Here is a 57041-nt window from a genome sequence, read left to right as displayed (position 1 = left end):
AATGCTGGAGATTATACGTGAGTTGGCCGAATATTATTTTTACGGAAAATGAGAAAGTAAAACTGCAGGAAATGGCTATAAAGTTGGAGCAGAGAATATTTGCTGATTTGACTAAATATAAGGATCTGGATAGATTTTCAGAATATCCGCCATTTGTTGCTGCCCTGCGACTTGCCAAGAAAAAAGAAATTAGCAAGCCACTACCCATCCCAAACACCAACTATTGGTACTTTGAGACCAATTTGTCCGATTGGATGCGGGCAGAGGGCACCGGATTATTGAGCAAATTTTTATCTGCGGTTGAAGGGTTTCCCTACGAAGAGGAATAAAAGGCAGATTCAACCACAACGTGCAACAAAGATGAACTTGATGATGTGTGGCTGAGGAGGTCAAGGCATCATGGCCGCTCAAATCGCCAAGTTCAGGTTGCCCGATGTACAAACACCTCAGCCAAGAGGAACGATACCGAATTTATAGCCTCTTCAAAGCCAGACAGAGCATCAGCGCGATCGCCCGACCGCTAGGCAGGCACCCTGGTAACATCAGCCGTGAACTCAGGCGTGGCCCTGGCCAGTGGGGCTATCGGGCGGAGAAGTGCCAGATGGCGTCAGCCAGTCACGATGACTGCTGACCCACCCGCCGAATGATCCGGCCAGGCTCAACCGTTTCAAACCACCGTATGCAGCCCACGCCCATTCGACGATGGCGGTGGGCTGTCGCTGCGGACGGTGTCGGCCACAGGCGCTGCCGGTACTGGCGTGCCTGGGGCCTGTCGCGGGTTGTGGGGCTGGCCGCCAGTGCTGGCCTGCTGGCCGCTGGATGCGCCGAAGCTGCCCGCATCGGCGTTGCCGCCCGAGGGCTGCTGCTGGGGCTGGCCCTGCTGCCCGGCGGGCTGCTGGAAGGCCTGGCCGCGCGGGTCAGGCGTGCTGGCCGGAGCGGCGATGTGGGTCTGGACCAGGCGCAGACCGGCCTCGCCCATCGCCTGGCTGAGCCAGGGCTGCGATTTTTCGAGCAGCTCGCGCGTGGACGCCACATCGGCAGCGAAGGACACGCGGGCCTGGTCACCCTGCAGATCGACCTTGACGGTGATCGGGCCCATTTCGGCCGGGTTCAGGCTGAACTGCGCCTGACCGCCCTGGCGCAGCAGGCCGCTGACGCTGCTCGCCAGGCTGGCATGAAATTCGGGGCTGCTGACCGGCGTGCTGATGTGTCCGTGCAGCACAGATCGGTCGCTGAAAACGCTGGTGGCTGCGGCCGGCGGGCTGTTCAGGGCCGCCAGCGCGGCGCTCAGGCTCTCGCCGGGTGTCAGAGCAGACGCTGCCGGAGCCGTACTGCTGCGCGCGGGCAGGGGGGCGCTGCTCGGGGCGGCTGCCGCGCGCTGGCCGGACGCCCAGGCCGAGAGCACGCTGGGCGCGGTTTCGGCCTTCATCTGCTGGGCGCTGCGCAGGGGCGGCGCAGCGGACTCAAGCGCGGTCAGGCTGGCGCGAGCGATTTCTGCGATTGGCTGCCGAGCGCTTTGAGTCGTGGCCTGCGGGGTGTTTGCGGCGGCGCCTTCGCCGGTGTCGCGGCCTGCCGCAGGCCGCGCCGGGCGGCGGGCATCCAGCCCAGCAACGCGGGCGGCCAGCGCCTGACGGGTCTCTGCCTGGGTCGTGGCCAGAGTGACTGGATCCATGGTCTGGGCAGCCGCCGCAAGCGTGCCCTGCGAATGGGCCTGAGTCGTGGTCTGGGCACTGGCCCGATTGCCCGCCTGGCTCGCCGCTGAAACGGCCACTGCGCCGGCCGCGCCCTCAGTCTGTGCGGCTGGCGTGTCAGCGGCGGAGCCCAGCGCAGCCACCTGACTGGCTGCTGCCCCGTCGCCTGGGTGCGGCGCGGCCCTGGGCCGGGCTTGGGCGCTCGAAGGCTGCCCGAGCTGGGCCGCTTGCGCTGAAACGGCCGCTTCGGCACCAGCACCGGGTGCGGTGGCCGTGGCTGCCTCAAGGGCAAGGGCGGGCGCCGTGGTCTGATCAGATGTTGCCTGGGCGGTAGGCGCTGCTGTCACAGCCACCGGCACCACAATCTGCCCGGCGGCCTGAAGCGCTGCACCGGCGTCTGGCCGGGTGGCCGCTTCAGCCGGATCGAGTGGATCGGGTTTTGTTCGCTTCGCAGCGCCGATTTCTGCTTTGGCGTTGACGGCGTGCAAAGGCGCTCTCTCCGGGGAGGGCGCCGACAGGGGCGTCGTGTCTGCGGCCGAGGGCCGCTGTGCCTCGCGGCGCTGGCGCAGGGCGCTGGCGAAGCCAGGGGATGCTTGCGCGCCTTTCTGACCCGGGCTGTCTGCGGCGGCGTGCTGCGGTCCGGCTGCCGCGCGTCCCTTGCGCTTCAGCCCGGCCCCCGGGCCGCCGGGCGCCTGGCCAGAGCCGGGGAGCAGGGCGGCTGAATCGGGGGAGGCGGTGGGCATCAGCGGAATCATCATCGGGCCTCGGTCTAGCTGTTGGCGGCCTGGCGCTGGGCGTGCCAGGACAGGGTCTGCGCCTGTTCGTCGAACATTTTCTGCTCGCGCCGCTGCGCGTCCTGCAGGATCTCGGCCTGGCGGCGGTCCAGCAGTTTCTGGGTGCGGGCGACGCGCAGTTCGGCCTCCAGCACCAGACGGCGCGCGTGCGCCATGCGTTCTTCGGCCTGGGTGAGCAGGCTGCCCTGCTGGCTGATGGCCATGTCCAGCCGGTTCATGTAATCGTTGTAACAGCGCATGACTTCGATCGAACTTTCGCCTTGGGTGTGTCGTTCACGCCAATGCTGCTCGTAGGCGCTGCGGTGCTGGCTGAGCTGGTCGGACCGGGATTGCGCCTGGTTCAGTGCTTCGCGCGTGCTGTGCAGCTGGGTCAGGGCCTGATCGCGCTGGGTTTTTTCGTGCGCCAGCAGGTTGTGGATCGCGGGGGACGTACTCATGCGCTGATTCTGGCGCGAAGCGGCGGGCCGCAGTGCGTGAATCTGCGGGTCAAAACCGGGTCAGACCAGCACCTTGCGCCCGGGGGATCAGTGCAGGACCGCTGCGGTCGGTGCCGCTGTGCCGGGTTCAGCTGCTGTGCTGCTTTTTCAGGCTGATCTTGCGCACCTTGGCGCGTTTGACGTGGCCGCCGGCGGTGACGCGCTCGTTGCCATAGACCTTGATGCGCGCCACTTTGGCGCGGTGCGTGGCGCTGGCTTTCTGCTTGAGCACGGTGACGAGGCGCGGCCCGGCCTTGCGGTCGGCGCGGGCTTCGGTCTCTTCGGGTTCGGGCTGCGGGCGCCAAAGCACCAGCAGCTTGCCGATGTGCTGGACGGGCGCGGCGTGCAGATCGTGCGAGATCTGCACCAGCAGCGCCTCACGCGCGGCACGGTCGTCGCTGAACACGCGCACCTTGATCAGGCCGTGGGAGTTCAGCGCGCGGTCGATTTCGCTGCGCACGCCGGGGGTGAGTCCGTCGGCGCCGATCATGACCACAGGCGACAGCCCATGGGCGTGGGCGCGCAGATCCTTGCGCTGGGCGGGGGTCAGAGGGATGGCGCTCATAATATGATGACGGACTTTCAGGCAGAGGGCTGGCCGGACAGGCGGGCGCAGGTGTGGCAACAAAAAACAGAAAAGTAAACCGGGCGTGGCTCAACGACCACCTCAACGATCCCTACGTCAAGATGGCGCAGCGTGACGGCTATCGGGCCCGCGCTGCCTACAAGCTCAAGGAAATCAACGACGCGCTGGGCCTGCTTCGCCCCGGTCAGCTGGTGGTCGACCTGGGCTCGGCGCCGGGCGCCTGGAGCCAGTACCTGCGCCGGGAATACCCCGACACCACGGTCATCGCCCTGGACATCCTGCCCATGGAACCTGTCGACGGCGTGACCTTCATCCAGGGGGATTTCCGTGAGGACGGCATTCTGCAGCAATTGCACGAGGCTGTGAAGGGCCGACCCGTGGATGTGGTCGTTTCCGACATGGCGCCCAACCTGTCGGGCATTGCCAGTTCGGACGCGGCGCGCATCAGCCACCTCGTCGAACTGGCGCTGGAATTCGCCAGCACCCACCTGCAGCCACGCGGCGCGCTGGTCACCAAGGTCTTCCACGGCAGCGGCTACAGCCAGATCGTCGAGCAGTTCAAGCGCCATTTTGTGACGGTGAAGCCGCTCAAGCCCAAATCGTCGCGCGACAGATCGGCCGAGACGTTTCTGATCGGGATCGGTCTGAAATAGACCCCATCTATTCTCTCCAGGGGCTTGTGGATTTGTGCTGCGCACGCATATGGGCTCTGGACTAGAATCGTACGAAGCGTGTGACCGCTGTGTGACACGTGGATCTGCTCAACGGGTAAAGGGCCTGATGTGAACAATCAATGGTTTTCCAAGGTGGCGGTGTGGCTGGTGGTGGCCCTCGTGCTGTTCACCGTTTTCAAACAGTTTGATCAGGGCGCCAGCACGGGCTCGCAGATCGCGTACTCGGACTTCCTGCAGGAGGTGCGGGCCAGCCGCGTCAAGAGCGTGGTGATCGAAGAGGGCCTGCGCGCTGTGGATATCACGGGCGTCACGCAGGACGACCGCACCGTGCGCACGACGGGCTCCTACCTCGACCGTGGCCTGATCAACGACCTGATCAACAACAACGTGCGCTTCCGCGTCCAGCAGCGCGCCGAGGGTTCGCTGCTGCAGTCGCTGCTGTTCTCGTGGGGGCCGATGCTGCTGCTGATCGGGGTATGGATTTATTTCATGCGCCAGATGCAGGGCGGCGGCAAGGGCGGGGCGTTCAGCTTTGGCAAATCCAAGGCGCGCATGCTGGACGAAAACAGCAACACCGTCACCTTTGCGGATGTGGCCGGCTGCGACGAGGCCAAGGAAGAAGTCACCGAGCTGGTGGATTTCCTGAAGGATCCTCAGAAATTCCAGAAGCTGGGCGGACGCATTCCGCGCGGCGTGCTGCTGGTCGGCCCGCCCGGAACGGGCAAGACGCTGCTGGCCAAATCCATCGCGGGCGAGGCCAAAGTGCCCTTCTTCACGATTTCGGGCTCTGACTTTGTCGAGATGTTCGTCGGCGTGGGCGCGGCCCGCGTGCGCGACATGTTCGAACAGGCCAAGAAAAGCGCGCCGTGCATCATCTTCATCGATGAAATCGACGCCGTGGGCCGTCACCGTGGCGCCGGCATGGGCGGCGGCAACGACGAGCGCGAGCAGACCCTCAACCAGATGCTGGTCGAGATGGACGGCTTCGAGACCAACCTGGGCGTGATCGTCATCGCTGCGACCAACCGCCCCGATATTCTGGACCCGGCGCTGCTGCGTCCGGGCCGCTTCGACCGCCAGGTCTATGTCACGCTGCCCGACGTCCGTGGCCGCGAGCAGATTCTGGGCGTGCACATGCGCAAGGTCCCCGTCGGCCAGGACATTCGCGCCGACGTGCTGGCGCGTGGCACGCCGGGTTTCTCGGGCGCTGATCTGGCCAACCTGGTCAACGAAGCCGCACTGTTCGCGGCGCGCCGGGGTGGGCGCCTCGTCGAAATGAACGATTTCGAGAAGGCCAAGGACAAGATCATGATGGGCCCGGAGCGCAAGTCCATGATCATGCCCGAGGAAGAGCGCCGCAACACCGCCTACCACGAGGCCGGTCACGCCCTGATCGGGCAGATGCTGCCCAAGTGCGATCCGGTTCACAAGGTGACCATCATCCCGCGCGGCCGCGCCCTGGGCGTGACGATGAGCCTGCCTGTGCGTGACAAGTACAGCTACGACCGCGAGTACATGGAGAACCAGATCGCCATGCTGTTTGGTGGGCGCATCGCTGAAGAAGTGTTCATGAACCAGATGACCACGGGCGCCAGCAACGACTTCGAGCGCGCCACGCAGATCGCCCGCGACATGGTCACGCGCTACGGCATGACCGACGAGCTGGGCCCCATGGTTTACGCCGAGCAGGAAGGTGAAGTCTTCCTGGGCAAGCAGATGAACCGCCACACGGCCATGTCTGAAGCGACGATGCAGAAGGTGGATCGCGAGATCCGCAAGATCATCGACGCCCAGTACGCCACGGCGCGCAACCTGATCGAATCCAACAAGGACAAGATGCACGCCATGGCCAAGGCCCTGCTCGAGTGGGAAACCATCGATGCCGACCAGCTCGGCGACATCATGGAAGGCCGCGATCCGCGTCCGCCCAAGGACTGGTCTGGACCCAGCTCCCGCCCCAGCGGCGGCGGCGATGGCCCGACACCCCCGGCGGTGAAAATCGAAGGCGATGCTCCGGCTACGGCCTGATCCGGCGCACAAATGACAGCGGAGCCTTCGGGCTCCGTTTTTTATGCCTCATTTTTGAATCATTCCTGGCTGATCGGTGTCAGATTTGATGCACAATCACTTCAGATTTGATGCTGAAAGTGTGCCATGCGAACCACCGTCACGATAGACGACGCCCTGTACGAACGCGCCCTGGAAGTGGCTGACCCGGCCATGGACAAGGCCGACCTGTTCCGCGAAGCCATCAAGACCTTTGTGCGCGTCAACGCGGCCCGCCGCCTGGCCCTGCTGGGCGGGGCTGCGCCCGACATGCCCGACATCCCTCGCCCGCGCTACACCGACGAACTGCAGTGAACGGCGTTCTGGCAGATACATCGATCTGGATCGATCATTTCCGCACGCCCAATGCCCACCTGATGCAGCTGCTGCCGCAGGACCGCATCCTGGTCCACCCTATGGTGCAGGGCGAAGTCGCCTGCGGCACGCCGCCGCAGCGGGCCAAATCGTTAGCCCTGTTGGCCCTGCTGGCCGACCTCCAGCCCGTGCCGCACGCCAGCCTGCGCGAAGTGCTGCTGCTGGTGGAGCGCGAAAAGCTCTACGGGCAGGGTTGCGGGCTGATTGATCTCATGCTGCTGGCTTCGGTGCTGCTCCTGCCGGGCGCCCGGCTGTGGACGCTGGATCGGCGCCTGTCGGTCCTGACCCAGCGCTTTGGCGTCCACTACGGCGAGCTGTCCCACTGATGCGGCTTTTCACTTCCAGGCCCTCGCCATGAACACGCATTGGCAAACCACCCGCTTCCCCATAGCCCTTTCTCGCCCGCGCGTCATGGGCATCGTCAATGTCACGCCGGATTCGTTCTCGGACGGCGGGCTGCATGGCGATGCGGCGGCGGCCTGCCGCCACTGCGATTTACTGGTGGAGCAGGGCGCGGACATTCTGGACATTGGTGGCGAATCGACGCGCCCGGGCGCGCGCACGCCGGGTGAGGCCGAAGAACTGGCGCGCGTACTGCCTGTGCTGCGCCACGCGGTGACGCTGGGCGTGCCGGTGTCGGTGGATACCAGCTCGCCCGTCGTGATGCGCGCGGCGCTGGATGCGGGCGTGGACATCGTCAACGACGTGCGCGCCCTGCAGCGCCCCGGCGCACTGGAGGTGGTGGCGGCGCACCCGTCCTGCGGCGTCTGCCTGATGCACATGCAGGGCGAGCCCGGTGTGATGCAGCACGAGCCGAACTACGCCGACGTGGTCGCCGAAGTGGGCGTCTTTCTGGCGCAACGCCTGCGTGCGGTGCTGGACGCGGGCGTGGCGGGCGGGCGCGTGGTGCTTGACCCGGGCTACGGATTTGGCAAGACGGTGGCGCATAATCTCGCCCTCTGGCAGCACCAGCAGGCGCTGCTGGAGCTGGGGCAGCCGCTGCTGGTGGGCTGGTCGCGCAAATCGACGCTGGGCGCCATCACCGGGCGCGGTGTCGCGGACCGTCTGGCCGCCAGCCTGGCCGCCGTGCTGGTCAGCGTGGCCCGGGGCGCGCGCATCGTTCGGGTCCACGACGTGGCCGCCACGGTGGACGTCCTGAAAGTCGCCCACGCGGCCGGCTGGCCCGACAGCGCCTCCCCAGAGACAGACTGAACCGACAAAAATCAAACGACAGCGGAATCCCCCATGAGCACACAGCGACAGTATTTCGGCACCGATGGCATCCGGGGCCGGGTTGGCGTCAGCCCCATCACCGCCGATTTCGCCCTGCGCCTGGGCCATGCCGTGGGCGTGGTGCTGCGCCGCACGCACGAGCGTCCGCGCGTCATCCTGGGCAAGGACACGCGCATTTCGGGCTATATGCTGGAAGCGGCGCTGGAAGCCGGTTTTGCCTCGGCCGGGGTCGATGTGCGCCTGACCGGGCCGCTGCCCACGCCGGGCGTGGCCCACCTGACGCGGGCCATGCGTGCGCAGCTGGGCGTGGTCATCAGCGCGTCACACAACCCGTTTGAGGACAACGGCATCAAGTTCTTTTCGGCCAGCGGCGAGAAGCTGCCCGACGCCTGGGAGCTGGACGTTGAAGCTGCCCTGGCCCAGCCGCCCCAGTGGGCCGGATCGGCGCAGCTGGGCCGTGCCCGGCGCCTGAATGACGCGCAAGGGCGCTACATCGAGTTCTGCAAAAGCACGCTCAGCCCCGGCACCTCGTTCGCCGGGCTCAAGCTGGTGGTCGATGCCGCGCACGGCGCCGCCTACCAGGTCGCGCCGCAGGTGTTCGAAGAGCTGGGCGCCACCGTCATTCCCGTGGGCTGCCAGCCCAATGGTCTGAACATCAACCTGGGCGTGGGCGCGACCCACCCCGAAGCGCTGGCCCAGGCGGTGCTGGAGCACGGCGCTGACTACGGCGTGGCGCTGGATGGCGACGCCGACCGCCTGCAGATGGTCGATGGCGCCGGCCGCATTTTCAACGGCGACGAGCTGCTTTATGTGCTGGTCCAGGACCGCATCGCGCGCGGCCAGACCGTGTCCGGCGCGGTCGGCACTTTGATGACGAATCTGGCCGTCGAAGCGGCTTTCCGCCGCCAGGGGGTCGAGCTGCTGCGCGCCAAGGTCGGCGACCGCTACGTGCTGGAAGGCCTGAAAGAGCGCGGCTGGCTGCTGGGCGGTGAAAGCTCGGGCCACCTGCTCATGCTGGATCGCCACACCACCGGCGACGGCCTGATCAGCGCCCTGCAGGTGCTGCAGGCGGTGCAGTTTGGCCGCAAAAGCCTGGCACAGCTGCTGGATGGCGTCCAGCTGTGTCCGCAGATCATGCACAACGTGCGCCTCAAGCCCGGCCAGGATTGGGCGGCCAGCGCCGCCGTCGCCAACTGCCGCCGTCAGGTCGAAGCCGAACTGGGCGAATCCGGCCGCATCCTCATCCGCGCCTCAGGCACCGAGCCCGTGCTGCGCGTGATGGTCGAAGCTTTTGAGCGCGATCAGGCCGAATCCTGCGCCCGCCGCCTGGCGGACGTGATCATGGCGGTCTAAGCCGATCCAGCCACCGCGCGCCCGACGCTGTTCCGGCGATGATCTGCGCCTGGCGGCTGTCGTCCGGTTGCAGTTTCAGCGTCAGCGCCCAGTCGGGGGCGGGCATCTGGCCTGCGACGCGCTCGGGCCACTCGACCAGCTTGAGCCCGGGCGCCAGGACGAGATCGCGCAGGCCGGCCTCTTCAAACTCCAGTGCATCGCCCAGGCGGTAAAAGTCAAAGTGATGCACGGCCAGCGGCGCGGCGCCGCCCGGCGGCTGGGCGAGGTAGGGCTCTACAATCGCGTAGCTCGGGCTTTTGATGCGTCCGGTGACGCCCAAAGCCCGCAGCAGGTGGCGGCAGAAGGTGGTTTTGCCCGCGCCCAGATCGCCCTGCAGCGTGATGAGCGCCGACAGCGCAGGCGTGCCCGCCACCAGCGCGGCCAGCGATTCGGCGAAGGAACGGGTGTCGTCCTCGGTGGGCAGATCGAGCCGCAGTTCGGGGGCAGGGGAGAGGTTCTGGGCCACAGGAGATCGGTTTTGGAGCAGCACGAAGCGTGGCAGCAGATTGTAGGTCAGGCGCGGGCGCTGGGCTTTGGCGATGTCGCCGTGGCGGGCGTCGAGCACCCGCAGGCCGAAGCCGCCCTGCAGCGCTGGCTGGACGCCGGTTACCACGGCCAGATGGACTATATGGCGCGTCACGGCACGCGCCGCTCGCGTCCGGCCGAGCTGTTGCCTGGCACGCTGCGTGTGCTCTCCCTGCGCTTCGACTACCTGCCCGCCAGCACCCCGCCTGACTGGCGCGGGCACGAGTTGGCGCGGCTGGATCAGCCCGGCAACGCTGTGGTGTCGGTGTACGCCCGGGGCCGCGATTACCACAAGGTGCTGCGCCAGCGCCTGGCGCAGCTGGTGGACTGGCTGCAGCAGCAGGAGCCGCTGTGGTGCGCCCAGCCCTGGGCGGCGGCCTGGGCGCCGCTGCAGGCGCGCGTGTTCACCGATTCCGCGCCGGTGCTCGAAGTCAGCCTGGCGCGCAGCGCGGGCCTGGGCTGGGCGGGGCGGCACAGCCTGCTGCTGCGCCGCGATGCGGGGTCGATGTTTTTCCTGGGAGAGATTTTCATCAACTGGCCGCTGCCACTCACCCCGGCGGGCGACAGCCACTGTGGAAGCTGCCGCGCCTGCGTGGACGCCTGCCCCACGGGCGCCATTCTGGAAGACGGCCAGGTGGATGCGCGGCGCTGCATCTCTTATCTGACCATCGAGCACGATGGCGCCATGCCGCCCGAGCTGCGCCCGCTGATCGGCTCGCGCGTCTACGGCTGCGACGACTGCCAGCTGGTCTGCCCCTGGAACAAGTACGCCCGCCGCAGCGACGCGCCCGACTGGGTGCCGCGCCACGGCCTGGAAGCGGCGACGTTGCTGGGCCTGTGGGCCTGGAGCCCGGAGGATTTCGACAGCCGCCTCGCGGGCAGCGCCATCCGGCGCATCGGCTGGGCGCGCTGGCGGCGCAACTTGGTCACCGCCATGGGCAACGCACTGGTTCACCCGCAGGCCGATGCGGCGCTGCGCGTGGCCCTGCTGCAGGCGCTTCAGCGCTGCGACGACGCTGATCCGGCCGTGCAGGAGCACCGCCGCAGTGCTTTGGCGCAGGCGTCATCGGCGGGCTTGACCGCATGAGCACCGCCGCGCTGCCCCTCATCGAGCGCTTTCTGGCCGCGCTCTGGCTGGAAGAAGGACTGTCGGCCAACACCCGTCTGGCTTACCGCCGCGACCTGGAAGCGCTGCTGCGCCACCTGTGCGGCCCGGCGCCGCAGGATGACCCGGCGTGCGGGGAAGAATCTGCAGCGCCCCGGCGCGGACGCCGTCCCGGCCCCGCTTTGCCGCCAGGCTGCGACGCGCGCCTGTTGCAGGTGCAGGAAAGCGATCTGCTGGGCTGGTCGGTCGCCGCGCACGCCAGCACCGCCGCGACCACGGCCAACCGGCGCGGCAGCGTACTGCGGCGTTTTTTCCGCTGGGCGGTGCGCGAGGGCCTGATGGCCCACGACCCCACGCTGCGCCTGGCCAGCGCGCGCACGGCGCTGCGCTTTCCCAAAACACTGGCCGAGGCCGAGGTCGAAGCGCTGCTGGCCGCGCCCGACGTCAGCCAGCCGCTGGGTCTGCGCGACCGCGCCATGCTGGAGGTGATTTACGCCTGCGGCCTGCGCGTCAGTGAGCTGGTGGCGCTGCGCCGCATCGACGTGCGTCTGGACGACGGCGTGCTGACCACGCTGGGCAAAGGCGGCAAGGAGCGTCTGGTGCCCTTCGGCCAGGAGGCCGTGATCTGGCTGCGGCGCTGGCTGCAGGACGGCCGTCCCGCGCTGGTGGGGCGGCGCAGCAGCGCGGCGCTCTTCGTCACCGCCCGCGCCGAGCCCATGACGCGCCAGATGTTCTGGACCCTGGTCAAAAAATACGCCCGCCAGGCCGGGCTGGCGCAGCAGCCCAGTCCGCACACGCTGCGCCACGCCTTTGCCACGCACCTGCTCAACCACGGCGCCGACTTGCGCAGCGTGCAGCTGCTGCTGGGCCATGCCGACATCAGCACGACCACCATTTACACCCACATCGCCCGCGAGCGCCTGCGCCACCTGGTCGACAGACACCATCCGCGCGCCGGGTTTTCCGGCATTGGCGATGATGCCGACCCGTTCGCATCCGATGCGGCCGATGACAGCGACGACGATGACGACTGACCCGAAGGACCGCCCATGAGCCCCCCCGACCCGACTTTTGACCGCGCCCTGCTGTGGCTGCGCCGCGACCTGCGCAGCCACGATCACGCCGCCTGGGCGCTGGCGCAGGCCCGCGCTCGCCACGTCTGGGTGGCGTTCGTGCTGGACAGCGACATCCTGGACGCGCTGCCGCGCCAGGATCGCCGCGTCGAGTTCATCCTGCAGGCGCTGGGCCAGATCCATACCGATCTGGCCGCCGTGGGCAGCGGTCTGGTGGTGCTGCACGGCCGCGCGGCGCAGCAGATTCCGCGCCTGGCGCAGGCGCTCGGGGCGCAGGCGGTGTTCGCCAGCCACGACGATGATCCGCACGCGCTGGCCCGCGACGCGCAGGTGGCGCAGACGCTGACCGGGCAGGGCTGCGCCTGGCACAGCGTGAAGGATCATGTGATTTTCGAGCGCCGCGAAGTGCTCACCGGCGCGGGTCAGCCGTACGGCGTCTACACCCCCTACTGGCGCAACTGGAGCCAGCGCCTCAGCGCCGCCGACGTCCGCGACCACGCCGTCGATCTGGCTCGGCCGGGGGGCCACCCGCCCTGGCCCGACGCGGTGATTCAGGCGGCCGCGCAAGGCCAGATCACCGTGCCCGCCCAAGCCCCCGGCGTGCCCACGCTGGCGCAGACCGGTTTCGAGCCCACCAACCTGAACCAGCTGGGCCTGACCGGCGACCGCGCGGGCGTGCGCCGCTGGCTGGACGATTTCCGCCCACGACTGGCCGCCTACGGGCGCCAGCGCGACCAGCCTGCGCTGAAGGGCCCCAGCTACCTGGGCGTGCATCTGCGCTTTGGCACGCTGTCGGTGCGCGAGCTGATCCGCCTGGCGCTGGACGAACTGGGCTGCTCGCCCGGCGAGCTGGGCCGCCACAGCGCCCGCACGCCCGCCAGCAGCGCCGCGCCCGAGCGCCCCGGTGCGCTCGTCTGGATCCAGGAGCTGGTCTGGCGCGATTTCTACCATCAGATCCTGGCCAACTTCCCGCACGTGGCGCAGGGCGCTTTCCGCCGCGCTGACGACGCGCTGGTCTGGGAAGAGGGCGCCGTGGCCGACCGCCATTTCGCCGCCTGGTGCGCGGGCCGAACGGGCTATCCGCTGGTCGATGCGGCACAGCGCCAGCTGCTGCAGACGGGCTATATGCACAACCGCCTGCGCATGGTGAGCGCCAGTTTCCTGATCAAGGATCTGGGCATCGGCTGGCAGCGCGGCGAGGCGTTTTTCGCGCAGCACCTGCTGGATTTTGACCTCGCCAGCAACAATGGCGGCTGGCAGTGGGCGGCCTCGACGGGCTGCGACGCCCAGCCCTGGTTCCGCATTTTCAACCCCTGGACGCAAAGCCGCACCTTTGATGCCGAGGGCCGCTTCATCCGGCGTTACCTGCCCGAACTGGCGCGGGTGCCAGCCGCCGACCTGCACGAGGCCAAAACGCTGGCCCGCCATCGCACCGGGCTGGATTACCCCCTGCCGCTGGTCGATCACGCGCAGGCGCGCGTGGCGACGCTCGCCCGCTACGAGGCCGTGCGCGGCAAGGCGCAGGATTGATTGTCCGGGCGGCCGCGCTCAGGTACGCGTCTGCGGGGGCTGCGGCACCGCAGACATGCCAGGACGGCTGCGCTGGATGATGTGGTGGATGTAGTCGTTCAGGCGGCCCTGATCCTGTGGGCGCAGGTCCAGGAACTCGCAGCCGATCAGGCTGGCGGAATGGGTGTCTGAGCCATCCGGACCGGGCTCGCCGGGCGTGATGCGGTGCACCATCAGGTGGCACAGGAAATCGGTGGACGGATCAAGATAGGTGTGCGCGCTGGACAGCACCTGCCCCGGATGCAGCGACCCCGTCACCGTGTGCGGCAGCAGAAATGAGCAGCCGGTTTCGCTGACGTCCATGATGCGCGCCGACACCGCCGAGCGCGCCACCTCGGGCGCGACAAAGGTGATGTTGGGCGCAAACTGGTCCTGCGCCCGCACGCGCGGCACCTTGCGGCGCTGGAATTTGTAGACGTAACGCGGCAGCGCCGCCTGCAGCGCGCTGTGGTTGAGCCCGCGCACCAGCACTTCCTCGCGCAGCGGAAACTGGATCTTGATCTGGTCAATAAAGCCCGTCACCACCAGCATGTTGGGCTGGTTGAGCAGGCGCACGATCTCGTCCGTGTATTCGGCACTGAGGGTGATGGTCTGGTGGTCGTGGTTGATCGCCCACAGCTGCGTGATGGTGGGCGGCGCTTCCGGGTCGTGGTAGATGTGCAGGTCGTCGCCGCTGTCCAGCCAGGTCTGCAGGATGATGCGGATGTCCTTGCGCGAATGCACCAGGAACGGCGAAACCACCAGCTCTTCAGACGGGTCGATGAAAATCGGGATGGAATCATGATCCATGGGTGCTCCCTGGCTGGCTGAGGGCCCCCTGACTCTGGCTATCCAGCGTCAGTGCAGGGTTCTGGAAACCTCTTCAGGCCACATCAGCGCCGCACCTGCTGCACAGCCGGCCAACTGCCGGACCCTGGCATCATTTGTCAGTATTCTGAGCATGATACGGCCTTTGGCCTGCTGCTGCGTCCGGCTCAGGGACTGCCCGTTCAAAGCCCGCTCCAACTGTGCAATTAGCACGGCGCAGGCGTGCTCCAGCGCCTCAAGCTGCTGCCAGTCCTGCGTGCGGGCGGCGTCAACCATCTGCGCGCTGCGCTGTTCGAGCTGCTCGTACAGGGCCAGCGGGCTGCTGCTGGACGCGCGTGGCATGGTGCGTCCGCCACTGCGGCTTTGCTGCGCCTGCACGTTTCAGGACGCCTGCGGGCGGATGGCCACCCACGCTTCGTGGATGGGGGAAATGACGCTCAGGCAGTCGTCCAGCGCCTGCTCGTCGTTGCGCAGGTTGGCCTGCGTCAGGCGGATGATGATGAACTCGTACAGATCGCCCAGGTTGCGCGCGATCTCGCCACCGCCCTGCAGGTCCAGCCCGCCTTTAAGACCTTCGTCAATGATGCGCACGGCCTTGGTGATGTAGAGCGATTTCTGCTCGATGTCGCCGTGGCGCATGGCGCCGCGTGCGCGGGCCACGGCGTCCACAAAACCGTCAAACAGCAGCTCGATCAGGCGGTGCGGTGACGCGCCGGACACACCAGACGTGACGCCCGTGCTGGCGTAGGCGTTGGCGGCGTAAGCCTGGGCGCGGGGGCGGGCAGTGGGGGTCATCGTAGAGAACATGGCTGTGTTGGGAGGAGTTCACGGATGCCATGAATTCGGCACCGCAGCGTGTCAACTTGAGCCCGATTGTGGCGCGACCCCGACATTTCGGACCGAAAAAAAGGGGGCTGCTGCCCCCTTTTTACTGCCGCTGCGGCGCTGATGACGCTCAGGGCGCCGTCGGCGAGGTGAATTTGAAATCGGTGCGCGCGCTTTTGCGCAGCGATTCGCGGTAGGCGTCGATGGCGCGCTGGCGCAGCAGCTCGATCAGGTTGGGCTTGATCTCGGCCATGGGCGGGAAGCTGGCGCTGCGCTCATCGTTCAGCTCGATGATGTGCCAGCCAAACTGCGATTTCACCGGCTGCTGGGTGATCTGGCCTTTCTTCAGCGTGGCCAGAGCGCGCGCAAACTCGGGCACATAGGCGTCCGGTGTGGACCAGCCCAGATCGCCGCCATTGGCGCCGGAACCCGGATCTTTCGAGTATTTTTTGGCCAGTTCAGCGAAGTTGCCACCCGCCTTGAGCTGCGCCAGGATGTCCTGCGCCTCTTTTTCGGTGGGCACCAGGATGTGGCTGGCCTTGTACTCGGTCTGCGTGTTTTCGGCCTTGAGCTTGTCGTACTCTTTTTGCAGATCGGCGTCGCTGAACGTCAGGCTCTTGCCGTAGCTGTCAAACAGCGTACGGATCAGCAGCGCCTGACGCACCTGCTCCAGCTGCGCCTGGAAGTCCGGGTTGGCGGCCGCGCCCTTGCGCTGGGCCTCCTGGGCGTAAATTTCGCGCAGCACGACTTCCTCTTCGGCGCGCTTTTCCAGCCCCGGCGGCAGGGCCTGGCCGGACTGCTCGGCCTGCTCGCGGGCCTGATCCAGCAGCGCGGTGACGCGCGCCTTGGGCACGGGCTTGCCGTTGACGATGGCGATGTTCTGCGCCTGCGCCAGCAGCGGCAGGGTCAGGACGCAGGCGGCGAGGAAATGTCGGCTTGAGATCATGGGCAGTGGGGTTTCCGGAAGAAAGAAAAGGGTGGGGCGCAGATAAAAGAGATCAAAGGAAAAGGCGGGCGCTGCGTCTCAGTCCTGGACGCGGCCCAGAAGCAGGAATTCCATCAGCGCTTTCTGGACGTGCATGCGGTTTTCGGCCTCGTCCCAGACGACGGACTGCGGGCCGTCGATGACGGCAGCGCTGACTTCTTCGCCCCGGTGCGCGGGCAGGCAGTGCATGAACAGGGCGTCGGGGCGGGCGCGGGCCATCATGGCCTCGTCCACGCACCAGCTGGCGAAGGCGGCGGCGCGCGCCTGGTTTTCGGCCTCGTAGCCCATGCTGGTCCAGACGTCGGTGGTGACCAGATCGGCGCCGTCGCAGGCTTCGTAGGGATCGTCGAACAGGCGGTAGCAGTCCGGGTTGGCCAGGCCCAGCGAGGGCAGGGCGGCGTCCACGCTGTAGCCTTTGGGCGTGCTGATGTGCACGCGAAAGCCCAGCAGGTCGGCCGCCTGCAGCCAGGTGCAGGCCATGTTGTTGCCGTCGCCGATCCACGCGACGGTCTTGCCCGCCAGGCTGCCGCGGTGCTCGTGGTAGGTGTAGATGTCGGCCAGAATCTGGCAGGGGTGGAATTCGTTGGTCAGGCCGTTGATGACCGGCACGCGCGAGTGGCGGGCGAACTCTTCCAGGCGATCCTGGCCGAAGGTACGGATCATGACCAGATCGACCATGCGGCTGATCACGCGCGCCGTGTCGGCAATGGGCTCCGAGCGGCCGAGCTGGCTGTCGGTCGAGGTCATGTGCACCACAGAGCCGCCCATCTGGTACATGCCGGCTTCGAAGCTCATGCGCGTACGCGTGCTGGCCTTCTCGAAAATCATGGCCAGGGTGCGGTCCTGCAGCGGCTGGTAGCGCTCGTAACGCTTGAAGCGGCCCTTGATGATGCGGATGCGCTCAAAAAGGTGCGCGTACTGCTGGGCGTCCAGGCTGGCGAAGTGCAGGTAATGCAGGGGGGCGGGAGGAGAGGATGACGTCATCGCTGCCTCGGCAAAAAATGGATTACACCACAAGCTGCAGCGGCCCTGTGCACACGGCCGACCACGCGCGCGGGAGCTGGTCTAAAATGTGCGCTGCACTGCAGCATGGCCGTCCGACATGGGGGCCCTCGGCCACCACGGGAGAGTGACATCGATACCAGACAAGTTTTCATCCAGGGGGTGACCTCGTCAGGACGGACGTTCCGCCCCAGCGACTGGGCCGAGCGCCTGGCCGGTGCCTTGTCCTGCTTCCGCCCGGCCGGCCAGAAGGTCGCCGCCAACGCCCGCCTGGGCTATTCGCCGCTGTGCGTGCCGCGTGTGATTGGCGGCGTCAAGTGCGTCATCATCAGCGAGGCGCTAAAAGAGGTCGAACCCATGGCCTGGGATTTCGCCATGAATTTCGCCCGCGACAACGACCTGCAGGTCGTCGATGCCTGCCTGATGCCGGAGCGGCCTGAGGGTGAGGGGAAGGGCTGACGCCGTCAGACGCCCGCAGACGTCCGGGGCCAGCGGTCTGGACTGCGCAGGTCGTGCAGGACAGCCAGAATACTGATCAGATCGCCCCGAACCACGTAGAACACACCATAAGGAAACCGGGGCAGCAGAGCCCGGCGGACCTTCGGCATCACTTCGGCGTAGAGCAAAGGCGCCTGCTTTAGCCGCTCAACCTGCAGTTCCAGCGCGGCAAGGAATTCGTCGCCGAGACCGGAATGCTGCTTTTCGTACCACTCGCGTGCGATGCCGGTTTCTCGCAGGGCACGAGCGGAGACCTTTAAACGGTACGCCACGATCCGTCAGCCAGCCGGGATTTGACCTGATCCCACGAAAAACCGGCCTCCGGGCTGGCCTCGAATTCATCGAGGCGATCCTGGAGGGTGTTTTTCAGCTCTGGCGACACTTCGGCGTCCGTGGATACTGCGGCCACGCTGTCCCAGATCAGCTCGACCAGTCGGATTCTTTCCTGCACAGGTAGCTCGAGAATGTCGGCAATCGATACGTTTTTCATGCTGACCTTTCGCATTTCAATCAGCGCACAAAACTCGGCTGGCTTGCCGCTCCTGGGCGTGACAGCAGCTGTGCCTCAGCGCTGGCATCCCCCAGCGCTTTGGGCGCAGCGGGCTGGACGGATCCGGACTTGGGCGTGTAACCCGCCTGATCCAGCGCCTGTATCCACTGCGTCGGCGTGGTCTGCGCCGTGGCGATGACCTGGCCGGCCAGCGTCAGCACAGGCAGGCTGTCCTGGCCGGTCAGGCGCTGGAGCTGGACGAAATCGCCGGGTGACGAGACAGTGAACACCGCAGCGGGAACGCCGCGCTGGCGCAGCGTATCGAGCCAGGCGGCGCAGGCGCTGCAGGCCGGGTTGGTGTAGAGCACCACCGGCTGCTGGCTGGCGACCTGGCGCAGCGCGGCGGGCCAGGCGATGGCGGTGGGGCTGTCGGCGCCCAGCGCCAGCAGACGGTCCTGGCCCAGCGTGCGGCCCGGCTCGGGCGGCGCTGGAGGCAGGCGGTTCAGCGCCCGGCCAGCGGCGCCGCTGGCGATGTCTTCGGTGCTGGCGTCGCCGGAAATGATGGCGCGAATCTGCGCCGGGCTCAGGCTGCTGTCCAGGGGCTGGCTGCTGTTGAGTGCGCGAATCAGCGCGCTGGCGCGATCCCGTCCGGCCACGCCCTGCGGGGCACCGGGGTCCGTGCGGCTGGCTGGCCGCACTGCGCTGCCCTGGGCGGCCGTGCCGGGCGAAACCAGCACATTGCGCCGCGACAGGGCGCTGGTGTCACCGCCGGATGCGGTACCCGTCGCCGCGCCAGAAGGCGCTGCAGGCGGCTGAACCTGCTCGCGCGTCTGCGGCTGGTCGGTGTAGGTGACGCGCCCGTCCGGGCCGACCACGCGGTACTGCGCCAGCGCGGTCGGCGCGTGCAGCGTCAGCAGCAGCGCCGACAGCAGCAGCGCAGGACGCGCCAGGGCGCACTGCGGTCGCAGGGCCGCCGTCATGGTCAGGCCGCCATGCCCTGGTGGCGCAGCAGGGCGTCGGGCTGCGGATCGCGGCCCCGGAAGGCGCGGAAGTTATCCAGTGCGCTGCGGCTGGCGCCCCGCTCCAGGATTTCTTTCAGGTAACGCTGGCCGGTGGTGGCGTCCATGATGCCGGCCTCTTCGAAGGCGCTCCAGGCGTCGGCGGACAGCACTTCGGCCCACTTGTAGCTGTAGTAGCCCGCGCTGTAGCCCCCGGCGAAGATGTGCGAGAAGGTGTGCGCAAAGCGGTTGAAGGCGGGCGGACGCACGACGGACACCTGGTCGCGCACGCGCTCAAGTTCGGTGTGGATGTCGTCCACCGACTGCGGCGCAAACCCGGCGCGGTGGATGCGCAGATCAAACAGCGAGAACTCGATCTGGCGCAGCGTCTGCAGGCCGCTCTGGAAGTTTTTGGCGGCGATCATCTTGTCGAACAGCGCGCGCGGCAGCGGCTCGCCGGTGTCGATGTGGCAGGTCAGGCGCTGCAGCACCGACCATTCCCAGCAGAAGTTTTCCATGAACTGGCTGGGCAGCTCGACCGCGTCCCATTCGACGCCGGAGATGCCCGCGATGCCCAGTTCGTCCACCTGCGTCAGCATGTGGTGCAGGCCGTGGCCGAACTCGTGGAAGAGGGTGATCACGTCGTCGTGCGTCAGCAGCGCCGGGCGCCCGCCCTGCGGCGGCGCGTAATTGCAGACCAGGTAGGCCACGGGGGTCTGTACCGCGCCGGTGTCGGGGCGCTTCCAGCGGCCGCGCGCGTCGTCCATCCAGGCGCCGGGTCGCTTGCCCGGGCGGGCATAGGGGTCCAGGTAAAAGTGCGCGATGGCCTGGCCCGCGCGCTCCAGGCAGAAGAACTGCACGCCCTCGTGCCAGACCGGCGCCTGGGCGGGCGTGATGCGCACATCAAACAGGGATTCAATAATGCCAAACAGGCCCTGCAGCACCGTGGGCTCGGTGAAATAGGCTTTCACCTCCTGGTCGCTGAAGGCGTAGCGGTGCTCTTTGAGGCGCTCGCTGGCCCAGGCGGTGTCCCAGGCTTCGACGGTGGCGAGGCCGAGATGCTCGCGGGCGAAATCGCGCAGCTCCTGCAGGTCGCGCTCGGCCCAGGGGCGGGCCTTGGCGGCCATGTCGACCAGGAAGGCATCGACCTGATCGGGCGATTCGGCCATTTTGGGCACCAGCGACACGTCGGCGTAGCCGGGGTAGCCCAACAGCGCCGCCTCTTCCTGACGCAGCTGGATCAGCTCGACCATGATGGCGGAATTGTCCAGCGCGGACTCGCCCGCTTCGCTGGCGCGGGTGCAGTAGGCGCGATACAGCGTGGCGCGCAGATCGCGGTCGTTGGCGTACTGCATCAGCGGCAGATAGACCGGCATGTGCAGTGTCAGGCGGTGGCGGGCTTCGCCGCTGGCGTCGCTGCCCTCGATGCGGGTGGCGTCCAGAACGTCGGGCGGCACGCCGTCCAGGCGGCTGGCGGGCACTTCCAGTGTGTAGCGGTCGGTGGCGTCCAGCACATGCTCGGAGAACTGCTGCGACAGCTCGGCCAGGCGCTCCTGGATGGCGGCATAGCGCAGGCGCGCTTCGCCCTGCAGTTCGGCGCCGCCCAGCACAAAGCCGCGCAGCCAGTGCGCCAGCAGGGTCTGGCGCTGGGGGCTGAGCTGCTCACCCTGCGCGGCCTTCACGGCGCGGTATTTGTGGAAGAGGCGCTCGTCGCTGCCCAGCGCGGTCCAGAACTCGGTCAGCACGGGCAGATGCGTCTTGTAGGCCTCGCGCAGCGGCGGCGTGTCGGCGACGCTGTTCAGGTGCGAGACCATGCCCCACACGCGCGACAGGCGCTCGGTGCGGGTGGACAGCGTGCGGTCCAGCACGTCGAAATCGGCCGGGCTGTCCTCGGCGACCACCGCTTCCAGCGCGGTGCGGGCTTCGGCCAGCAGCACCTCCAGCGCCGGGCCGACCAAGGCGGGGTCGAAGCGGTCAAAAACCGGCAGATCGTTCATCGCCAGCAGGGCGTTGCTGTCAGCGGTGGCGGCATGAGAAGCGGATGAGGCGGAAGGGTTCAGCGGGGCATTCATGCAGGGCAACTCCAGAAAAAGGATCTCAGCGCGCGGCGTGGCGCTGGGCAGACTGCAGGGTGTTTTCCAGCAGCATGGTAATCGTCATCGGCCCAACCCCACCGGGAACCGGGGTGATCCAGCCTGCGACCTGCTGCACGCTGGCGAAATCCACGTCGCCGCACAGCTTGCCATCGTCGTCACGGTTGATGCCCACGTCGATGACGATGGCGCCGGGGCGGACCCTGTCGCCGGTCAGCGTGTTGCGCCGGCCCGTGGCGACCACGACGATATCGGCCTGGCGCGTGTGCACGCCAAGGTCTGGCGTGCCGCTGTGGCAGACGGTGACGGTGGCGTTGGCCTGCAGCAGCAGCAGCGCCATGGGTTTGCCCACGGTGTTGCTGCGCCCGATGACCACGGCGTGTTTCCCGGCGATGGGCTGGCCGGTGGATTCGATCAGCTTCATGCAGCCGTAGGGCGTGCAGGGCCGGAAACCCGGCAGGCCGCAGACCAGATCGCCCGCGCTCTGCACCGAGTAACCGTCCACGTCCTTGTCTGGCGAAATCGCTGCGATGACGGTGTGCGGATCAATGTGGCGCGGCAGCGGCATCTGCACCAGGATGCCGTGGATGGACGGATCGCGGTTGAGCGCGTCGATGCGCGCCAGCAGATCGGCCTGCGACAGGGTCTCGGGGCATTTGTCGAAGACCGAATGCAGGCCGAGCTCTTCGCAGGCGCGCACCTTGTTGCGCACGTAAACGGCGCTGGCCGGGTCTTCACCGACCAGGATCACCGCCAGGCCCGGACGGGTGCCCGAGGCGGTGAGCGCGGCGGCGCGGGTGGCGATGTCCTGGCGCGACTGGCGCGACAGCGCCAGCCCGTCAATGAGGCGGGCCCCCATGGTCAGCGCGCCGAGCGCGGTTCGGCCGCGCCTGGCGCAGCACCCGCCCCGGCGGCAGCGTGTCCGGCGGCGATGCGGGCGGCGGCAGCGCCCGACCCGAGCGCGATCTTGAGCAGATCGGCCACCGTGTTGGCGGCAAACTTTTCCATGATGTTGGCGCGGTGCGCCTCGACCGTCTTGATGCTGATGTTGAGATCGCCCGCGATCTGCTTGTTCAGGCGCCCGGCGACGATGCGCTCCAGCACCTGCGATTCGCGCGTGGTCAGGCGCGACATCATGGCTTCGCGGGTCAGCGATTCCTGCTGCGTGGCAAAACTGGCTTCGGCGCTGTCCAGCATGCGCTCGACCAGCTTGAGCAGGTCGGCTTCCTTGAAGGGCTTCTCGATGAAATCGATGGCGCCTTTCTTCATGGTGTTGACGGCCATGGGCACATCGCCGTGGCCGGTGACAAAGACCATGGGCAGCGGACTGCCGCGCCGCAGCAGCTGGTCCTGCAGATCGAGGCCCGAAAGCCCTTCCATGCGCACATCGACCAGCAGGCAGGCCACCTCGCGGATGTCCAGCCGCGCCAGGAAGGCCTCGGCGGACGGGAAGGTCTTGACGCGGTAGCCGTGGCTTTCCAGCAGCCACTGCACGGAATCGCGCACGGCTTCGTCGTCATCCACGACAAACACGGTGCCTTTGGGTTGGGTCAGATTCATCTCGGTCCTCGACTGCTGAATAGGCCATGCGGGCGGCGGGGGCGCGCACTTCGGGATATACCGCGCATCATACAAGTCTTGGGCAGGGTATCAGGATTTCCCCGAAGATGCGGGTATGTCCTGGCTGTTCTCGCCCTGCTGCGGGCTGAGCACCGGCAGCGTGAAGCGGATGCTGCAGCCGCGCACCGGCCCGCTCTGCCCGCCCGCGCCCGAGCGTACATTGCGCGCCGTCATCGTCCCCTGATGCGATTCGATGATGGACCGGCACAGCGCCAGGCCGATGCCCAGGCCCTCCTGCTTGGTCGAGAAAAAGGCCTCGAACAGGCGGTGCTCGACCTCTTCGGGCAGGCCGGGGCCGTGGTCCGTCACGGCAAATTCGATCTCGCCGCCGCGACCCGCGCTGTGACGCGGCAGCACGCTGAGTTCGATGTCGCGGCGGTTCACGGGCATCGCGGCGCCATCGACGGCCTCGGCGGCGTTCTTGACCAGGTTGAGCAGCACCTGCTGGATCAGGATGGGATCGACGTGCAGGCGCGGCAGGTGCTGTGCCACATAAAGGCGCAGCTGCACCTGGCGCTTGCGCAGCTCGATCTGCGCCAGATCGAGGATCTCGCTGATGATGTCCTGCGGCGCCACCCACTGGCGCTGCGGCTCGCTGCGCTTCACGAAGGCGCGGATGCGGTGGATGACCTGCCCGGCGCGCTCGGCCTGGTGCGCGGTTTTACGCAGCGCAGCCACCAGACCTTCCTCATCGATGCTGCCCGACTGCAGGCGCGAGACCATGCCGCTGCAGTAATTGCTGATGGCGGTCAGCGGCTGGTTGAGCTCGTGCGCGACGCTGGACGCCATCTCGCCCATGGTGATCAGGCGGTTGGTGACCTGCGATTTTTCCAGCTGCAGCTGCGTCTGCTCCTCGGCGCGGCGCCGGGCGCTGACATCGGTAGCGATCAGCATGTGCGCCAGGCGGCCGTCGGTCCAGCGCAGGTAGCGCCAGCGCACGTCAAACCACATATTCATGCCGGGCACGTAGATTTCCTGGGGGTGGGCCTCGGCCTCGGTGAGCTTGAGCGCCGAAATGCCGGCCAGCGGATCTTCCTCGGTGTCGCCCGGCAGGGTCAGGGGCGACTGGGCACTGCCGGTTTCGCCCGGCATCACGGCCGGGGCGCCGGGGTTGTCGCCGGGCGGCTCGGTCAGCCACTGCGCGGCGGGCGGCGCGCTGGCTGCGGCAACGCTGAAGGTGACATCGCCCTCGTCGCCCGGCCCGCTGTCACCGCCGCGCTGGCCGGTATCGCCGCGCCCGGGCGTATCGCCGTCCGGGCTGGCCGATTCGGACACTTCGGGCACCACGCTGTCCAGGTGGCCAAACAGGCTGTCCGCGCTGCCCGCCGACGGGCTGGCCGGACGCGGCTGCAGCGCGGCGTGGCCCGGCGTCAGCAGGGTGTGGCCGTGCGCGTCGGCGCCGAACCACAGGCGGTAGCTGCGGTTGGCAAAGAGCAGCTCCTGCGTCTGCAGGCTGACCACCGACACGGCGGCATCCAGCCCTTCGAGCACGGTGGTGAAGCGCTCGTGCGCCTGCGCCAGCTGGTCGCGCACGCGCTTGGATTCGGTGATGTTGGTCATGGACGTCATCCAGCCGCTCTGCACGCCGTGGGCGTCGATCAGGGGCGAGACGTACATGCGCGCGTCAAACAGCGTGCCGTCGCGGCGCTGCACCTTCACTTCCAGGCCCCCGGCGGGGCTGCGGCCCTGCAGCTCCAGCTCGAGCAGGCGGCTGTTTTCCTCGACGCGGTCGGGCGGCCAGTGCGGGTAGGGCGGGCGGCAGCCCAGCAGTTCGCCCTCGGAATAACCCGTCATTGCGCAAAAGGCCGGGTTGACGTAAGTGATGGTGCCGTTGATGTCCATGGCGCGCATGCCCGTCAGCATCGAGTTTTCCATGGCGCGGCGGAAATTGCTCTCCTGCTGCCACTCCTGCTGCAGGCGCGCGCGGTGGCGCAGGTGGCGCCAGCTGGCCAGCAGCAGCCCGGCAATCAGCAGCGACAGGCCCACCACCACCCACAGCAGCAGGCGCGGCAGCAGCTGCTGGCGCTGGTCCTGCAGGCTGACCTGCAGGTGCAGGGGCTGATCCAGCCCGGGCGGCGACCAGGGCACATAGGTCTGCTGCCCGGGCATGAGCAGAGACTGGATCAGGTCCCCGCTGGCCGCCGCCGGGCTGGCGCTGCCCACGTGCAGGTTCAGGTGCGGCTGGCCCGGCATTTCGCTGCTGGCCTGGCGCAACAGCGTGTCCAGGCCGAAATCGACCACCAGCACGCCATGGGCGACCGGTCGGCCGGGCGCGTCCAGGCTGATGATGCGCTGCAGCACGGTCTCGCCGCGCATGTTGACGAAGGGCGGGGCGTAGCGGTCCGGGTTTTTCAGCGCCCACTGGATGAACTCGGCGGGCGGCGTGGGCTCGGCCTTGTCGGTGCCGCGCAGACGGCCGTACAGCGTGCCGGGCAGGTAGCTTTCCAGCTCGCGCAGCAGGGCGGCTTCGTCCTGCGGAGGGCGCGGTGGGCCGGCCGGATCGGGCAGCCCGGGCAGGCCGCGCGGCATCAGCTCCAGAAAGGGCGAATTGACCTCGATGGCCCGCAGGCGGCCCCGGCCGTCGATCCAGCTGATCTGCACGATCTCGTAGCGCGACGCCAGCGCGCGGATGGCCGCCACCGAGAAGCTCTGGGCGCTCCAGCCCTCTTGCTGCAGCGACTGGGTCAGCGCAGCCAGGCGGGTCAGGTCGACCTCGAGGCGCTCGTTCATGATCTGGCGCGCCAGCGCCGCATCTCGGCTGAGGTTGTCCTGCAGGCGCTGGCGCTCGCTGCTGTTGATCGACCAGAAGGCGCCCAGCATGAGCAGCGCCAGGATCAGCATGGCGCCCATGGGCACCAGCGCGGCCATGCGGTCCTGGCGGGCGGGCGACAGGCGGCGCCACCAGCGGCGGGTGGCGCGCTGCACCAGCAGTACGCCAGGCAGGCGGCGCCAGAAATGCCGCGAGGTGGCGGGTGGTGCAGGGGGCAGGGAGGAAGGGCTCACAGCGCGCAAGTGTAAGTCAGCCGACCGCGCAGACACGTGTTATCCCTGGACTGTCCGCGCAGCAGCCAGAGTGCAAAGATGATTGCGCTATCATGACCGTTGTGCAGACAGGAGCGCCCGTCAAGACCGGGTTAGCCCGCACAGGCACGCCTCGAAGAGGCATTTTTTTTGTGACAAACTGACAGGACCTGACGGCCGGACCCCACACAGAGAACCGGCGGGCTGGGCGACATGCAACAGACTGGAGCTTGAATATGTCAGAAGTGAATCAGCCCGCGCAGGCGGACAGTGATCAGCAGGAAACCCGCGAATGGCTGGACGCCCTGCGCGCCGTCATTGGTCAGGAAGGCGCCGAGCGCGCCCACTTCCTGCTGGAGCAGCTGCTTGAAGAAGCACGGCAGCACAGCATCGACCAGCCTTTCTCGGCCAACACCGGCTATGTGAACACCATCGAGGCGTCAAAAGAAGTCCGCTGCCCCGGCAACATCGCCATTGAAAAGCGCCTGCGCGCTTACATGCGCTGGAACGCCATGGCCATGGTCGTGCGCGCCAACCGGCTTAACCCCGAAGACGGCGGTGACCTGGGCGGCCACATCGGCAGCTTCGCGTCGCTGGCCTCCATGCTGGGCGCAGGCTTCAACCACTTCTGGCACGCCGAGAGCGAAGGCCATGGCGGCGACTGCCTCTTCATCCAGGGCCACAGCGCGCCGGGCATTTACGCCCGCGCCTACCTGGAAGGCCGCCTGAACGAGGACCAGCTGGACAACTTCCGCCAGGAAGTCCAGGGCAAAGGCCTGTCCAGCTACCCGCACCCCAAGCTGATGCCCGAGTTCTGGCAGTTCCCCACCGTCAGCATGGGCCTGGGCCCTTTGATGGCGATCTATCAGGCGCGCTTCCTGAAATACCTGGGCGCGCGCAGCATCGCTGACACCGCCAACCGCAAGGTCTGGGCCTTCATGGGCGACGGCGAAATGGACGAGCCCGAATCGCTGGGCGCCATCGGTCTGGCCGCCCGCGAAGGGCTGGACAACCTGGTCTTCGTCGTCAACTGCAACCTGCAGCGCCTGGACGGCCCGGTGCGCGGCAACGGCAAGATCATCCAGGAACTCGAGAGCGAATTCCGCGGCTCGGGCTGGAACGTGATCAAGCTGATCTGGGGCAAGGGCTGGGACGAACTGCTGGCCCGCGACACCAGCGGCAAGCTGCGCCAGTTGATGATGGAGACGCTGGACGGCGACTACCAGGCCATGAAGGCCAACGATGGCGCCTTCGTGCGCAAGCACTTCTTTGGCAAGTACCCCGAGACGGCCAAACTCGTCGAGCACATGAGCGACGAAGAGATTTTCGAACTGCGCCGGGGCGGTCACCAGCCCGAGAAGGTCTACGCCGCTTTCCACGCCGCGCACAACAACGCCACGGGCCAGCCCACGGTGCTGCTGGTCAAGACCGTCAAGGGTTACGGCATGGGCAAGGCGGGCGAGGGCAAGAACACCGTCCACCAGACCAAAAAGCTGTCGGACGACGACATCAAGTACATCCGCGACCGCTTCGCCATCCCGATTCCGGACAGCGAACTGCCCAAGCTGCCGTACTACAAGCCGGCCGACGACACGCCCGAGATGCGTTACCTGCACGAGCGCCGTCAGGCCCTGGGCGGCTATCTGCCCAAGCGCCGCGCCCGCGCCGACGAGAGCTTCACCATCCCGCCGCTGGAGACTTTCAAGGCGGTGCTGGAGCCGACGGCCGAAGGCCGCGAAATCTCCACCACGCAGGCCTATGTGCGCTTCCTGACGCAGCTGCTGCGCGACAAGGATCTCGGTCCGCGTGTCGTGCCCATTCTGGTCGATGAAGCCCGCACCTTCGGCATGGAAGGCCTGTTCCGCCAGATCGGCATCTACAACCCCAAGGGTCAGCTTTACACGCCGGTCGATAAAGACCAGGTCATGTATTACAAGGAAGACAAGGCCGGGCAGATCCTGCAGGAAGGCATCAACGAGGCGGGCGGCATGGCCAGCTGGATCGCTGCGGCCACCAGCTACAGCACGAGCAACCGGATCATGATCCCGTTCTACGTGTATTACTCAATGTTCGGCTTCCAGCGCATTGGCGACATGGCCTGGGCGGCGGGCGACATGCAGGCGCGCGGCTTCCTGCTGGGCGGCACGTCGGGGCGCACCACGCTCAACGGCGAAGGCCTGCAGCACGAGGACGGCCACAGCCACATCCTGGCCGGGACCATCCCCAACTGCGTCAGCTACGACCCCACCTTCGCGCACGAAGTCGGCGTGATCCTGCACCACGGCCTCAAGCGCATGGTCGAGAAGCAGGACAACGTCTACTACTACCTGACGCTGCTCAACGAGAACTACGCCATGCCCGGCCTCACGCCCGGCACCGAAGAGCAGATCATCAAGGGCATGTACCTGTGCAAGCCAGGCGAGTCCCTGAATGGCACATCCGGTGCTGGCGAGAAGCGCGTCCAGCTGCTGGGCAGCGGCACCATCCTGCGCGAGAGCCTTGCCGCCCAGGAGCTGCTGGCCAGTGACTGGGGCGTTCAGGCCGACGTGTGGAGCTGCCCCAGCTTCAACGAACTGGCCCGCGACGGCCAGGACGTGGCGCGCTGGAACCTGCTGCACCCGACCGAGGCGCAGCGCCAGTCCTTCGTGGCCCAGCAGCTGGGCGGACACGCCGGTCCGGTCGTGGCGTCCACCGACTACATGAAGAACTACGCCGAGCAGATTCGCGCTTTCATCCCCAAAGGCCGCAGCTACACGGTGCTGGGCACCGACGGCTTTGGCCGCAGCGATTTCCGCTGGCGCCTGCGCGAGCATTTCGAGATCAACCGCCATTACGTGGTCGTTGCCGCCCTGAAAGCGCTGGCCGATGAAGGCCAGATCCCTCTGCAGACGGTGGCCGACGCCATCACGAAGTACGGCATCCAGGCCGACAAGGTCAACCCCCTCTACGCCTGATCACGGAGACGACAGCATGGCACTGATAGAAGTGAAGGTTCCCGATATCGGGGATTTCGACGAAGTGGCGGTCATCGAGCTGCTGGTCAAGGCGGGTGATACCGTCAAGGCCGAGCAGAGCCTGATCACCGTCGAGAGCGACAAGGCGTCGATGGAGATTCCCTCCAGCCACGCAGGCACCGTCAAGGAGCTGAAAATCGCTCTGGGCGACAAAGTCCGCGAGGGCAGCGTGGTTCTGGTGCTGGACGCCGCAGGCGCAGCCGAAGCTCCTGCTGCGGCAGCGGCCTCTGCGCCCGCCGCCGCCGCTCCGGCAGCGGCGCCTGCACCAGCCCCGGCCGCAGCTGCGCCTGCCGCAGCCAGCGGCCCGGTGCAGGTCAGCGTGCCCGACATCGGCGATTTCAAGGACGTCGCCGTGATCGAGCTGCTGGTCAAGGTCGGCGACACCGTCGCCGCCGAGCAGAGCCTGATCACCGTCGAATCCGACAAGGCTTCGATGGAGATTCCCTCCAGCCACGCGGGCGTGGTGCGCGAAATCAAGGTCGCGTTGGGGGACAAGGTCAACATTGGCGATCTGATTCTGGTGCTGGATGGCGCGGCGGGTGCAGCGGCACCGGCTGCAGCCCCGGCAGCGGCATCAGCTCCGGCAGCCGCTGCTCCCGCTCCGGTCCAGGCCGCAGCAGCTCCGGCTGCCTCGGCCGCACCAGTCGCCGCACCAGCCGCCGCCCCGGCGCACAACCCCATGGCCACCCCGGCGCTGGGCCTGCCGCACGCCAGCCCCTCGGTGCGCAAGTTCGCCCGCGAACTGGGCGTGCCGCTGGCCGAAGTCAAGGGCAGCGGCGCCAAGGGCCGCATCACGCTGGAAGACGTGCAGGGCTACACCCGCGCGGTCATGGCGGGTACGGCCCAGACGCAGGCCCAGGCGGCCAAAGCGCCTGCGGGCGGCGGTTCGGGCGTTGGGCTGGATCTGCTGCCCTGGCCCAAGGTGGATTTCGCCAAATTCGGCCCCGTCGAGCGCAAGGAGCTGGGCCGCATCAAGAAAATCAGCGGCGCCAACCTGTCGCGCAACGCCATCATCATCCCGGCGGTCACCAACCACGACGATGCCGACATCACCGATCTGGAAGCTTTCCGCGTGTCCACCAACAAGGACAACGAGAAATCCGGCGTCAAGGTCACCATGCTGGCTTTCCTGATCAAGGCCTGCGTCGCGGCACTGAAGAAATTCCCCGAATTCAACAGCAGCCTGGACGGCGACAGCCTGGTCTACAAGCAGTACTTCCACATCGGTTTTGCCGCTGACACCCCGAACGGCCTGGTCGTTCCGGTGATCAAGGATGCCGACAAAAAAGGCGTGCTTCAGATCAGCCAGGAAATGTCCGAACTGGCCAAAAAGGCCCGCGACGGCAAGCTGGGCCCGGCCGACATGTCGGGCGCGAGCTTCACCATCTCCAGCCTGGGCGGCATCGGCGGGCGCTACTTCACGCCCATCATCAATGCGCCCGAAGTGGCCATTCTGGGCGTTTGCAAGAGCCAGATGGAACCCAAGTGGGACGGCAAGGCCTTCGTGCCGCGCCTGATGCTGCCGCTGTCGCTGACCTGGGATCACCGCGTCATCGACGGCGCCGCTGCGGCGCGTTTCAACGCCTACCTGGGCCAGATCCTCGCCGACTTCCGTCGCGTGCTGCTGTAAAAGGACTTTGAATATGGCACTCATGGACATCAAGGTTCCCGACATTGGCGATTTCGACGAAGTGGCCGTGATCGAGCTGCTGGTGCAGCCCGGTGATACGGTCAAGGCCGAGCAGTCGCTGGTCACGGTGGAATCCGACAAGGCGTCGATGGAGATTCCCTCCAGCCACGCCGGGGTGGTGAAAGAGCTCAAGGTCAAGCTGGGCGACAAAGTCAGCGAAGGCTCGGTGCTGCTGGTGCTGGAAGCGGCTGGCGCTGCGGTGGCTCCTGCTGCGGCCCCTGCTGCGGCCCCTGCGCCGGCTTCTGCTGCACCCGCTGCTGCTCCTGCAGCAGTGCCGGCCGTGGCACCCGCCGCCGCATCCTTTGGCGGCAGCGCCGACATCGAATGCGATCTGCTGGTTCTGGGCGCGGGACCGGGCGGCTATTCGGCCGCCTTCCGCGCCGCCGACCTGGGCCTGAAGGTGGTGATCGTCGAGCGTTACGCCACACTGGGTGGCGTCTGCCTGAACGTGGGCTGTATTCCTTCGAAAGCGCTGCTGCACGTCGCGGCGGTGATGGACGAGGTCAGCCACATGGCGGCGCTGGGCGTCGAATTTGGCGCGCCCAAAGTCAACATCGACACCCTGCGCGGCCACAAAGAGAAGGTCATCGGCAAGCTGACCGGGGGCCTGGCGGCCATGGCCAAGATGCGCAAGGTGACCACCGTGCGCGGCTACGGTCACTTTGTCGGCGCCAACCACGTCGAGGTCGAGGAAACCACTGGCAGTGGCCAGGAGAAAACCGGCACGAAGAAAGTGGTCGCCTTCAAGCGCTGCATCATCGCGGCCGGATCGCAGGCGGTCCGTCTGCCCTTCATGCCCGAAGACCCGCGCGTGGTGGACAGCACGGGCGCTCTGGCGCTGAAAGAAGTCCCGAAGAAGATGCTCATCGTCGGCGGCGGCATCATCGGCCTGGAAATGGGCACGGTGTACAGCACGCTGGGCGCGCGCCTGGACGTGGTCGAGATGATGGACGGCCTGATGCAGGGCGCCGACCGCGATCTGGTCAAGGTCTGGGAGAAGATGAACAAGGGCCGCTTCGACAACATCATGCTCAAGACCAAAACGGTCGGGGCCGAAGCGACACCCGAGGGCATCAAGGTGCAGTTCGAGGGCCTGGACGGCACGAAGTCCGAGGGCACTTACGACCTGGTCCTGCAGGCCGTGGGTCGCACGCCCAATGGCAAAAAAATCGCCGCTGACAAGGCCGGTGTGGCGGTGACGGATCGCGGCTTCATCAATGTCGATATCCAGATGCGCACCAACGTGCCGCACATTTTCGCCATCGGCGACATCGTCGGCCAGCCCATGCTGGCGCACAAGGCGGTGCACGAGGCGCATGTGGCGGCGGAAGTCATCGCGGGCGAGCTGCAGGGCAACAAGGAACTGGCTGCGGCCGCGTTCAACGCCCGCGTGATCCCCAGCGTGGCCTACACCGACCCCGAAGTGGCCTGGGTGGGCCTGACCGAAGACCAGGCCAAGGCGCAGGGCATCAAGGTCAAAAAGGGCCTGTTCCCCTGGACGGCCTCTGGCCGCGCCATCGCCAATGGCCGTGACGAGGGTTTCACCAAACTTCTGTTCGATGATTCGCCCGAGGCCCACGGCCACGGCAAAATCCTGGGCGGCGGCATGGTCGGCACCCACGCGGGCGACATGATAGGCGAAGTGGCCCTGGCCATCGAGATGGGCGCCGACGCCATCGACATCGGCAAAACCATCCACCCGCACCCCACGCTGGGCGAGAGCATCGGCATGGCGGCCGAGGTGGCGCATGGGTCTTGTACGGATTTGCCGCCCGGCAAGAAGTAAGCGGCTTCAGCGCTCTTCTGCGCAAAATGAAAGCCCCGGACGGGAGACTGTCCGGGGCTTTTTGTTTCGTGGTGATGGTGGAAGCTCTGTGGGTGGAACCCCTGTGCCAGCGTCAGAAATCGCTGATGGGCTGCCCGACCACGCGGCAGCCATGTCGGCAATGCCCTCAGCCCAGCTGCTTGACCAGCTCGGGCACGGCGGTGAACAGGTCGGCTTCCAGGCCGTAATCGGCCACGCTGAAAATCGGGGCCTCAGCGTCCTTGTTGATGGCGACGATGACCTTGCTGTCCTTCATGCCGGCCAGATGCTGGATGGCGCCGCTGATGCCGCAGGCAATGTAGAGCTGCGGCGCGACGATCTTGCCCGTCTGCCCGACCTGCCAGTCGTTGGGCGCGTAGCCTGCATCGACGGCGGCGCGGCTGGCGCCCAGGGCGGCACCCAGACGGTCGGCCAGGGGGGTGAGCACCTCGTTGAATTTGTCACTGCTGCCCATGGCGCGGCCCCCCGAGACAATGATCCTGGCGGCCGTCAGCTCGGGACGATCACTCTTGGTGACTTCGCGGCTGACAAAGCGCGACAGGCCGCTGTCGGCCACGGCCTCGACGGACTGCACGGCGGCGCTGCCCCCCGTGGCGGGCGCGGCGTCAAAGGCGGTGGTGCGCACGGTGATGATGCGGGTGGCGTCGGCCGACTGCACGGTGGCGATGGCGTTGCCCGCGTAGATCGGGCGCTCGAAGGTGTCTGCAGACACCACGGCCGTGATGTCGCTGAGCTGGGCCACGTCCAGCAGCGCAGCGACGCGCGGCGCCACGTTCTTGCCGTTGGCAGTGGCGGGGAAGAGGATGTGGCTGTAGCTGCCCGCCAGTGCGATCACCTGCGCGGCGATGTTTTCGGCGAGCTGCTCGGCCAGCGCGGGGCTGTCGGCGTGCAGCACCTGGGCCACTCCGGCGATCTGGCTGGCGGCCTGAGCGGCGGCCTGCGCACCGGAGCCCGCGACCAGCACGTGCACATCACCGCCGCATTTCGCGGCTGCGGTGACGGTGTTGAGCGTGGACGGCTTGATGTGGCGGGTGTCGTGTTCGGCGATGACGAGAACGGTCATGGGAATCTCTCCTGAAGGCTGTGAAGCTGGGGCTGCGTGCTGGACGGGCGGGGCGCTTAAAGCACCTTGGCGTCGTTTTTCAGCTTGTCGACCAGCGTGGCGACATCGGGCACCTTGATACCGGCGCTGCGCTGGGGCGGCTCGGAGACCTTGAGCGTTTTCAGGCGCGGCGCCACGTCCACGCCCAGGTCGGCGGGTTTCAGGATGTCCAGCGGCTTCTTCTTGGCCTTCATGATGTTGGGCAGGGTGACGTAGCGCGGCTCGTTCAGGCGCAGATCAGTGCTGATCACGGCGGGCAGACCCACGTGCAGCGTTTCCAGGCCGCCATCGACCTCGCGCGTCACGCTGGCGCCATCGGCCGACAGCTCGACCTTGCTGGCGAAGGTGGCCTGCGGGCGGCCCATCAGCGCGGCCAGCATCTGGCCGGTCTGGTTGCTGTCGTCGTCGATCGCCTGCTTGCCCAGAATGACGAGCTGCGGCTGCTCCTTGTCGCACAGCGCCTTGAGCAGCTTGGCCACGGCCAGAGGCTGGAGTTCGTCCGCGCACTCGACCAGAATGGCGCGGTCGGCGCCCATGGCCATGGCGGTGCGCAGCGTTTCCTGGCAGGCGGTGGGGCCGCAGGATACGGCGATCACCTCGGTGACGCTGCCTTTTTCCTTGAGACGGATGGCTTCCTCGACGGCGATTTCGTCGAAGGGGTTCATGCTCATCTTGACGTTGGCGATGTCCACGCCGGTGTTGTCCGACTTGACGCGTACCTTGACGTTGTAATCCACGACGCGCTTGACAGGAACCAGTACCTTCATGGGGGATTGCTCCGGGTTTCGGGCCACAGTGGTGCGGCCCGGGGGTTCAGGAAAAAAGATCAGAAATTATCATACATGCTGGAGCTGGGGCGGATGAAATCCAGAGGACGGCGGCGCAGGCGCTGGCCCAGCACGCGCGCCAGCGCCAGCATGTCGCTGCGCGGCAGATCGAAGGCGCGCATGGCGGTGTACAGCGACAGCCCGAAGCTCACCGTCAGGTTCAGCACAAACATGCAGGCCACGCCCGCCAGGCCCCACAGCACCAGCGGCGTCACCGGTATGCCGTCGCCCTGCAGGCTCAGCGCCGACAGGGCCAGCTTGCCACTGCTGATGGTGACGTGGCGGACATCCACCGGCAGGCCCAGAAAAGCACCCAGCACCGGCGCAAAGCCCAGCATCAGGCCCAGCGCCACGCAGGTCGCCCAGCCCGACAGGTGGCGGTCCACGAACTGGCCCAGACGCTCCATGCGGGCCCGGCCGAAACGCTCGCCCAGCGGGTGCTCGGCCATGGCCAGTGGCAGACGGTGGTAGGTGGCCCAGTTGGCGATCCAGCCGCCCAGCACGCTGGCCACGAACAGGATGACACCGGTCAGTGCCGCGTAGAAGACCGTGCCGCTGCTCAGGGGGTTGAAGCTCTGCAGCGTGTCCACGGCAAACTGCTCATCGACCAGCGGATGCCCGGCCAGCGCTGTCCACGCCGTCGCGAAAACGATGGCGCCCACGACGACCGCAATGATGTTGCCCAGTGCCGCAGCAATCTGCGAGTGCACGATGCGGGTGATGGTGTCGGCGACACGCTCCAGCCGGTGGCGGCTGTCATGGCTGCGCAGCACGTTGGCCAGCGCCGCTGCCGTCATGGCGGGCTGCTTGGTGGCGAGCAGCAGGCCCAGATGCTGCAGCACCAGAAAAGCCAGGGTGTAGTTCAGCCCGTTGAACAGGGCGTCAAAAAACGGCGCCAGGTGCCATTCGTGCAGCAGGAATTTGCCCGCTGCGGTGAACACCATCAGCAGCCCGCCGCCCGCTGCCGCCAGCCAGATGTGGCGGTATTCGGACGGGGACTGGGCGATGTAGTGTTCGCCCGTCTGCCCGGCGCTGTCCACCACCTTGCGTTGCAGCAGGTTGAGGTTGGTGCGCAGCAGGTGGCGGATGCTTCGGTCCTGCATGTTGTAACGCACCAGCAGCGCCAGCAGACGCTGCGCCTGCTGCAGGCGCTCAGCCGGGTGCTGGGCCAGCAGCAGCGCGACCATGATTTCCATGCGCAGCAGGCAGCATTCGATCACGCCCATGCCAAAGACGACATCGACGCTGATCCCGCTGCTGTCCAGATGCTCGTGCACCCAGGCCAGCTCGTCGCGGCAGCGTTGCGCGCGGGATTGCCAGCGGGCGGCCACCTGCTGCGGATCGGCCTCGCCCCCGGTGGCGGCATCGCCTGCGCCGACCAGCGCGTCCAGAAGCTCTTCGCTGGCCTGCGCCAGCGCGTGAAAGGGCGACAGCCGCACCGGCCCGGGCTGCGAGCGCCGCCGCACCGGCGCGGCCAGACCCTCGGCCTGCACGCGGGCGGCCAGCAGGCGAAAGCCGTCGAAAAACGCCTGGCGCATCTGCTGCGCCAGCGCGGCGTCGTCCATGGGCAGCAGGGCCTGCGCCAGCCGCGCGAAAAGATCGGCTGGCATGTGCTCCAGCAGTTCCAGCTCGTGCGGGTGCGCGAACTGCCGATCCAGCACGCGCGCCAGGTTGTGATCGTCGCGCGGCTCGGGCAGCAGCCGCGAGCCGATGCGCTCGCCCAGCTCGGCCCAGAAGCCGCGGTGGCCGGGCATGCCGCCTTCGCCGAAGAGCGCTGTGGCGTCCGAGGCCATCAGCGTGGCATGCAGGGAAGCGCGCACCCCTGCCGCCAGATCAGCATGGTTGTCCAGCACATCCGCCAGCACCGCCAGGCGCTGCAGCGGGTGGCCGATCACCTGATGGCCGCTGGCATAGACCTCACTCCACAGCGGCGGCCCGGCCAGCCAGCGCGTCAGCGCCAGCCAGGCGTCGATGCGGCCCCGCAGCGTGTCGCGCGCGGCCATGTCCTGCAGCAGGTCCTGCAGCACGGCCAGCTCGCGGTGGCGGTGATGGGGCAGCAGCGCAGCGGCGTCGGCAGAGGTTTTGTCGGTCATGAACAGGGGCGAAGATCGCCATCAGCAAAACACCGGCGGATTCTAGGTCAGCTGGGGTTTTCCCGGGGCCTCGGGTTGATCCGCATGTGGGCCAGCGGGACCCGCAGAACAGCGGCCTGTATGGGTCTGGCGTGCAGGCGGCCCCCCCGATTCAGGGGGGTCGGGTCTTGCCCGTCCGCTGACCATTTGCTAAAACGGTTAGCACATTCTGGTCAGGATTATCCAATGTCTATCATCATTGCGCGTTATATTCCTGACGAGGCGCACCGGGCTCTTTGCCAGCTGGTCCAGCAGCGCTGCCAGCGCAATACGGCGCTGAAGCCCGTGCGTGCATCCCCACCAGAAGATCTGCCCGACCTCACCGAATCACCGCCAGACGGGCCAGAGACCCAGCCGGATTGAGCGCTGGCGGGTGCTGAACCGCAGGTTCGAGGTAACCCGCGGGAGTGCTGTTGCGGCTTTCAGGCCGCCATCGGCCAGATCAGCCGAAAGCAGCTGCCCGGGCCATCGTCGCGGGCCAGACATTGCACCCGGGCGTTCTGACGCTGCGCAATCTGGCGCACCAGTGCCAGCCCGAGGCCGACGCCTCCGGCGTGCTCGGCGTGGCCGGGCAGGCGGTAAAAGGCTTCGAAAATGCGCTCGCGCAACTCGGGCGCGATGCCGGGGCCGCGATCCAGAACGTCGATGTGCAGCAGACCGGGCTGGTCCGCTTGGGCGATGCGCAGACGCACCTCGCTGCCACCGTAGCGGCAGGCGTTTTCGACCAGATTGCGCACGGCGCGCAGCAGCAGGCGCTCGTCGGCCAGCACCTGGTGGGTGCCGTCCAGCGGCGGAACGATTTCCACGTCAGTGGGGGCCAGGCCCGCACGCGCCATCACCTCGTCGAACAGGCCGTCCAGCGCCAGGGCCTCGGGCCTGGCGGGCACCGCGCCGGCCTCGATGCGGCTGGACAGCAGAACCTCTTCGACCAGCGCGTCCAGCTCGGCGATGTCGGTGTTGATCTCGTGGCTGAGCTGCGTCTGCTGCGTGCTGCTGGCGCCGGGCAGCATGGCCAGCGCCATTTTCATGCGTGCCAGCGGCGAGCGCAGTTCGTGGCTGGCGTTGGCCAGCAGCGAGCGGTGCGCCTGGACCAGGTCCTGCACCTGCTGCGCGGCCTGGTTGAAGCTTTTGGCCAGCGCCGCCACCTCGTCGCGGCCGCGCACCGGCACGCGCACCGACAGATCGCCCCGGCCGAAGTTCTGCACGCCCGCGTTCAGATCCACAAGGCGCCGCGTCAGCGAGCGTACCGCTGGCCAGGCGCCCAGCGCCACGGCAACAAACAGGGCCACCAGCATCACCAGCAGGTTGACCGTGCTGTCGGCGCCGGGAATCAGCGCCGGCAGCAGTCCGGGCGGGCCGTGCGGACTGCCCTGCGGTCCGCCGTCCGGACGGTGCGGCGCCCCGGCGCTGTCCCCCGCCTCCATCGCGGGTTTGCGACCGGGCTTGAGTCCCAGCCACAGTGTGCGTTTGTCGCGCAGATCAAACGCCATCCAGCGGATGGGCCGGTCGGGCGAGTGCCCGGCGGTGACCATGCGCTCGCCGGCGGCGTCGTCCAGCGCCAGCGGGATGCCCAGGCGCTGCGACCAGTCCAGCACGGCCTGCGACTGTTCAGCCCGCGGGGTATCGCCTTCGGGCAGGGATTCCTCGATCAGTTCGGCCCAGGCCGCGGAGCGCTGCTGGAAGCGGTGTTCGACGCGCTGGCGCACCTCGCTGGCGCGGCGCTCCATCTGCTCGTGCACGATCCAGCCGCCGACCACCGAAAACAGCAGCAGCACGGCCAGGACCGTGGCGTAGATGCGCAGGTACAGCGAGCGCATGGGACCCGGACTCAGGGCTGGCGGCGGGCGAACAGATAGCCGCTGCCACGCACCGTCAGCAGACGGCGCGGGTTTTTGGCGTCGTCTTCGATGGCGTTACGGATGCGCGAAATGTGCACATCGATGCTGCGGTCGAAGGCGTCAAAGGTCTCGCCCTTGAGACTGTCCATGATGTGGTCGCGCGACAGCACGCGCCCGGGCGATCCGGCCAGCAGCGCCAGCAGATCGAACTGGTAGGCGGTCAGGCGGCAGGCCTGGCCATCGAGCAGCGCCTGGCGCGCGGCCAGGTCGATCTGCAGGCGGCCGAAATCGAGCACGTCCGCGCCGCTGGGCGGCGCACTGCCGGGTGCGGCGCTGTGGCTGCGGCGCAGCAGGGCGCGGATGCGGGCCAGCAGTTCGCGCGGCTCGAAGGGCTTGGCCAGATAGTCGTCGGCACCGACCTCCAGGCCCAGCACGCGGTCCATGGGATCGCCCTTCGCGCTGAGCATCAGCACCGGCAGGCCCTGTCCGGCGCTGGCGTTCGCGCTGGCTTCCAGCTCGCGGGCCAGATCCAGGCCGCTGCCGTCGGGCAGCATCTGGTCCAGCACCAGCAGATCCAGCGCGGGCGAGGCTGCCGACAGGCGCGCACGGCCTTCGGCCAGCGAGTGGGCGGCTTCCACCTCCATGCCGTTCTGGCGCAGATAGTCGCCCACCATGCGCGTCAGGCGGGTGTCGTCATCGATGAGAAGAACCAGCGGTTTCGTCATGGGCGCGACTATACCGCAGGCCTTTTCGGACAGCTGGGCGGTGGCGGTCATCATCGGCTGGCGGGCGTCTGGGCGCCGCGCTCAGTGGCGTGACGCTCTTTCATGGTCTGGGCCTTGCGGTCCCAGCGCGCCTGCATCAGCCCGGCCAGCTGGCTGCGCTGCGCCGGGGTCAGCACCTGCGCCATGTCGATCAGGGCCTGTGTGTGCTGCTGGCTCATCTGCTGCATGCGGCCCATGCGCTCCTGCTGCAGTCGCTGGATGGCGGCGGTGTCCACGGTGGGCTGGGTCAGCGCGGTCATGAGCTGGCGCTGCATGTCCGCGGGGCCGTTGGCGGCTTTGCGCTGGGCGCGCTGGGCCTCCATCTGTGTGCGCATCCGGGTCTGGATGGCCTGGATCTGGCTGCGCTGCGCGGCGTCGAGTTTGAGCGTGTCCATCAGGCGGGCGCTGGCTTTGGGGTTCATCAGTGCCATCAGCCCACCCCCGCCGTGGTGGCCGTGGTGCCCGCGTGCGCCTTTGGGGCCGTCCCGGCCATCGCGTCCGTCCGGACCATCGCGGCCGTCCAGGCCGGGGGCGGGCGGTACCAGCGGCGCGCCGGTGGCGGCCGGTGTCTGGGCCCGGCTGGTCAGCGGTGTGGCCAGTCCGAAGGCGATGGCGCTCACGGCGACCAGCGCAGCGGCCGATTTCATCATGCGGTTCATGGGCAGGGCCTGGGCTTTCATGCGGAACTCCTTGGTGGGCAGCGTGTGGGGTTTGTCCATGGGGGCATCATCTGCGCAGGGTGTTGCCGCTGTATGCGGCGTGGGTAAACCGCGGTAAAGAATTGAAAATGCTGGAGTTGACGATGCGCCGGCAGGCTGGCGTCCGCGCACGCCACTGCCACAGTCGGCGAGACCCCGTGGTCCGCCCGGGGATGCGCTCTGGCGCTATGCTCTCGCGCCATGACGGAGGGCTTTTCCTCCGGTGTTTTTTCTGGAGATCTTTCGTGAAGAATCTGTTTGACGCCGTCCAGGCGGGCGATCTTGCACTGGCCAACCGCATCGTCATGGCGCCGCTGACGCGCAACCGGGCTCCCGGTGCCCAGCCCAATGCGCTGATGGTCGAGTACTACCGCCAGCGCGCGGGCGCGGGCCTGATCATCACCGAAGCCACGGCCATCAGCCACCAGGGCCAGGGCTATGCCGACGTGCCCGGCCTGTGGTCATCCGACCAGGTGGCGGGCTGGCGCCGGGTCACCGACGCCGTCCACGCCGCAGGCGGTCGCATCGTGCCGCAGCTGTGGCACGTGGGACGCATTTCGCACCCTGCGCTGCAGCCCGACGGCCAGGCGCCAGTCGCGCCGTCTGCCCTGCAGGCGCAGTCGCGCAGCTATCTGATCGAGCGCGACGCCAGCGGCCAGGTCGTCAGCGCCGGTTTCGAGCCCACGGCCATGCCGCGGGCACTGGACATCTCCGAGCTGCCCGGCATCGTTAGCGACTATGTGCGCGCCGCGCGCAACGCCATCGACGCCGGTTTTGACGGCATCGAAATCCACGCGGCCAACGGCTATCTGCTGGACCAGTTCCTGCGCAGTGGCTCCAACCAGCGCACCGACGCCTACGGCGGCTCCATCGAAAACCGCGCCCGTCTGCTCATCGAGGTGATGCAGGCGGTGACGCAGGCCATCGGCGCGGGCCGCGTGGGCGTGCGTCTGTCGCCGGTCAGTCCGGCCAACGACGCCATGGATGCCGACCCGCAGCCGCTGTTCAACCACGTGATGACCGCGCTGGCGCCGCTGGGCCTGGCCTATATTCATGTGGTCGAGGGCGCCACGGCCGGGCCGCGCGATCACAGCCAGGGCGAAACACCCTTCGACTGGGCGGCGCTGCAGCAGGCCTACCGCAGCGCGGGCGGGCAGGGCGCCTGGATGGTCAACAACGGCTACACCCGCGAACTGGCCGACGAGGCCCTGGCCGGACGCCTGAGTGGCGCGCAGGCTGACCTGGTCGCTTTTGGCCGCCCCTACATCGCCAACCCCGATCTGGCCGAGCGCCTGCGCACGGGCGCGCCGCTCAACCCGCTGGACGCCGACACCCTGTATGGCGGCGGCGCCAAAGGCTATACCGACTACCCGGCGCTGGACAGCGCCCCCGCCGCATGAGCGCGATTCCTGCGGGCGCGCTGCGCATCGGGCTGGTGTCGGTCAGCGACCGCGCCAGCAGCGGCGTTTACGAGGATCGCGGCCTGCCCGCGCTGCAGGACTGGCTGGTGCGCACCCTGGCCAGCCCTTACGCGCTGCAGACCCGGCTGATTGCTGACGAGCGCGACGTCATCGCTGCCACGCTGCGCGAGCTGGTTGACGAGGCCGGCTGCCACTGGGTGCTGACCACCGGCGGCACCGGCCCCGCGCCGCGCGACGTGACGCCCGAGGCCACGCTGGACGTGGCCGACCGCGTCATGCCGGGCTTTGGCGAGCAGATGCGCGCCGTCAGCCTCAAATACGTGCCCACAGCCATCCTGTCGCGGCAGGTGGGGGCGATCCGGGGCGGAGCGCTGATCCTCAACCTGCCCGGCCAGCCCAAGGCCATCGCCGAGACGCTGGACGGTGTTTTTGGCGCCGTGCCCTACTGTCTGGACCTGATCGGCGCGCCTTATGTGACGGCGCAGCCCGGCGCGGTCCAGCCTTTCAGGCCCCGGTCAGCGCAGGCCCCCAGCCCGGCGGGCTGATTTCTTCTTCCGGGGCCTTGATCGTTTCGCTCAGGCCACGCTCCAGCACCCAGGCCCTCAGGGCATCGGGCGGCATGGGGCGGCTGGCGTAATAGCCCTGGTAGAACTCGCACTGCATGGCGCGCAGGGCTTCGAGCTGGCGCACGGTTTCGACGCCCTCGGCCTGCACCGTCATCCCCAGGCTGTGCGAGAGCTTGACCACCGCCTCGGAAATCGCGCAGCCCGCGCCCACGTCGGGCAGCTGGTTGACGAAGCTGCGGTCGATCTTGAGCTTGGTCAGCGGGAAGCGCTGCAGGTAGGACAGCGAGGAATAGCCCGTGCCGAAATCGTCCACCGCCAGCGACACGCCCAGATCGCGCAGCATCATCAGCACGGCCAGGGTTTTTTCGGTATCGCCGATCAGCGTGCTTTCGGTGATTTCGATCTCCAGCAGGCCGGCCGGGAAGCCCGTGCGCTCCAGCGTGTCGGCCACGACCTGGATGAAGTTGGGCGAGCGCAGCTGGCGCGCCGACACGTTGACCGCCATGTGCAGCGGCAGACCCTCGTCCAGCCAGGCCCGGCCCTGCTGGCAGGCCATCTCCAGCACCTGCGTGCCCAGCGCGACCACAAGGCCCGTGCGCTCGGCCTCACCGATGAACTCGTCCGGATACACCAGCGAGGCGCGGGTGGGGTCTTTCCAGCGCACCAGCGCCTCGACGCCCGTAGGGCGGTCGTCGTGCAGGCTCATCTGCGGCTGGTAGTGCAGGACGAACTCGCGGTTTTCCAGCGCGCGGCGGATGCTGCGGTCCAGAGCCAGACGCAGCTTGGCGGCCTTGGTCAGGTTCTCGCTGTAGAAGGCCAGGCGGTTCTTGCCCTCGGATTTGGCGCGGTGCAGCGCGGTGTCGGCGTGCTGCATCATCTCTTCGGGCGTGTCGCCCTGCGCGGGCCCGACGACGATGCCGATGCTGATGCGCACCATCACTTCGACATCGTCCTCCAGCGGCACCGGGTGCTCGAAGAGGCGCTGGATGCGGTGTGCCACGGCGGCCGCGTCGTCGGCGCTGTCCAGACGCTCGAGCAGGATGGCGAACTCGTCGCCGCCCAGGCGGTAGAGCGAATCACCGTCGCGCAGCGTGCACTCCAGGCTGTGCGCCGTCGAGGCCAGCAGCGCGTCGCCCTGGCGGTGTGTGTGGCTGTCGTTGATGTCCTTGAAATCGTCGATGTCGATGACCAGCAGCGCCATCAGGTGCTGGGTCGATTTGCGGATGGCCAGACCGTGCACCAGCACCTCGCGCAGCTTGCGGCGGTTGGGCAGGCCGGTGAGCATGTCGTGGTAGGACTGGTAGACCAGCTCGGACTTGGCCTGCTTCAGCTCGGAAATCTCGCTGAAGATGCCCACGTAATGGATGATGCGCTGGTCGTCATCGCGCAGCGGCACCACGCTGAGCAGCTTGGTGTAAACGTCGCCGTTCTTGCGGCGGCTGACCAGCTCGCCGCGCCAGCGCCCGTGCACGTCGATGGCATACCAGATCTGCGTGAGCACGTGCGGCTGGTTGATGTCGGTCAGGTAATCCGAGACATGCTGGCCCATGACCTCGTCGGGCGTGTAGCCGGTGACTTCGCTGAAGGCCTGGTTGATCTGGATGACGCGCCGCGCTGCGTCGGTGACCACGATGCCTTCGCCCGCGCGCTCGAAAACCAGCGAGATCAGGCGCTGCGATTCTTCAGCAGCATGGCGTTCGGTGACGTCGGTGCAGCCCATCCAGAAGCCCAGCAGCCGCCCCTGGCTGTCCTGGCGGCGCAGCACCTTGACCTCGAACCAGCGCTTGTCGCCGCCGATCTGCGGGGCACCCAGGGCGATTTCGGTGTGGCTGAATTCGCCGTGCAGCGGGGTGGAGCGGCGGCGGTCGAAGCGGGAACTGCCTTCGCTGTCCATGTCCTGCTGCGGCATCTGCGTGGCGCTGTCCAGCGCCTCGTGCTGGACGGCCATCAGCAGCTTGGGCGCGTGCGACTGGCCTTCCAGCGCGGCCTGCTGCATCAGCACGCGCAGCGCGACGTGGCTGGCGGGCTGCAGGCCGCGTTCCAGTCCCGCCTGGCGCAGCACGCGGGCCAGCGCATCCAGTGCCAGCGGGTGGGCCTCGGCCAGCACCGAGGTGTCCAGCGGGCCGGGCGGCCGGGGGTGGGCCTGCACGGCCGTGACGCGGCCCAGCGAGTCGAGCTGCAGGCTCAGGTCAAAGCGCAGCAGCGACAGTGCCTGGTCCAGGCTCAAACCATCCTGCCCGCCCGCATTGCGCAGACGCAGCAGCGCCAGTCCGCCCGCCAGCATCAGCGTGGCCAGAACGGCTGTGGCGGCCAGCCCCCAGGCCGTGGCCTGGCCCGCTGCCAGGGCGGGCCACAGCAGCAGGGCCATGAAACCGGCGAGCACCGACAGGGCCACAGCGCAGCCCAGCCACAGGGGCTGGGACAGCAGGCGCAGGACAAATGATGAAGAGGGCGTGTTCAAGGGCGGTCCGGCAGGCCTCGTGGCAGGAACATTCGTGCGGATGCTACTGCAAGGGGGCCTGCAGGCAGCGTGCGAATTGGGCGGGGAAAGCCGGATTACTCCTCAATGCCGGTGATTTTTTGTGACGCTGTTACCCCTTTTCAGGCCAGCCTGTCAAGCTGGGAAACCGTATGGCATTGGCGGGTAAAAACACTAGCTGTGGTGCTTGCCATGCGAAATTCATCCAGATATAGTGTCTGCCTGTCCCGTCATCCCTAGCTCTGCACGCCCATGAACGCTCCCCTGACCCCCGATGCCATGACGCTGTCCACCTTCTCCTCCGGCGCAGATGCGCCCTTCGATCCCGCCCAGTACGCGGGCTACCAGATCGTGCGTCGCAATGGCTCGGTGGTGGCTTTCGAGCCCGCCAAGATCGCCGTGGCGCTGATGAAAGCCTTCCTGGCCGTTCACGGCAGCCAGGGCGCGGCGTCCAGCAGCGTGCGCGACACGGTGCAGCAGCTCACCGTCACCGTGGTCCAGGCGCTGCTGCGCTCGCGCCCGGCCGGGGGCACTTTCCACATCGAAGACGTGCAGGACCAGGTCGAACTGGGCCTGATGCGCGGCGGTTTCCATGAAGTGGCCCGCGCCTACGTGCTCTACCGCGAGCGCCGCAGCCAGGAGCGCCGCCAGCAGCAGGCGCAGCAGCCGGCCGCCGCTGCCGCTGCGACGCTCTTCGTGACCGACCGCGGCCAGCGCGTGCCGCTGGATCTGGACGGCCTGCGCGCCCTGGTCGAAGGCGCCTGCCAGGGCCTGGCGCCCGAGGTGACCGCCACGCCCATCCTGTCCGAAACGCAGCGCAACCTGTACGACGGCGTGCCGCTGGCCGAAGTCCACAAGGCGCTGATCCTGGCCGCGCGCACCCTGATCGAGCGCGATCCCGACTACAGCCGCGTCACCGCCCGCCTGCTGATGCACACCATCGAGCGCGAGATTCTGGGCAGCGCCCCCGCCGACGCGGCCCAGCGCGCTCAGGCCTACAGCGACTATTTCCCGTCTTTCATCAAAAAAGGCGTGCAGGCCGAGCTGCTGGACGAGCGCCTGATGCAGTTCGACCTGCCGCGTCTGGCCGCCGCCCTGCACCCCGAGCGCGACGACCAGTTCGATTATCTGGGCCTGCAGACGCTGTACGACCGCTACTTCCTGCACATCAAAAAGACGCGCATCGAGATGCCGCAGGCCTTTTTCATGCGCGTGGCCATGGGCCTGTCGCTGAACGAGATCGACCGCGAATCGCGCGCCATCGAGTTCTACGAGCTGCTGTCCAGCTTTGACTTCATGTCCAGCACGCCGACGCTGTTCAACAGCGGCACGCGCCGCAGCCAGCTCTCCAGCTGCTACCTGACCACGGTGGGCGACGACCTGGACGGCATTTACGAGGCCATCAAGGAAAACGCGCTGCTCTCCAAGTTCGCGGGGGGCCTTGGCAACGACTGGACGCCGGTGCGCGCCTTGGGCAGCCACATCAAGGGCACCAACGGCGAATCGCAGGGCGTGGTGCCTTTCCTGAAGGTGGTCAACGACACCGCCGTGGCGGTCAACCAGGGCGGCAAGCGCAAGGGCGCGGTCTGCGCCTACCTGGAAACCTGGCACCTGGACATCGAAGAATTCCTGGAGCTGCGCAAGAACACCGGCGACGACCGCCGTCGCACGCACGACATGAACACGGCCAACTGGGTGCCCGACCTGTTCATGAAGCGCGTCATGGAAGGCGCCGACTGGACGCTGTTCAGCCCCTCCGACTGCCCCGACCTGCACGAGCTGTCGGGCGCCGCCTTCGAGGCCGCCTACACCGCCTACGAGGCCAGCGCCGACCGCGGCGATCTGACGCTGTTCCGCCGCCTGCCCGCACGCGATCTGTGGCGCAAGATGCTGACCATGCTGTTCGAAACCGGCCACCCCTGGATCACCTTCAAGGACGCCTGCAACCTGCGCAGCCCGCAGCAGCACGTCGGCGTGGTCCACTCCAGCAACCTGTGCACCGAGATCACGCTCAACACCAACGACAGCGAAATCGCCGTGTGCAACCTGGGCTCGGTCAACCTGGCCCGCCACCTCAAGCCCGCCGCCGTGCTGGCCCAGGGGCAGCTGGACGTCGCCCAGGCCATCGACATGGACAAGCTGCGCCGCACCGTGACCACGGCCATGCGCATGCTGGACAACGTCATCGACATCAACTACTACGCCGTCAAGAAAGCCCGCGACAGCAACCTGCGCCACCGCCCGGTGGGCCTGGGCATCATGGGCTTCCAGGACAGCCTGTACCGCCTGAAAACGCCTTACGCCAGCGAATCCGCCATGGTTTTCGCCGACGCGTCCATGGAGGCCGTGTGCTACTTCGCCTACAGCGCCTCGTGCGATCTGGCGCAGGAGCGCGGGCGTTACTCCAGCTACAACGGTTCGCTCTGGAGCCAGGGGATCCTGCCGCACGACAGCCTGCGCCTGCTGCAGGAAGCGCGCGGCGGCTACCTGGAGGTCAACACCGACCAGCGCCTCGACTGGGAGGCCTTGCGCACGCGCATCCTGCAGCACGGCATGCGCAACAGCAACTGCGTGGCCATCGCGCCGACGGCCACCATCAGCAACATCATCGGCGTGGACGCCTCGATCGAGCCCTGCTTTGGCAACCTCTCGGTCAAGAGCAACCTGTCGGGCGAATTCACCATCATCAACGAAGCCCTGGTGCGCGATCTCAAGGCGCTGGACCTGTGGGACGACGTGATGCTGATGGATCTCAAGCACTTCGATGGCAGCCTGCGCCGCATCGACCGCGTGCCCGCACAGATCAAATCGGTTTACGCCACGGCCTTTGAGGTTGAGGCACAGTGGCTGGTCGAAGCCGCCTCGCGCCGCCAGAAATGGATCGACCAGGCGCAGTCGCTCAACATTTACGTTGCGGGCGCCTCGGGCAAGAAGCTGGACGAAATTTACAAGCTGGCCTGGACACGCGGCCTGAAAACCACCTACTACCTGCGCACCATGGCCGCCACGCACGTCGAGAAATCGACCGCGCACAGCGGCGCGCTCAACGCGGTGCAGTCGGGCGGCCCGGCCCCCGCTGCTGCAGCGCCCGTTTCAGCCGCACCGGTGGCCGAAGCGAGCGTCGCGGGATCGGACGTGAAGTTCTGCTCCATCGACAACCCGGACTGCGAAGCCTGCCAGTGATCCGGCCGGTTTCTGCACTGATCTGACCCACAAGGAGAACCCCATGCTGTCCTGGGACGACGAAGATACTGCGGCCACCACCGCTCCCCCCGCACCGGCTGCGCCCGCCGCAAATGCCTCCGGCCAGCCCAGCCTGCCTGGGCTGGATCTTCCCGCGTCGCCAGCCGCTTCGGCTGCGCCGCCCCAGGCCAGCCGCGTCAAGGCCAGCGAGAAGCGCATCATCAACGGCCAGACCGACGTCAACCAGCTGGTGCCCTTCAAGTACAAATGGGCCTGGGAAAAGTACCTGGCCACCTGCGCCAACCACTGGATGCCGCAGGAAGTGAACATGAACCGCGACATCGCCCTGTGGAAAGACCCCAAGGGCCTGACCGAGGACGAGCGTCGCATCGTCAAGCGCAACCTGGGCTTTTTCGTGACGGCCGACAGCCTGGCCGCCAACAACATCGTGCTGGGCACCTACCGCCACATTACGGCGCCCGAGTGCCGCCAGTTTCTGCTGCGCCAGGCGTTTGAAGAGGCCATCCACACCCACGCCTACCAGTACATCGTCGAATCGCTGGGCCTGGACGAGGCGGAGATCTTCAACGCCTACAACGAGGTCAAATCCATCCGCGACAAGGACGAGTTCCTGATCCCCTTCATCGAGGCGATCAGCGACCCCGGTTTCCACACCGGCACGCACGAAACCGACCAGACGCTGCTCAAAAGCCTGATCGTTTTCGCTTGCCTGATGGAAGGGCTGTTCTTCTACGTCGGCTTCACCCAGATCTTGGCGCTGGGCCGCCAGAACAAAATGGTGGGCGCCGCCGAGCAGTACCAGTACATCCTGCGCGACGAATCCATGCACTGCAATTTCGGCATCGATCTGATCAACCAGCTCAAGATCGAGAACCCGCAGCTGTGGACGCCCGCCTTCAAGGACGAGATCCGCGAGCTGTTCGTCAAGGCCGTGGATCTGGAATACGCCTACGCCGAAGACACCATGCCGCGCGGCGTGCTGGGCATGAACGCCGCGATGTTCAAGAGCTACCTGCGCTTCATCGCCAACCGCCGGGCCACGCAGATCGGGCTGGACGCGCTCTTCCCCAGCGAGGAGAATCCCTTCCCTTGGATGAGCGAGATGATCGATCTCAAAAAAGAGCGCAATTTCTTCGAAACCCGCGTCATCGAATACCAGACCGGTGGCGCCCTGTCCTGGGACTGAACATGACTGCCAAAGAGGCCACCCGCGTGGCGACGCCCCGCGTTAAAAAAGCCGCAGCGCCCAAGACGACGCAGCCCGCTGCGGCTGCGGCTGTGACGGCCCCGGCCACCAAGACGGCCGCACGGCCAGCCGCTGCCAAAACGGTGGCGGCGAAAACGGCGGCGGCCAAAACAGTGGCCGCTGCTTCAGCGGCGGGGGTGGAGAAAGCCCCGGCCAAAGCGGCGTCCAAAGCCGCTCTCAAAGCCCCTGCCAAGGCGGCCAAGCCCGCTGCGGGCAAAGCCCCTTCGCGTCGTGGCAAGGTGGCCGCTGACGCCGCACTGCCCACTGACGCGCTGGTGGTGCCGTTGCCCGTGGCGCCGCGCAGCCAGATTCGCACCCGCCTGAGCGACCATGCCGCTTGGCCGTTTCCGGCGCCGGACGGCGCGGCCTGAAGCGCGGGCACAGCAAGGCTTCAACGTTAGTCAGGGCGGGTCAGATCATTCCGTTTGCGCCTGGCCTGTCAGTCCCGTCAGTGTGGCCGCCGCCCGACAGGAGTGGCGGTCAATGGCTCGCACAGGCTGCGCCGCAGCACGGTTCCGGTCAGTGCGGTGCCGATAAAGCCGGACACCCCCACCACCAGCAGCAGGGCAAGCACAGCTTTTACTGTCCCGACGCTGCCGCCAGCTGCTGCCAGGTTGTCATCACCGTGTCCGGGTTGAGCGAAATCGACACGATGCCTTCCTGCGTCAGCCACTGCGCGAAATCGGGGTGATCGCTGGGGCCCTGGCCGCAGATGCCGATGTATTTGCCTTGGGCGCGGCAGGCGCGGATGGCCTGCGAAATCAGGGCTTTGACGGCCGGATCGCGCTCGTCAAAGTCGGCGGCCAGCAGCTCCATGCCGGAATCGCGGTCCAGCCCCAGCGTGAGCTGAGTGAGGTCGTTCGAGCCGATCGACATGCCGTCGAAAAACTGCAGGAACTGCTCGGCCAGGATGGCGTTGCTGGGCACCTCGCACATCATGATGACGCGCAGGCCGTCCTCGCCGCGCTTCAGGCCCTGTTCGGCGAGCAGGCCGATGACGCGCTCGGCCTGGCCCAGCGTGCGCACAAAGGGCACCATGATTTCGACGTTTGTGAGGCCCATGTCGTTGCGCACGCGCTTGAGCGCTTCGCATTCCATGGCGAAGGCTTCGCGGAAATCTTCGCTGATATAGCGCGACGCGCCACGGAAACCCAGCATGGGGTTTTCCTCGTCGGGCTCGTAGCGGCTGCCGCCGATGAGCTTTTTGTACTCGTTCGATTTGAAATCGGACAGGCGCACGATGACCGGCTTGGGCCAGAACGCCGCGGCGATGGTGGCGATGCCTTCGGCCAGCTTGTCCACGTAGAAGGCGCGCGGGCTGCTGTGGCCGCGCGCCACCGATTCCACGGCCTTTTTCAGGTCGGAATCGATGTGCGGGTACTCCAGGATGGCCTTGGGGTGCACGCCGATGTTGTTGTTGATGATGAATTCCAGCCGCGCCAAGCCCACGCCGCTGCCCGGCATCTGGGCGAAATCAAAGGCCAGCTGCGGGTTGCCCACGTTCATCATGATCTTGACCGGGCAGGGCGGCAGTTCGACCTGCGCCACTTCGGTCACTTCGGTGTCCAGCAGGCCGTCGTAGATCAGGCCGGTGTCGCCCTCGGAGCAGACCACGGTGACCAGCGCGCCGTCAGACAGCGTTTCGGTGGCGTCGCCGCATCCGACCACGGCCGGGATGCCCAGCTCGCGGGCGATGATGGCCGCGTGGCAGGTGCGCCCGCCGCGGTTCGTGACGATGGCGCTGGCGCGCTTCATCACCGGCTCCCAGTTGGGATCGGTCATGTCGGTGACCAGCACGTCGCCGGGCTGGACCTGGTCCATCTCGGAAATGTGCTGCACCAGGCGCACTGGCCCGGCGCCGATTTTCTGCCCGATGGCGCGACCTTCGGCCAGAACGGTGCTGGTCGATTTGAGTTTGAAGCGCTGCTCGGCCTTGCCCTTGGACTGGCTTTTCACCGTCTCGGGGCGCGCCTGCAGGATGTAGAGCTGGCCGTCCACGCCGTCTTTGCCCCATTCAATGTCCATGGGGCGGCCGTAATGCTGCTCGATGATCAGGGCGTAACGCGACAGCTCGAGCACCTCGGCGTCGGTCAGCGAGTAGCGGTTGCGCAGTTCCAGCGGCGTGTCGCTGGTCTGCACGAGGCGCCCGTGCGTGGCGCGCTCTTCGTCGCTGGCGAAGGTCATGCGCAGCAGCTTGCTGCCCAGATTGCGCCGGATCAACGCCTGGCGCCCGGCGCGCAGCGTGGGTTTATGGACATAGAACTCGTCGGGATTGACGGCGCCCTGGACCACGGTTTCGCCCAGGCCGTAGCTGGAGGTCACGAAAACCACGTCCTCGAAGCCCGATTCGGTGTCCAGCGTGAACATCACCCCGGCCGCGCCCTGGTCCGAGCGCACCATGCGCTGTACGCCCGCCGACAGGGCGACGCCGCTGTGGGCAAAGCCCTTGTGCACGCGGTAGCTGATGGCGCGGTCGTTGTACAGGCTGGCGAAGACTTCCTTCATGCGGTGCAGGATGCCGTCGATGCCGACCACGTTGAGAAAGGTTTCCTGCTGCCCGGCGAAACTGGCGTCGGGCAGGTCTTCGGCGGTGGCCGACGAGCGCACGGCAAAGCTGGCATCGGGCGATCCGGCGCTCAGGCGCGCGAATTCGGCGCGGATGGCGGCGTCCAGTTCGGCAGGGAAGGGGGCGGCTTCGACCCAGCCGCGAATCTCGGCGCCTGCGGCGGCCAGGGCGTTGACGTCTTCGGTGTCCAGCGTTGAGAGGCGCTGGTTGATGCGATCTTCCAGGCCGCCCTGGCGCAGGAACTCGCGGAAAGCGTGGGCCGTGGTGGCAAAACCGCCGGGCACGCGCACGCCGGTGGCGGCCAGCTGGCTGATCATTTCACCGAGCGAGGCGTTTTTGCCCCCCACGGTGTCGACATCGTGCATGCGCAGATGCTCGAAAGGCACGACCAGCGAGGTCGTCAGGTTGATCCTGGCGTTCATGTGAAGCTCCAAAGTTAAAAACCTGTGCCTCCCGCGCGCTGAGCAAAATCGCACGTTCACTGGCTTGCGGGCATTCTAAACAACAAGTCGGGCCACTTTTGACGGCATGGGTCACGCCACGGCGGTGTTAGCGCGAGCAAATGGGCCTGTGTGCTACTCACCCCACAGGGGCTGTGAAACAATCCGCCCCATGAAAGACATCGCATCCCGTGCCGGAGACGGCGCCGTCCTGCTGGACATCGCAGGCCCTGAACTGACCGAAGCCGACCGCCGCCGCGTGCGTCACCCGCTGACCGGCGGGGTGATCCTGTTTGCGCGCCACTGGCAGGGCCGCGAGCAGCTGGCTGCCTTGACGGCCGAGCTGCGCGCGCTGCGCCCCGATCTGCTGATCTGTGTGGATCAGGAGGGTGGGCGCGTGCAGCGCTTTCGCGGCGATGGCATGACCGCGCTGCCTGCCATGGCGCGACTGGGCGATCTGGCGCGGGCGCAGGGCCTGGCCGCCGCCGCCGATGCGGCCACCGCCACGGGCCTGGTCCTGGCCAGCGAGCTGCGCGCCTGCGGGGTGGATTTCAGCTTCGCGCCGGTGCTGGATCTGGATCCGGGCAGCCGCTGCCCGGCGATCGGCACGCGCTCGTTTGGCGAGGACGCGCAGACGGTGGCGCTGCTGGCGCGCGCGCTCATCCAGGGGCTGAACCAGGCGGGTCTGGCCAGCTGCGGCAAGCATTTCCCCGGCCACGGCCGTGTCCAGCTCGACAGCCATGTGGCCGTGCCCATCGACGACCGCGCGCTGGACGATCTGCTGGCCGATGACGCCAGCCCCTACGGCTGGCTGCGCACGGCGCTGGACAGCGTCATGCCCGCGCATGTGCGCTATCCGCAGGTGGATGCGCGCCCGGCGGGCTTCTCGCGCGTCTGGCTGCAGGACATCCTGCGCGGCCGCCTCGGCTTCCATGGCCTGATTTTCAGCGACGACCTCAGCATGGAAGCCGCCCGGCGCGTGGACGATGTCCAGGGCGGCGCGCTGCTGCCTTATGCCGACGCCGCGCTGCTGGCGCTGCAGGCCGGCTGCGACATGGCGGTGGTCTGCAACCAGTCCATCGGCGACAGCACCGCACTGGACGATCTGCTGGACGGCCTCTCGCAGGCCCGCGACAGCGGCGCCTGGCAGCCCGATCCGCTCAGCCGCGAGCGCCGTCTGCGCCTGCTGGCGCGCGGCCCCGCCCTGGTCTGGGACGCCCTGCAGCGCGAATCCCGCTACGTCGCCGCCCGCGATCTGCTGGCCACCCGAATGGCCGAACTGGCTGAACAGGAGAAATCCCCATGCTGAACTTTGCCCCTGTCCGCCGCGTTCACCGCCTGGCGCTGCTGCTGCCGCTGTCGCTGGCCCTAGGCGCCTGCGCCAATATCGGCGTGGGGGTGGGGATTCCGCTCTTCCCGGGCGTGTCTGTGGGCGTGGGCTTGGGCTCGAATGGCCCCACCGTGGGCGTCAACGCGGGCCACGGCCCCTTTGGCGTGGGCGTCGGTGTCAACACCCAGGGCCAGGTCGTTGGAAGCGCGGGGGTGGGCGTGGGCACGAATGTAGGCGGTGCGACGGTCTCGACCGGCGTGGGTGCCTCGACGGTGCTGGTCGATCCGGCACGCAACAATACCCCGGCCAATCAGCGCTGATTTGCGCCTATCATCGGCGACCGTCTGCTTCTGGGGATCCCATGAAAGAGTTCCGCATTTCCTTTGTGGTCACGGCCGTCTGCCTGGGTGTGGCCGCCTGGTGGGGCCACAACAGCGGCATGGGCCTGTGGCAGGCGCTGTGGATCTGCGCCGTGCTGGCCATCCTGGAGGTCTCGCTGTCGTTTGACAACGCCGTGGTCAACGCCGGGGTGCTCAAGCACATGGACGAGTTCTGGCGCCAGATGTTCCTCACGGTCGGTATCGTCATTGCCGTGTTTGGCATGCGCCTGGTTTTTCCCATCGTCATCGTGGCCGTGGCCACCGGCCAGGGGCCTGTCCCGGTGATGGAAATGGCGCTGACCCGGCCGGACGATTACAGCCGCGTGCTGACCGACAATTACCCGACGATCGCCGCTTTTGGCGGCATGTTCCTGCTGCTGGTCTTTCTGAACTTCCTGTTCGACAAGGACCGCGACCTGCACTGGCTGGGCGCCGCCGAGCGCCTGGCCGGCTCGCTGGGCAAGGCCGATGCCATGTCCGTCATCGTCGCCGTGGCGGTGCTGATGTCGACCAAGCTCTTCCTGCCTGTGGCGGTCTTTCACGACGTGCTGTTTGCCGGCATCGCGGGCATCCTGCTCTTCCTTTTGGTGGACAGCATCGACGCGCTGTTTGAACCAGACGAGGCCGAAGGGGAGGGGCAGGGCGGCAGCAGCCTGGGCCCGGCCAAGCGCTCGGGTCTGGCGGCCTTCATGTACCTGGAGGTGCTGGACGCGTCTTTCTCGTTCGACGGCGTGATCGGCGCTTTCGCCATCACCCGCGACGTGGTCATCATCATGCTGGGCCTGGCGATTGGCGCGATGTTCGTGCGCTCGATGACGGTCTACCTGGTCAACAAGGGCACGCTGGACCAGTTTGTCTTTCTGGAGCACGGCGCGCACTACGCCATCGGCGTGCTGGCCATCATCATGCTGATCGGCACGGTGCAGCACGTGCCCGAAGTGCTGACCGGCCTGATCGGCGTGGCCTTTATTGCGGCATCGGTATGGTCGTCGATCCGCTACCGCAAAAAGCAGGAAGCGGCCGCCTGAGCGGCCTGAGTCGGTGAAGCGACCATAAAAAAAGCCACCCGCAGGGGTGGCTTTTTAGTGAGTGACTTTGAAAGGCTGTTTTTGATTCAGCGGGGTTCTCAATCAATCGTGGTGCCGGTGACCGGAATCGAACTGGTGACCTACGCGTTACGAGTGCGTTGCTCTACCAACTGAGCTACACCGGCAATTCGCTCATTATAGGCGAAAAACCGCGCACTCGATGAATCGAAGCGCGGATACCGGTACAGAGGCCCCTTCAGGCTGATCACCCCGCCGGTTACCGGTCCCGGCCGTGGGCTCTGTCTGTCCTTATATCGCAAAGCAGACGACGTGTCATGTTTTTTCGTGCGTCCGGCGTTTCAGAACGGCGCTGGGCTGTGCCACGTCGCACGTCCGCCGTGGCTGGGGTGCTTCAGCGCCAGGTGGCTGGCGTGCAGCAGCAGCCGATCCGGCGCGGCGGTGCTGCCGCCGGGCTGCCAGGCGGGCGGGGCGTAGAACTCGTCGCCCAGAATCGGGTGGTTGATCCACTGCATGTGCACGCGCAGCTGGTGGCTGCGCCCGGTGACGGGCCACAGCGCGACGCGGGTGGCGGGGGCCTGCGCCAGCGGCCAGGGCGCCAGGCTGCGGTAGAGCGTCAGGGCGGGCTTGCCCCAGTGCACGTTGACCTGCTGGCGCGGCCGGTTGGGCCAGTCGACCAGCAGCGCCTTGTCGACCTGGCCGTGGGGCGGATCAGGCTGGCCCAGCACGACGGCTTCGTAGCGCTTGGCCACTTCGCGCTGCTGGAACTGGCGTGCCAGATCGGCCTGCGCCGCCTTGTGCCGCGCCAGGACGATCAGCCCCGAAGTGGCCTGATCCAGCCGGTGCACAACGAGAAGCGGCCCGCCGGAATCGCTTCCGGGCGGGCCGCTCAGGGGCGCCAGACGGCGCAGAAGATGATCCTGACCGGGATCGCGGCCCGGCACGGACAGCAGCCCGGCTGGTTTGACAGCGACCACCCAGTCGTCGTCCAGCGCCAGAAGGTCTATGCCGCCGAGCTGGTCCAGCACCGGGCTGGCCGCGGTCTGTTCCAGAAGGGCGTCAACCGGCTGTGCGGGATCAGCGGGGGCCATGTCCGGTTTTGGGGCCTTTGCCCCCCGGACGGAAAGCGCCGCGCGGGCCCTTGCCGCCGACCGGCACGCCGTTGGCGTTGTACTGCCCGGCGCCTGCGCCCGGCTGGGCCGGACGGTGGGCGGGACGGCCTTCAAAAGCGCGCGCTTCGTGGGCGCGGGCCTCGTAAGGACGACCCTCATGCGGACGGCCCTCAGGGCGACCTTCCCAGGGGCGAGCCGGACGGTCACTGCCTGGACGCTGTTCCCAGGGGCGGGCGCCGGCCGGACGCTCGGTGCGCGGCGCATCTGCCGACCAGCCCGAGCCTTCGGCGCGCGGAGCGCCCGGGCGGAAGCCGTCGCGCGAGCCACGCGGGCCACCTGCCGGTTTGCCCCAGGGCTTGCTGGCGCCGTAGCCACCACCACCGCCGCCGAAACCGCCCTTGCCACGCGGTGCGTCCGAGCGGCCAAAACCGCCGCCCTTGCCACCCGGCAGGGGGCGCAGGTCGGTCACCGGCAGACGCGGCTCCAGCCCGGTGATCTGGCTGATTTTGAACGGCTGCTGCGTGAAGCCCTGGATGCGGCGCAGCATCATGACGTCGCGGCGCGTGGCCAGCGTGATCGCCAGACCCGTGCGGCCCGCGCGGCCGGTGCGGCCGATGCGGTGAACGTAATCTTCGGCTTTCATCGGCAAGCCGAAGTTGACGACGTGGCTGATGCCGGGGACGTCGATGCCGCGCGCGGCCACGTCGGTGGCGACCAGCACGCGCAGCTGGCCCTGGCGCAGGCCCATCAGCGTGCGGTTGCGCTTGCCCTGGGGCATGGCGCCGTGCAGCGGGGCGACGGCGTGACCCAGCTCGGCCAGGTGCAGCGCCAGATCGTCAGCGTCGCGCTGGGTGCTGGTGAAGACCACGGCCTGCGTCAGATCGCGCTCGGCCAGGATGTGCTCCAGCAGCGCCAGCTTGTGGCGGTGGTCGTCGGCCCACATCAGCTTCTGCTCGATGCTGGCGGAGCCTTGCGTGTTGGCCGCGACGTTGACGTGAACGGCGTCGGGCTTGAGGATTTCGTCCGCCAGACGGCCAACCTGGCCGCCGAAGGTGGCGCTGACCATGAGCGTCTGGCGCTCCTGCGGCAGCGAGTGCGCGATGCGCTCGATGTCCTCGATGAAGCCCATGTCCAGCATGCGGTCGGCCTCGTCCAGGATGATCATGCGCACGCGGTCCAGGTTCAGCTTGCCGCTGTCCAGGTGGTCGATCAGACGGCCCGGCGTGGCGACCAGCAGGTCCAGGCGACCGGCGATGGCCTGCAGCTGGGCGGGGTAGGGCATGCCGCCCACCACGGTGGCGGTGCGCAGGCCGGGAATCTGGCCCCCGTAATTGGCCGCGGCCTTGCTGACCTGCATGGCCAGTTCGCGCGTGGGGGCCAGCACCAGGATGCTGGGGCCGGTTCCGGCGCCGAACTCTTTGCGCGGATCAACGCGGGGACCGCGCTGGGGACGGCGGTCAAAGCTGCCGGGGCGGCCACGCGG

At 67.4% G+C, this 57041-nt stretch carries 49 protein-coding genes and 1 tRNA gene; 23 read left to right on the top strand and 27 right to left on the bottom strand.

What is annotated here, in order from left to right; translation table 11 throughout:
- Positions 1-17 precede the first annotated feature (17 nt).
- Both RV045_RS03475 and RV045_RS03470 read left to right on the top strand, forming a co-directional pair.
- On the top strand, positions 18-329 hold the full coding sequence (locus RV045_RS03475; RefSeq protein ID WP_423234378.1) for a hypothetical protein: 312 nt from the start codon (positions 18-20) through the stop codon (positions 327-329).
- A gap of 104 nt (positions 330-433) precedes the next feature.
- The gene (locus tag RV045_RS03470) at positions 434-631 is read left to right on the top strand and encodes a helix-turn-helix domain-containing protein (protein ID WP_423234377.1); all 198 of its coding nucleotides are present in this window, start codon (positions 434-436) and stop codon (positions 629-631) included.
- A gap of 36 nt (positions 632-667) precedes the next feature.
- On the opposite strand, the gene RV045_RS03465 is transcribed toward RV045_RS03470, so the two are convergent.
- From RV045_RS03465 to RV045_RS03455, 3 genes are all read right to left on the bottom strand, one after another.
- Positions 668-2434, bottom strand: a complete 1767-nt coding sequence (locus RV045_RS03465; protein ID WP_423234376.1) for a flagellar hook-length control protein FliK — start codon at positions 2432-2434, stop codon at positions 668-670.
- 26 nt (positions 2435-2460) lie between these two features.
- Positions 2461-2922: a flagellar export protein FliJ gene (fliJ, locus tag RV045_RS03460; protein WP_423234375.1), complete on the bottom strand. Its 462-nt coding sequence runs from the start codon at positions 2920-2922 to the stop codon at positions 2461-2463.
- Positions 2923-3049: 127 nt separating this feature from the next.
- Positions 3050-3526 (bottom strand): YhbY family RNA-binding protein, encoded by a 477-nt coding sequence (locus RV045_RS03455; RefSeq protein WP_423234374.1) that lies wholly within the window; start codon positions 3524-3526, stop codon positions 3050-3052.
- 53 nt (positions 3527-3579) lie between these two features.
- Here RV045_RS03455 and RV045_RS03450 point away from each other — a divergent pair, with 53 nt between their 5' ends.
- The 6 genes from RV045_RS03450 to glmM all read left to right on the top strand — a co-directional run bounded on the left by RV045_RS03450 (position 3580) and on the right by glmM (position 9228).
- The gene (locus RV045_RS03450; RefSeq protein ID WP_423234373.1) at positions 3580-4200 is read left to right on the top strand and encodes an RlmE family RNA methyltransferase; all 621 of its coding nucleotides are present in this window, start codon (positions 3580-3582) and stop codon (positions 4198-4200) included.
- A 129-nt stretch (positions 4201-4329) separates the two neighbouring features.
- Positions 4330-6249 (top strand): ATP-dependent zinc metalloprotease FtsH, encoded by a 1920-nt coding sequence (ftsH, locus tag RV045_RS03445; RefSeq protein ID WP_423234372.1) that lies wholly within the window; start codon positions 4330-4332, stop codon positions 6247-6249.
- 126 nt (positions 6250-6375) lie between these two features.
- Positions 6376-6582: a type II toxin-antitoxin system VapB family antitoxin gene (locus RV045_RS03440; RefSeq protein ID WP_423234371.1), complete on the top strand. Its 207-nt coding sequence runs from the start codon at positions 6376-6378 to the stop codon at positions 6580-6582.
- Entirely contained in the window at positions 6579-6968 is a 390-nt protein-coding gene (locus RV045_RS03435; protein WP_423234370.1) for a type II toxin-antitoxin system VapC family toxin, read from the top strand. Before RV045_RS03440 ends, RV045_RS03435 begins: the two co-directional genes overlap by 4 nt.
- Before the next feature lie 28 nt (positions 6969-6996).
- Positions 6997-7854: a dihydropteroate synthase gene (gene folP, locus RV045_RS03430; RefSeq protein WP_423234369.1), complete on the top strand. Its 858-nt coding sequence runs from the start codon at positions 6997-6999 to the stop codon at positions 7852-7854.
- 33 nt (positions 7855-7887) lie between these two features.
- The gene (glmM, locus tag RV045_RS03425) at positions 7888-9228 is read left to right on the top strand and encodes a phosphoglucosamine mutase (protein ID WP_423234368.1); all 1341 of its coding nucleotides are present in this window, start codon (positions 7888-7890) and stop codon (positions 9226-9228) included.
- On the opposite strand, the gene tsaE is transcribed toward glmM, so the two are convergent.
- Positions 9215-9733, bottom strand: a complete 519-nt coding sequence (gene tsaE / locus RV045_RS03420) for a tRNA (adenosine(37)-N6)-threonylcarbamoyltransferase complex ATPase subunit type 1 TsaE (protein ID WP_423234367.1) — start codon at positions 9731-9733, stop codon at positions 9215-9217. The genes glmM and tsaE overlap by 14 nt on opposite strands.
- A gap of 12 nt (positions 9734-9745) precedes the next feature.
- Here tsaE and queG point away from each other — a divergent pair, with 12 nt between their 5' ends.
- From queG to RV045_RS03405, 3 genes are read left to right on the top strand one after another with little or no spacing between them, the layout of a single operon-like run.
- The gene (gene queG, locus RV045_RS03415) at positions 9746-10879 is read left to right on the top strand and encodes a tRNA epoxyqueuosine(34) reductase QueG (RefSeq protein ID WP_423234366.1); all 1134 of its coding nucleotides are present in this window, start codon (positions 9746-9748) and stop codon (positions 10877-10879) included.
- Complete coding sequence (locus RV045_RS03410; RefSeq protein ID WP_423234365.1) at positions 10876-11931, top strand: site-specific tyrosine recombinase XerD; 1056 nt, start codon at positions 10876-10878, stop codon at positions 11929-11931. The genes queG and RV045_RS03410 overlap by 4 nt, the downstream gene beginning before the upstream one ends.
- Before the next feature lie 15 nt (positions 11932-11946).
- Positions 11947-13500 carry a cryptochrome/photolyase family protein gene (locus RV045_RS03405; protein ID WP_423234364.1) on the top strand — a complete coding sequence of 518 codons (1554 nt, stop codon included), beginning with the start codon at positions 11947-11949 and terminating at the stop codon, positions 13498-13500.
- Positions 13501-13518: 18 nt separating this feature from the next.
- Here the strand turns inward: RV045_RS03405 and RV045_RS03400 are convergent, their stop codons facing one another.
- The 5 genes from RV045_RS03400 to argF all read right to left on the bottom strand — a co-directional run bounded on the left by RV045_RS03400 (position 13519) and on the right by argF (position 17140).
- Positions 13519-14328, bottom strand: coding sequence for a flagellar brake protein (locus RV045_RS03400; protein ID WP_423234363.1), 810 nt, complete (start codon positions 14326-14328; stop codon positions 13519-13521).
- A gap of 48 nt (positions 14329-14376) precedes the next feature.
- Entirely contained in the window at positions 14377-14724 is a 348-nt protein-coding gene (locus tag RV045_RS03395) for a flagellar protein FliT (RefSeq protein ID WP_423234362.1), read from the bottom strand.
- A gap of 3 nt (positions 14725-14727) precedes the next feature.
- Complete coding sequence (gene fliS / locus RV045_RS03390) at positions 14728-15141, bottom strand: flagellar export chaperone FliS (protein ID WP_423234361.1); 414 nt, start codon at positions 15139-15141, stop codon at positions 14728-14730.
- Positions 15142-15301: 160 nt separating this feature from the next.
- The gene (locus RV045_RS03385) at positions 15302-16117 is read right to left on the bottom strand and encodes a peptidylprolyl isomerase (protein ID WP_423234360.1); all 816 of its coding nucleotides are present in this window, start codon (positions 16115-16117) and stop codon (positions 15302-15304) included.
- Positions 16118-16195: 78 nt separating this feature from the next.
- The gene (argF, locus tag RV045_RS03380) at positions 16196-17140 is read right to left on the bottom strand and encodes an ornithine carbamoyltransferase (RefSeq protein ID WP_423234359.1); all 945 of its coding nucleotides are present in this window, start codon (positions 17138-17140) and stop codon (positions 16196-16198) included.
- Between the two features lie 105 nt (positions 17141-17245).
- Between argF and RV045_RS03375 the strand changes: the two genes are divergently transcribed.
- Positions 17246-17617 carry a DUF3579 domain-containing protein gene (locus RV045_RS03375; RefSeq protein ID WP_423234358.1) on the top strand — a complete coding sequence of 124 codons (372 nt, stop codon included), beginning with the start codon at positions 17246-17248 and terminating at the stop codon, positions 17615-17617.
- A 5-nt stretch (positions 17618-17622) separates the two neighbouring features.
- On the opposite strand, the gene RV045_RS03370 is transcribed toward RV045_RS03375, so the two are convergent.
- From RV045_RS03370 to RV045_RS03340, 7 genes are all read right to left on the bottom strand, one after another.
- On the bottom strand, positions 17623-17928 hold the full coding sequence (locus RV045_RS03370; RefSeq protein WP_423234357.1) for a type II toxin-antitoxin system RelE/ParE family toxin: 306 nt from the start codon (positions 17926-17928) through the stop codon (positions 17623-17625).
- Positions 17913-18146: an addiction module protein gene (locus tag RV045_RS03365; protein WP_423234356.1), complete on the bottom strand. Its 234-nt coding sequence runs from the start codon at positions 18144-18146 to the stop codon at positions 17913-17915. The genes RV045_RS03370 and RV045_RS03365 overlap by 16 nt, the downstream gene beginning before the upstream one ends.
- Before the next feature lie 20 nt (positions 18147-18166).
- Positions 18167-19126 carry a glutaredoxin family protein gene (locus RV045_RS03360; protein ID WP_423234355.1) on the bottom strand — a complete coding sequence of 320 codons (960 nt, stop codon included), beginning with the start codon at positions 19124-19126 and terminating at the stop codon, positions 18167-18169.
- Positions 19127-19128: 2 nt separating this feature from the next.
- Positions 19129-21216 (bottom strand): M3 family metallopeptidase, encoded by a 2088-nt coding sequence (locus tag RV045_RS03355; RefSeq protein WP_423234354.1) that lies wholly within the window; start codon positions 21214-21216, stop codon positions 19129-19131.
- A 25-nt stretch (positions 21217-21241) separates the two neighbouring features.
- Entirely contained in the window at positions 21242-22096 is an 855-nt protein-coding gene (gene folD / locus RV045_RS03350) for a bifunctional methylenetetrahydrofolate dehydrogenase/methenyltetrahydrofolate cyclohydrolase FolD (protein WP_423234353.1), read from the bottom strand.
- Positions 22097-22098: 2 nt separating this feature from the next.
- Positions 22099-22797 (bottom strand): response regulator transcription factor, encoded by a 699-nt coding sequence (locus RV045_RS03345; RefSeq protein WP_423234352.1) that lies wholly within the window; start codon positions 22795-22797, stop codon positions 22099-22101.
- Between the two features lie 90 nt (positions 22798-22887).
- A complete protein-coding gene (locus RV045_RS03340) occupies positions 22888-25860 on the bottom strand; it encodes a PAS domain-containing sensor histidine kinase (RefSeq protein WP_423234351.1) in 2973 nt (990 codons plus the stop codon).
- A 254-nt stretch (positions 25861-26114) separates the two neighbouring features.
- Here RV045_RS03340 and aceE point away from each other — a divergent pair, with 254 nt between their 5' ends.
- The 3 genes from aceE to lpdA are packed head-to-tail and all read left to right on the top strand — an operon-like array spanning position 26115 to position 32368.
- Positions 26115-28832 (top strand): pyruvate dehydrogenase (acetyl-transferring), homodimeric type, encoded by a 2718-nt coding sequence (aceE, locus tag RV045_RS03335; protein ID WP_423234350.1) that lies wholly within the window; start codon positions 26115-26117, stop codon positions 28830-28832.
- A 16-nt stretch (positions 28833-28848) separates the two neighbouring features.
- Positions 28849-30522, top strand: coding sequence for a dihydrolipoyllysine-residue acetyltransferase (gene aceF / locus RV045_RS03330; RefSeq protein WP_423234349.1), 1674 nt, complete (start codon positions 28849-28851; stop codon positions 30520-30522).
- Between the two features lie 13 nt (positions 30523-30535).
- Positions 30536-32368, top strand: coding sequence for a dihydrolipoyl dehydrogenase (gene lpdA, locus RV045_RS03325; RefSeq protein ID WP_423234348.1), 1833 nt, complete (start codon positions 30536-30538; stop codon positions 32366-32368).
- Positions 32369-32534: 166 nt separating this feature from the next.
- On the opposite strand, the gene RV045_RS03320 is transcribed toward lpdA, so the two are convergent.
- The 6 genes from RV045_RS03320 to RV045_RS03295 all read right to left on the bottom strand — a co-directional run bounded on the left by RV045_RS03320 (position 32535) and on the right by RV045_RS03295 (position 39789).
- On the bottom strand, positions 32535-33470 hold the full coding sequence (locus tag RV045_RS03320) for an electron transfer flavoprotein subunit alpha/FixB family protein (RefSeq protein WP_423234347.1): 936 nt from the start codon (positions 33468-33470) through the stop codon (positions 32535-32537).
- Between the two features lie 56 nt (positions 33471-33526).
- Positions 33527-34276 carry an electron transfer flavoprotein subunit beta/FixA family protein gene (locus tag RV045_RS03315; RefSeq protein WP_423234346.1) on the bottom strand — a complete coding sequence of 250 codons (750 nt, stop codon included), beginning with the start codon at positions 34274-34276 and terminating at the stop codon, positions 33527-33529.
- Positions 34277-34335: 59 nt separating this feature from the next.
- Positions 34336-36429 carry a hypothetical protein gene (locus RV045_RS03310; RefSeq protein ID WP_423234345.1) on the bottom strand — a complete coding sequence of 698 codons (2094 nt, stop codon included), beginning with the start codon at positions 36427-36429 and terminating at the stop codon, positions 34336-34338.
- 461 nt (positions 36430-36890) lie between these two features.
- Positions 36891-38285, bottom strand: a complete 1395-nt coding sequence (locus RV045_RS03305) for a sensor histidine kinase (RefSeq protein WP_423234344.1) — start codon at positions 38283-38285, stop codon at positions 36891-36893.
- A gap of 11 nt (positions 38286-38296) precedes the next feature.
- Positions 38297-39031 (bottom strand): winged helix-turn-helix domain-containing protein, encoded by a 735-nt coding sequence (locus RV045_RS03300; protein ID WP_423234486.1) that lies wholly within the window; start codon positions 39029-39031, stop codon positions 38297-38299.
- A 50-nt stretch (positions 39032-39081) separates the two neighbouring features.
- The gene (locus RV045_RS03295; RefSeq protein ID WP_423234343.1) at positions 39082-39789 is read right to left on the bottom strand and encodes a Spy/CpxP family protein refolding chaperone; all 708 of its coding nucleotides are present in this window, start codon (positions 39787-39789) and stop codon (positions 39082-39084) included.
- 224 nt (positions 39790-40013) lie between these two features.
- Between RV045_RS03295 and RV045_RS03290 the strand changes: the two genes are divergently transcribed.
- Positions 40014-41168 (top strand): alkene reductase, encoded by a 1155-nt coding sequence (locus tag RV045_RS03290; RefSeq protein WP_423234342.1) that lies wholly within the window; start codon positions 40014-40016, stop codon positions 41166-41168.
- Positions 41165-41734, top strand: coding sequence for a molybdopterin adenylyltransferase (mog, locus tag RV045_RS03285; RefSeq protein ID WP_423234341.1), 570 nt, complete (start codon positions 41165-41167; stop codon positions 41732-41734). Before RV045_RS03290 ends, mog begins: the two co-directional genes overlap by 4 nt.
- Here mog and RV045_RS03280 read toward each other — a convergent pair.
- Positions 41694-44216 carry a putative bifunctional diguanylate cyclase/phosphodiesterase gene (locus tag RV045_RS03280; protein WP_423234340.1) on the bottom strand — a complete coding sequence of 841 codons (2523 nt, stop codon included), beginning with the start codon at positions 44214-44216 and terminating at the stop codon, positions 41694-41696. The genes mog and RV045_RS03280 overlap by 41 nt on opposite strands.
- Positions 44217-44513: 297 nt before the next feature.
- Between RV045_RS03280 and RV045_RS03275 the strand changes: the two genes are divergently transcribed.
- The 3 genes from RV045_RS03275 to RV045_RS03265 are packed head-to-tail and all read left to right on the top strand — an operon-like array spanning position 44514 to position 49055.
- Positions 44514-47417 carry a ribonucleoside-diphosphate reductase subunit alpha gene (locus tag RV045_RS03275; RefSeq protein WP_423234485.1) on the top strand — a complete coding sequence of 968 codons (2904 nt, stop codon included), beginning with the start codon at positions 44514-44516 and terminating at the stop codon, positions 47415-47417.
- A 43-nt stretch (positions 47418-47460) separates the two neighbouring features.
- Complete coding sequence (locus RV045_RS03270; RefSeq protein ID WP_423234339.1) at positions 47461-48624, top strand: ribonucleotide-diphosphate reductase subunit beta; 1164 nt, start codon at positions 47461-47463, stop codon at positions 48622-48624.
- Between the two features lie 2 nt (positions 48625-48626).
- Positions 48627-49055: a hypothetical protein gene (locus RV045_RS03265; protein ID WP_423234338.1), complete on the top strand. Its 429-nt coding sequence runs from the start codon at positions 48627-48629 to the stop codon at positions 49053-49055.
- Between the two features lie 208 nt (positions 49056-49263).
- Here RV045_RS03265 and ppsA read toward each other — a convergent pair whose 3' ends face one another.
- Positions 49264-51672, bottom strand: a complete 2409-nt coding sequence (gene ppsA, locus RV045_RS03260; protein WP_423234337.1) for a phosphoenolpyruvate synthase — start codon at positions 51670-51672, stop codon at positions 49264-49266.
- Between the two features lie 190 nt (positions 51673-51862).
- On the opposite strand from ppsA, the gene nagZ reads away from it, so the two are divergent.
- From nagZ to RV045_RS03245, 3 genes are read left to right on the top strand one after another with little or no spacing between them, the layout of a single operon-like run.
- A complete protein-coding gene (nagZ, locus tag RV045_RS03255) occupies positions 51863-52999 on the top strand; it encodes a beta-N-acetylhexosaminidase (protein WP_423234336.1) in 1137 nt (378 codons plus the stop codon).
- Positions 52993-53340, top strand: coding sequence for a hypothetical protein (locus tag RV045_RS03250; protein WP_423234335.1), 348 nt, complete (start codon positions 52993-52995; stop codon positions 53338-53340). Before nagZ ends, RV045_RS03250 begins: the two co-directional genes overlap by 7 nt.
- Positions 53341-53381: 41 nt before the next feature.
- Positions 53382-54428: a DUF475 domain-containing protein gene (locus RV045_RS03245; RefSeq protein ID WP_423234334.1), complete on the top strand. Its 1047-nt coding sequence runs from the start codon at positions 53382-53384 to the stop codon at positions 54426-54428.
- A 109-nt stretch (positions 54429-54537) separates the two neighbouring features.
- On the opposite strand, the gene RV045_RS03240 is transcribed toward RV045_RS03245, so the two are convergent.
- From RV045_RS03240 to RV045_RS03230, 3 genes are all read right to left on the bottom strand, one after another.
- Positions 54538-54613, bottom strand: a tRNA-Thr gene (locus tag RV045_RS03240).
- 174 nt (positions 54614-54787) lie between these two features.
- Positions 54788-55537, bottom strand: a complete 750-nt coding sequence (locus RV045_RS03235) for an RluA family pseudouridine synthase (protein WP_423234333.1) — start codon at positions 55535-55537, stop codon at positions 54788-54790.
- Positions 55524-57041: DEAD/DEAH box helicase (locus tag RV045_RS03230; RefSeq protein WP_423234332.1), on the bottom strand; the 1518-nt coding region annotated here is incomplete at its 5' end. The genes RV045_RS03230 and RV045_RS03235, both read right to left, overlap by 14 nt.

It is taken from the genome of Amphibiibacter pelophylacis, from assembly GCF_037688875.1.
Taxonomy (GTDB): domain Bacteria; phylum Pseudomonadota; class Gammaproteobacteria; order Burkholderiales; family Burkholderiaceae_C; genus Amphibiibacter; species Amphibiibacter pelophylacis.
The sequence above is the reverse complement of the archived record's forward strand: the minus strand, read 5'-3'. Positions and strand labels throughout refer to the sequence as shown.

Bases quoted from the DNA above. Each gene is read 5' to 3' on its own strand.
- RV045_RS03470 (WP_423234377.1), top strand. From the start codon at position 434: ATGTACAAACACCTCAGCCAAGAGGAACGATACCGAATTTATAGCCTC.
- RV045_RS03465 (WP_423234376.1), bottom strand. From the start codon at position 2,434: ATGCCCACCGCCTCCCCCGATTCAGCCGCCCTGCTCCCCGGCTCTGGC.
- fliJ (WP_423234375.1), bottom strand. From the start codon at position 2,922: ATGAGTACGTCCCCCGCGATCCACAACCTGCTGGCGCACGAAAAAACC.
- RV045_RS03455 (WP_423234374.1), bottom strand. From the start codon at position 3,526: ATGAGCGCCATCCCTCTGACCCCCGCCCAGCGCAAGGATCTGCGCGCC.
- RV045_RS03440 (WP_423234371.1), top strand. From the start codon at position 6,376: ATGCGAACCACCGTCACGATAGACGACGCCCTGTACGAACGCGCCCTG.
- folP (WP_423234369.1), top strand. From the start codon at position 6,997: ATGAACACGCATTGGCAAACCACCCGCTTCCCCATAGCCCTTTCTCGC.
- glmM (WP_423234368.1), top strand. From the start codon at position 7,888: ATGAGCACACAGCGACAGTATTTCGGCACCGATGGCATCCGGGGCCGG.
- RV045_RS03410 (WP_423234365.1), top strand. From the start codon at position 10,876: ATGAGCACCGCCGCGCTGCCCCTCATCGAGCGCTTTCTGGCCGCGCTC.
- RV045_RS03405 (WP_423234364.1), top strand. From the start codon at position 11,947: ATGAGCCCCCCCGACCCGACTTTTGACCGCGCCCTGCTGTGGCTGCGC.
- RV045_RS03400 (WP_423234363.1), bottom strand. From the start codon at position 14,328: ATGGATCATGATTCCATCCCGATTTTCATCGACCCGTCTGAAGAGCTG.
- fliS (WP_423234361.1), bottom strand. From the start codon at position 15,141: ATGACCCCCACTGCCCGCCCCCGCGCCCAGGCTTACGCCGCCAACGCC.
- RV045_RS03385 (WP_423234360.1), bottom strand. From the start codon at position 16,117: ATGATCTCAAGCCGACATTTCCTCGCCGCCTGCGTCCTGACCCTGCCG.
- argF (WP_423234359.1), bottom strand. From the start codon at position 17,140: ATGACGTCATCCTCTCCTCCCGCCCCCCTGCATTACCTGCACTTCGCC.
- RV045_RS03375 (WP_423234358.1), top strand. From the start codon at position 17,246: ATGGCCGTCCGACATGGGGGCCCTCGGCCACCACGGGAGAGTGACATC.
- RV045_RS03365 (WP_423234356.1), bottom strand. From the start codon at position 18,146: ATGAAAAACGTATCGATTGCCGACATTCTCGAGCTACCTGTGCAGGAA.
- RV045_RS03360 (WP_423234355.1), bottom strand. From the start codon at position 19,126: ATGACGGCGGCCCTGCGACCGCAGTGCGCCCTGGCGCGTCCTGCGCTG.
- RV045_RS03355 (WP_423234354.1), bottom strand. From the start codon at position 21,216: ATGAATGCCCCGCTGAACCCTTCCGCCTCATCCGCTTCTCATGCCGCC.
- folD (WP_423234353.1), bottom strand. From the start codon at position 22,096: ATGGGGGCCCGCCTCATTGACGGGCTGGCGCTGTCGCGCCAGTCGCGC.
- RV045_RS03345 (WP_423234352.1), bottom strand. From the start codon at position 22,797: ATGAATCTGACCCAACCCAAAGGCACCGTGTTTGTCGTGGATGACGAC.
- aceE (WP_423234350.1), top strand. From the start codon at position 26,115: ATGTCAGAAGTGAATCAGCCCGCGCAGGCGGACAGTGATCAGCAGGAA.
- aceF (WP_423234349.1), top strand. From the start codon at position 28,849: ATGGCACTGATAGAAGTGAAGGTTCCCGATATCGGGGATTTCGACGAA.
- lpdA (WP_423234348.1), top strand. From the start codon at position 30,536: ATGGCACTCATGGACATCAAGGTTCCCGACATTGGCGATTTCGACGAA.
- RV045_RS03320 (WP_423234347.1), bottom strand. From the start codon at position 33,470: ATGACCGTTCTCGTCATCGCCGAACACGACACCCGCCACATCAAGCCG.
- RV045_RS03315 (WP_423234346.1), bottom strand. From the start codon at position 34,276: ATGAAGGTACTGGTTCCTGTCAAGCGCGTCGTGGATTACAACGTCAAG.
- RV045_RS03310 (WP_423234345.1), bottom strand. From the start codon at position 36,429: ATGACCGACAAAACCTCTGCCGACGCCGCTGCGCTGCTGCCCCATCAC.
- RV045_RS03305 (WP_423234344.1), bottom strand. From the start codon at position 38,285: ATGCGCTCGCTGTACCTGCGCATCTACGCCACGGTCCTGGCCGTGCTG.
- RV045_RS03300 (WP_423234486.1), bottom strand. From the start codon at position 39,031: ATGACGAAACCGCTGGTTCTTCTCATCGATGACGACACCCGCCTGACG.
- RV045_RS03295 (WP_423234343.1), bottom strand. From the start codon at position 39,789: ATGGACAAACCCCACACGCTGCCCACCAAGGAGTTCCGCATGAAAGCC.
- mog (WP_423234341.1), top strand. From the start codon at position 41,165: ATGAGCGCGATTCCTGCGGGCGCGCTGCGCATCGGGCTGGTGTCGGTC.
- RV045_RS03275 (WP_423234485.1), top strand. From the start codon at position 44,514: ATGACGCTGTCCACCTTCTCCTCCGGCGCAGATGCGCCCTTCGATCCC.
- RV045_RS03270 (WP_423234339.1), top strand. From the start codon at position 47,461: ATGCTGTCCTGGGACGACGAAGATACTGCGGCCACCACCGCTCCCCCC.
- RV045_RS03265 (WP_423234338.1), top strand. From the start codon at position 48,627: ATGACTGCCAAAGAGGCCACCCGCGTGGCGACGCCCCGCGTTAAAAAA.
- ppsA (WP_423234337.1), bottom strand. From the start codon at position 51,672: ATGAACGCCAGGATCAACCTGACGACCTCGCTGGTCGTGCCTTTCGAG.
- nagZ (WP_423234336.1), top strand. From the start codon at position 51,863: ATGAAAGACATCGCATCCCGTGCCGGAGACGGCGCCGTCCTGCTGGAC.
- RV045_RS03250 (WP_423234335.1), top strand. From the start codon at position 52,993: ATGCTGAACTTTGCCCCTGTCCGCCGCGTTCACCGCCTGGCGCTGCTG.
- RV045_RS03245 (WP_423234334.1), top strand. From the start codon at position 53,382: ATGAAAGAGTTCCGCATTTCCTTTGTGGTCACGGCCGTCTGCCTGGGT.
- RV045_RS03235 (WP_423234333.1), bottom strand. From the start codon at position 55,537: ATGGCCCCCGCTGATCCCGCACAGCCGGTTGACGCCCTTCTGGAACAG.